This window comes from Oerskovia gallyi (assembly GCF_014836745.1).
Classification (GTDB): Bacteria; Actinomycetota; Actinomycetes; order Actinomycetales; family Cellulomonadaceae; genus Oerskovia; species Oerskovia paurometabola.
This window is the reverse complement of record NZ_JACSQE010000004.1, coordinates 1-57,671: the sequence shown is the minus strand read 5'-3', so window position 1 is coordinate 57,671 and position 57,671 is coordinate 1. Positions and strand designations below refer to the sequence as shown.

At 72.3% G+C, this 57,671-nt stretch carries 50 protein-coding genes, 1 tRNA gene and 1 riboswitch; of the genes, 37 read left to right on the top strand and 14 right to left on the bottom strand.

What is annotated here, in order from left to right; genetic code table 11:
- Window positions 1-276: 276 nt before the first annotated feature.
- Both H9640_RS06010 and H9640_RS06005 read left to right on the top strand, forming a co-directional pair.
- The gene (locus H9640_RS06010; RefSeq protein ID WP_204807195.1) at window positions 277-2,115 is read left to right on the top strand and encodes an ABC transporter ATP-binding protein; all 1,839 of its coding nucleotides are present in this window, start codon (window positions 277-279) and stop codon (window positions 2,113-2,115) included.
- Complete coding sequence (locus H9640_RS06005) at window positions 2,112-3,983, top strand: ABC transporter ATP-binding protein (RefSeq protein ID WP_191789821.1); 1,872 nt, start codon at window positions 2,112-2,114, stop codon at window positions 3,981-3,983. The genes H9640_RS06010 and H9640_RS06005 overlap by 4 nt, the downstream gene beginning before the upstream one ends.
- A 223-nt stretch (window positions 3,984-4,206) precedes the next feature.
- Here H9640_RS06005 and H9640_RS06000 read toward each other — a convergent pair whose 3' ends face one another.
- Window positions 4,207-5,775 (bottom strand): GmrSD restriction endonuclease domain-containing protein, encoded by a 1,569-nt coding sequence (locus H9640_RS06000; protein WP_191789820.1) that lies wholly within the window; start codon window positions 5,773-5,775, stop codon window positions 4,207-4,209.
- Window positions 5,776-6,154: 379 nt separating this feature from the next.
- Here H9640_RS06000 and H9640_RS05995 point away from each other — a divergent pair, with 379 nt between their 5' ends.
- The 5 genes from H9640_RS05995 (at window position 6,155) to H9640_RS05975 (ending at window position 11,934) form a co-directional block, all read left to right on the top strand.
- On the top strand, window positions 6,155-7,165 hold the full coding sequence (locus H9640_RS05995; RefSeq protein ID WP_318243673.1) for a LacI family DNA-binding transcriptional regulator: 1,011 nt from the start codon (window positions 6,155-6,157) through the stop codon (window positions 7,163-7,165).
- A 170-nt stretch (window positions 7,166-7,335) separates the two neighbouring features.
- The gene (locus H9640_RS05990; RefSeq protein ID WP_191789818.1) at window positions 7,336-8,625 is read left to right on the top strand and encodes an ABC transporter substrate-binding protein; all 1,290 of its coding nucleotides are present in this window, start codon (window positions 7,336-7,338) and stop codon (window positions 8,623-8,625) included.
- A gap of 157 nt (window positions 8,626-8,782) precedes the next feature.
- Window positions 8,783-9,688, top strand: coding sequence for a carbohydrate ABC transporter permease (locus H9640_RS05985; protein WP_191789817.1), 906 nt, complete (start codon window positions 8,783-8,785; stop codon window positions 9,686-9,688).
- On the top strand, window positions 9,685-10,599 hold the full coding sequence (locus tag H9640_RS05980) for a carbohydrate ABC transporter permease (RefSeq protein ID WP_191789816.1): 915 nt from the start codon (window positions 9,685-9,687) through the stop codon (window positions 10,597-10,599). The genes H9640_RS05985 and H9640_RS05980 overlap by 4 nt, the downstream gene beginning before the upstream one ends.
- Before the next feature lie 87 nt (window positions 10,600-10,686).
- A complete protein-coding gene (locus tag H9640_RS05975; protein WP_191789815.1) occupies window positions 10,687-11,934 on the top strand; it encodes an AGE family epimerase/isomerase in 1,248 nt (415 codons plus the stop codon).
- Here H9640_RS05975 and H9640_RS19595 read toward each other — a convergent pair.
- From H9640_RS19595 to H9640_RS05960, 3 genes are read right to left on the bottom strand one after another with little or no spacing between them, the layout of a single operon-like run.
- A complete protein-coding gene (locus H9640_RS19595; protein WP_191789814.1) occupies window positions 11,919-14,009 on the bottom strand; it encodes an ABC transporter permease in 2,091 nt (696 codons plus the stop codon). The two genes, H9640_RS05975 and H9640_RS19595, sit on opposite strands and share 16 nt — an antisense overlap.
- A gap of 37 nt (window positions 14,010-14,046) precedes the next feature.
- Window positions 14,047-14,895, bottom strand: a complete 849-nt coding sequence (gene modA / locus H9640_RS05965) for a molybdate ABC transporter substrate-binding protein (protein ID WP_318243672.1) — start codon at window positions 14,893-14,895, stop codon at window positions 14,047-14,049.
- Entirely contained in the window at window positions 14,892-15,296 is a 405-nt protein-coding gene (locus H9640_RS05960) for a TOBE domain-containing protein (protein ID WP_191789813.1), read from the bottom strand. Before H9640_RS05960 ends, modA begins: the two co-directional genes overlap by 4 nt.
- 152 nt (window positions 15,297-15,448) lie before the next feature.
- Here H9640_RS05960 and H9640_RS05955 point away from each other — a divergent pair, with 152 nt between their 5' ends.
- Window positions 15,449-15,643 (top strand): hypothetical protein, encoded by a 195-nt coding sequence (locus H9640_RS05955; RefSeq protein ID WP_191789812.1) that lies wholly within the window; start codon window positions 15,449-15,451, stop codon window positions 15,641-15,643.
- A gap of 84 nt (window positions 15,644-15,727) precedes the next feature.
- On the opposite strand, the gene H9640_RS05950 is transcribed toward H9640_RS05955, so the two are convergent.
- Window positions 15,728-15,801 (bottom strand) — tRNA-Gly (locus H9640_RS05950).
- A gap of 137 nt (window positions 15,802-15,938) precedes the next feature.
- Here H9640_RS05950 and H9640_RS05945 point away from each other — a divergent pair.
- From H9640_RS05945 to H9640_RS05895, 11 genes are all read left to right on the top strand, one after another.
- Window positions 15,939-16,475 (top strand): TM2 domain-containing protein, encoded by a 537-nt coding sequence (locus tag H9640_RS05945; protein ID WP_191789811.1) that lies wholly within the window; start codon window positions 15,939-15,941, stop codon window positions 16,473-16,475.
- A 61-nt stretch (window positions 16,476-16,536) separates the two neighbouring features.
- On the top strand, window positions 16,537-17,112 hold the full coding sequence (dcd, locus tag H9640_RS05940) for a dCTP deaminase (RefSeq protein WP_030151112.1): 576 nt from the start codon (window positions 16,537-16,539) through the stop codon (window positions 17,110-17,112).
- A 65-nt stretch (window positions 17,113-17,177) separates the two neighbouring features.
- Entirely contained in the window at window positions 17,178-18,269 is a 1,092-nt protein-coding gene (locus H9640_RS05935) for a hypothetical protein (protein ID WP_191789810.1), read from the top strand.
- Between the two features lie 78 nt (window positions 18,270-18,347).
- The gene (locus H9640_RS05930) at window positions 18,348-18,986 is read left to right on the top strand and encodes a PadR family transcriptional regulator (RefSeq protein WP_191789809.1); all 639 of its coding nucleotides are present in this window, start codon (window positions 18,348-18,350) and stop codon (window positions 18,984-18,986) included.
- Window positions 18,987-19,245: 259 nt separating this feature from the next.
- Window positions 19,246-22,344, top strand: coding sequence for a Na+/H+ antiporter subunit A (locus H9640_RS05925; protein ID WP_191789808.1), 3,099 nt, complete (start codon window positions 19,246-19,248; stop codon window positions 22,342-22,344).
- 89 nt (window positions 22,345-22,433) lie between these two features.
- Entirely contained in the window at window positions 22,434-22,982 is a 549-nt protein-coding gene (locus tag H9640_RS05920; RefSeq protein ID WP_191790031.1) for a Na(+)/H(+) antiporter subunit C, read from the top strand.
- Window positions 22,979-24,550, top strand: a complete 1,572-nt coding sequence (locus H9640_RS05915) for a Na+/H+ antiporter subunit D (RefSeq protein ID WP_138826491.1) — start codon at window positions 22,979-22,981, stop codon at window positions 24,548-24,550. The genes H9640_RS05920 and H9640_RS05915 overlap by 4 nt, the downstream gene beginning before the upstream one ends.
- On the top strand, window positions 24,547-25,248 hold the full coding sequence (locus H9640_RS05910) for a Na+/H+ antiporter subunit E (protein WP_191789807.1): 702 nt from the start codon (window positions 24,547-24,549) through the stop codon (window positions 25,246-25,248). Before H9640_RS05915 ends, H9640_RS05910 begins: the two co-directional genes overlap by 4 nt.
- Window positions 25,245-25,700 (top strand): monovalent cation/H+ antiporter complex subunit F, encoded by a 456-nt coding sequence (locus H9640_RS05905; RefSeq protein ID WP_191789806.1) that lies wholly within the window; start codon window positions 25,245-25,247, stop codon window positions 25,698-25,700. Before H9640_RS05910 ends, H9640_RS05905 begins: the two co-directional genes overlap by 4 nt.
- Window positions 25,697-26,125 (top strand): monovalent cation/H(+) antiporter subunit G, encoded by a 429-nt coding sequence (gene mnhG / locus H9640_RS05900; RefSeq protein WP_191789805.1) that lies wholly within the window; start codon window positions 25,697-25,699, stop codon window positions 26,123-26,125. Before H9640_RS05905 ends, mnhG begins: the two co-directional genes overlap by 4 nt.
- A 66-nt stretch (window positions 26,126-26,191) precedes the next feature.
- Entirely contained in the window at window positions 26,192-27,217 is a 1,026-nt protein-coding gene (locus H9640_RS05895) for a cation diffusion facilitator family transporter (protein WP_191789804.1), read from the top strand.
- A 33-nt stretch (window positions 27,218-27,250) separates the two neighbouring features.
- Here H9640_RS05895 and H9640_RS05890 read toward each other — a convergent pair whose 3' ends face one another.
- Window positions 27,251-28,207, bottom strand: coding sequence for an alpha/beta hydrolase (locus tag H9640_RS05890; protein ID WP_191789803.1), 957 nt, complete (start codon window positions 28,205-28,207; stop codon window positions 27,251-27,253).
- A 125-nt stretch (window positions 28,208-28,332) separates the two neighbouring features.
- Window positions 28,333-28,884, bottom strand: a complete 552-nt coding sequence (locus H9640_RS05885; RefSeq protein WP_191789802.1) for a hypothetical protein — start codon at window positions 28,882-28,884, stop codon at window positions 28,333-28,335.
- A gap of 250 nt (window positions 28,885-29,134) precedes the next feature.
- On the opposite strand from H9640_RS05885, the gene clpB reads away from it, so the two are divergent.
- From clpB to thiC, 10 genes are all read left to right on the top strand, one after another.
- The gene (gene clpB / locus H9640_RS05880) at window positions 29,135-31,750 is read left to right on the top strand and encodes an ATP-dependent chaperone ClpB (RefSeq protein ID WP_191789801.1); all 2,616 of its coding nucleotides are present in this window, start codon (window positions 29,135-29,137) and stop codon (window positions 31,748-31,750) included.
- 321 nt (window positions 31,751-32,071) lie between these two features.
- Window positions 32,072-33,220 (top strand): CAP domain-containing protein, encoded by a 1,149-nt coding sequence (locus tag H9640_RS19055; protein WP_318243671.1) that lies wholly within the window; start codon window positions 32,072-32,074, stop codon window positions 33,218-33,220.
- Between the two features lie 65 nt (window positions 33,221-33,285).
- Window positions 33,286-34,269: a diacylglycerol/lipid kinase family protein gene (locus tag H9640_RS05870; RefSeq protein WP_318243670.1), complete on the top strand. Its 984-nt coding sequence runs from the start codon at window positions 33,286-33,288 to the stop codon at window positions 34,267-34,269.
- Window positions 34,270-34,681: 412 nt separating this feature from the next.
- Window positions 34,682-34,816 (top strand): hypothetical protein, encoded by a 135-nt coding sequence (locus H9640_RS19410; RefSeq protein WP_263598732.1) that lies wholly within the window; start codon window positions 34,682-34,684, stop codon window positions 34,814-34,816.
- Between the two features lie 237 nt (window positions 34,817-35,053).
- Window positions 35,054-35,482 (top strand): hypothetical protein, encoded by a 429-nt coding sequence (locus H9640_RS05865; protein ID WP_191789799.1) that lies wholly within the window; start codon window positions 35,054-35,056, stop codon window positions 35,480-35,482.
- Window positions 35,483-35,995: 513 nt separating this feature from the next.
- Window positions 35,996-36,583 (top strand): hypothetical protein, encoded by a 588-nt coding sequence (locus H9640_RS05860; RefSeq protein WP_191789798.1) that lies wholly within the window; start codon window positions 35,996-35,998, stop codon window positions 36,581-36,583.
- A 151-nt stretch (window positions 36,584-36,734) separates the two neighbouring features.
- A complete protein-coding gene (locus H9640_RS05855; RefSeq protein ID WP_191789797.1) occupies window positions 36,735-37,757 on the top strand; it encodes a peptidoglycan-binding domain-containing protein in 1,023 nt (340 codons plus the stop codon).
- Window positions 37,748-38,383, top strand: coding sequence for an ABC transporter ATP-binding protein (locus tag H9640_RS05850; protein ID WP_191789796.1), 636 nt, complete (start codon window positions 37,748-37,750; stop codon window positions 38,381-38,383). Before H9640_RS05855 ends, H9640_RS05850 begins: the two co-directional genes overlap by 10 nt.
- A complete protein-coding gene (locus H9640_RS05845) occupies window positions 38,380-39,672 on the top strand; it encodes a hypothetical protein (RefSeq protein WP_191789795.1) in 1,293 nt (430 codons plus the stop codon). The genes H9640_RS05850 and H9640_RS05845 overlap by 4 nt, the downstream gene beginning before the upstream one ends.
- A 122-nt stretch (window positions 39,673-39,794) precedes the next feature.
- Window positions 39,795-39,904, top strand: a riboswitch (TPP riboswitch).
- Window positions 39,895-41,571 carry a phosphomethylpyrimidine synthase ThiC gene (gene thiC / locus H9640_RS05840; RefSeq protein ID WP_191789794.1) on the top strand — a complete coding sequence of 559 codons (1,677 nt, stop codon included), beginning with the start codon at window positions 39,895-39,897 and terminating at the stop codon, window positions 41,569-41,571. It overlaps the preceding riboswitch by 10 nt.
- A gap of 102 nt (window positions 41,572-41,673) precedes the next feature.
- Here thiC and H9640_RS05835 read toward each other — a convergent pair whose 3' ends face one another.
- The 4 genes from H9640_RS05835 to H9640_RS05820 form a co-directional block, all read right to left on the bottom strand.
- Window positions 41,674-42,336, bottom strand: coding sequence for a response regulator (locus tag H9640_RS05835; protein WP_191789793.1), 663 nt, complete (start codon window positions 42,334-42,336; stop codon window positions 41,674-41,676).
- Complete coding sequence (locus H9640_RS19590; protein ID WP_191789792.1) at window positions 42,333-43,760, bottom strand: sensor histidine kinase; 1,428 nt, start codon at window positions 43,758-43,760, stop codon at window positions 42,333-42,335. The genes H9640_RS05835 and H9640_RS19590 overlap by 4 nt, the downstream gene beginning before the upstream one ends.
- A 91-nt stretch (window positions 43,761-43,851) precedes the next feature.
- Complete coding sequence (locus H9640_RS05825) at window positions 43,852-44,745, bottom strand: hypothetical protein (protein ID WP_191789791.1); 894 nt, start codon at window positions 44,743-44,745, stop codon at window positions 43,852-43,854.
- Window positions 44,745-45,458 (bottom strand): ABC transporter ATP-binding protein, encoded by a 714-nt coding sequence (locus H9640_RS05820; protein WP_191789790.1) that lies wholly within the window; start codon window positions 45,456-45,458, stop codon window positions 44,745-44,747. The genes H9640_RS05825 and H9640_RS05820 overlap by 1 nt, the downstream gene beginning before the upstream one ends.
- A gap of 303 nt (window positions 45,459-45,761) precedes the next feature.
- Between H9640_RS05820 and H9640_RS05815 the strand changes: the two genes are divergently transcribed.
- Window positions 45,762-46,487, top strand: a complete 726-nt coding sequence (locus H9640_RS05815; protein ID WP_191789789.1) for a TetR/AcrR family transcriptional regulator — start codon at window positions 45,762-45,764, stop codon at window positions 46,485-46,487.
- Window positions 46,488-46,525: 38 nt separating this feature from the next.
- On the opposite strand, the gene H9640_RS05810 is transcribed toward H9640_RS05815, so the two are convergent.
- On the bottom strand, window positions 46,526-47,185 hold the full coding sequence (locus H9640_RS05810) for a DUF4190 domain-containing protein (RefSeq protein WP_318243669.1): 660 nt from the start codon (window positions 47,183-47,185) through the stop codon (window positions 46,526-46,528).
- Window positions 47,182-47,811 carry a DUF4190 domain-containing protein gene (locus H9640_RS05805; RefSeq protein WP_191789788.1) on the bottom strand — a complete coding sequence of 210 codons (630 nt, stop codon included), beginning with the start codon at window positions 47,809-47,811 and terminating at the stop codon, window positions 47,182-47,184. The genes H9640_RS05810 and H9640_RS05805 overlap by 4 nt, the downstream gene beginning before the upstream one ends.
- Before the next feature lie 293 nt (window positions 47,812-48,104).
- Here H9640_RS05805 and H9640_RS05800 point away from each other — a divergent pair, with 293 nt between their 5' ends.
- Both H9640_RS05800 and H9640_RS05795 read left to right on the top strand, forming a co-directional pair.
- A complete protein-coding gene (locus tag H9640_RS05800) occupies window positions 48,105-50,327 on the top strand; it encodes an NTP transferase domain-containing protein (RefSeq protein ID WP_191789787.1) in 2,223 nt (740 codons plus the stop codon).
- A gap of 81 nt (window positions 50,328-50,408) precedes the next feature.
- Entirely contained in the window at window positions 50,409-52,865 is a 2,457-nt protein-coding gene (locus H9640_RS05795) for a GH36-type glycosyl hydrolase domain-containing protein (RefSeq protein ID WP_191789786.1), read from the top strand.
- An 84-nt stretch (window positions 52,866-52,949) separates the two neighbouring features.
- On the opposite strand, the gene H9640_RS05790 is transcribed toward H9640_RS05795, so the two are convergent.
- Window positions 52,950-53,741 (bottom strand): exodeoxyribonuclease III, encoded by a 792-nt coding sequence (locus tag H9640_RS05790; RefSeq protein ID WP_191789785.1) that lies wholly within the window; start codon window positions 53,739-53,741, stop codon window positions 52,950-52,952.
- Between the two features lie 115 nt (window positions 53,742-53,856).
- Between H9640_RS05790 and H9640_RS05785 the strand changes: the two genes are divergently transcribed.
- The 5 genes from H9640_RS05785 (at window position 53,857) to H9640_RS05765 (ending at window position 57,502) form a co-directional block, all read left to right on the top strand.
- Window positions 53,857-54,624: an SDR family NAD(P)-dependent oxidoreductase gene (locus H9640_RS05785; protein WP_191789784.1), complete on the top strand. Its 768-nt coding sequence runs from the start codon at window positions 53,857-53,859 to the stop codon at window positions 54,622-54,624.
- Between the two features lie 24 nt (window positions 54,625-54,648).
- Window positions 54,649-55,368: a hypothetical protein gene (locus H9640_RS05780; protein ID WP_191789783.1), complete on the top strand. Its 720-nt coding sequence runs from the start codon at window positions 54,649-54,651 to the stop codon at window positions 55,366-55,368.
- Between the two features lie 10 nt (window positions 55,369-55,378).
- Entirely contained in the window at window positions 55,379-55,963 is a 585-nt protein-coding gene (gene pyrE, locus H9640_RS05775) for an orotate phosphoribosyltransferase (RefSeq protein ID WP_191789782.1), read from the top strand.
- A 38-nt stretch (window positions 55,964-56,001) separates the two neighbouring features.
- On the top strand, window positions 56,002-56,763 hold the full coding sequence (locus H9640_RS05770; protein WP_191789781.1) for a hypothetical protein: 762 nt from the start codon (window positions 56,002-56,004) through the stop codon (window positions 56,761-56,763).
- Between the two features lie 142 nt (window positions 56,764-56,905).
- The gene (locus tag H9640_RS05765) at window positions 56,906-57,502 is read left to right on the top strand and encodes a LemA family protein (protein WP_191789780.1); all 597 of its coding nucleotides are present in this window, start codon (window positions 56,906-56,908) and stop codon (window positions 57,500-57,502) included.
- Window positions 57,503-57,671 lie beyond the last annotated feature (169 nt).

Genomic DNA, 57,671 nt, shown 5'->3' with positions numbered 1-57,671 from the left:
GTCCCGATATGTGGAGCGTCGCCACCGTGATACCTGCCTGCCTTACTTTGAAGAAGTCGCGCGGCCCGGTCCTGGGCCCGATTCCCGAGGAGGACCATGCGCATCGCTGAAGATCCCGCGCCCGTGCACCAGCAATCGTTCGTCGAAAGGTTGCGGAAAGACCTCCGGGAGCGCTATGGGCGGTGGGCTCGGATAACCGCGCTGCTGCCGGCGGCAGGCTTTCCGATCCTCGCTGGAGGATTCCTGCTGGCATTCCTGCTGGGTGCGCTCCCACTGTTGTTGATCGTCCTGCTGGGCCGTGTGCTGTACCTACTGCCCGGTCTGACCGGAGGGGGAGAAGCGGGGCCGTTCGTCGAGACGTTCGCGGCCGTGGTGGTCGTGCTCGTCGTGCAGCAGATCCTCGCCCCGTTCCTCACAGGAATCGTCGAGGTCGTCGCCCGGCGCGTCGACGAGCACTGCGTCCGCAGGATGCTCACGGCCGCGTTGCGGGACGCCGACGCCACGACGCTCGACGACCCCGAGGCGCTCGACCTCCTTGCCGACGCGCGCAGTGCCTTCTCGCGGCAGGACCTCAGCCCCGGTGACGCGGCCGCAGCGCTGATCCCGCTCGTCTCCCGCTATGTGCAGCTCGTGGGTGCCGCGATTCTCGTCGGGATCGTCGTGGGGCCCCTCGCCGGGGTCCTGATCCTCACGACGGCCCTCGTCGTGCGATTCGGCAACCGTCGTGGTCTGCGGCAGTTCGCCGGCGTGTGGAACTCGTTCGCCGGCTCGCGCCGACGCACGGGATACCTGCGTGACCTCGGCACGACAGGCACCGTGACGAAGGAGGTCCGTCTGCTAGGGCTGCTCGGCTGGCTGCGGGGGCGTCTGCGGGACGAGACGCTCGAGGGCTTGAGGCCCCTCTGGGCCGAACGCCGACGGGTGCTGTTCTGGCCGTTCGTCGTCTTCGCGGGGGTGGCGCTCGCAGGGGGCACCGCGGTGCTCCTGCTCGTCGCTGCCGACGCCACGTCGGGCGAGCTGGACCTGTTCGCACTGGGCGTCGCACTCCAAGCAGTGCTCATCCCCATGCGCTTCGGCGTGTACTTCCCGGAGGCGGACGTGCAGACGCAGTACGGCATGTTCTCGCACGACGCGCTCGAACGTTTCGAGCGCATGTCCCTCGCCGTGGGCACCCAGGGCGGCGGGGTGGCACCGGTCACCGCGGTTCCCCCGGCGTTCCGTGCGGTCCGCTTCGAAGGCGTGTCGTTCCGCTATTCCGATGACGGGCCATGGGTCCTGCGTGACCTCGACCTCGAGCTGATCGCCGGCCGGTCGACGGCGATCGTCGGGCTCAACGGCGCAGGAAAGACAACCCTCGTCAAGCTCCTCGCGCGCCTCTACGAGCCGAGCGAGGGGCGTATCACCGTCGACGGGGTCGACCTCGCGTCCTTCTCACAGGACACCTGGCACCGGCGCCTGGCCCTCATCTTCCAGGACTATGTGCGGCTCGAGCTCCCGGTCCGCGAGAACGTCGCCTGGGGGGCCCCGCACCTTCACGACGACGAGGTCGCTCTGGCGGCAGCGGTCGACGAAGCCGTGCGTGCGGCCGGAGCGGACATCGTGGTCGATCGGCTCTCGAACGGCCTCGACACCGTCCTCGCATCCGGCTATCCCAGCGGTCAGGACCTGTCCGGCGGTCAGTGGCAGCGCGTCGCTCTTGCCCGCGCTCTGCTCGCGGTGGGGGCAGGGGCACGCGTCCTGGTGCTCGACGAGCCGACGGCGCAGCTCGACGTGCGGGCCGAGGCGGAGTTCTTCGACCGGTTCCTGGCTCCCGGCGCGGTGGGGGCCTCCGAGGACGTGACGAGCGTCGTGATCTCGCACAGGTTCTCGACGGTGCGGCCCGCGGATCGGATCGTCGTGCTGGAGGGCGGCCGGATCGTCGAGCAGGGCGACCACGCCGAGCTGCTCGAGCTCGGTGGACGCTACGCCGAGCTGTTCGAGCTACAGGCTCGCAGGTTCCGCGCAGACCCAGACGCCCGGCAGCCCGCCCCGTACGACCCCGCCGATCCGTCCGATCAGACGTCCCTCGGTGCGGGGGCCGGAGAACCCAACCACACGACCGGAGCTGCCCGATGAGGCTCGTCCTGACTGCTGCCGCCTTCCTGCTTGGGCACGCCTGGCGCATCGACCGGCGGCGCTTGCTCGTCGCGAGCGTCCTGCTGATGATCGGGTATCTCGCGGCGCCGCTCGTCGGGGTCGCGCTCGGCGCTTTCACGGGTGCGGCGCTCGACGCCGACACCTCACGGGCCATGACTCTGGCGGTGATTGTGGTCGTCCTGCTGGTCGCTGAGCTCATGCTCGGGCACTTCGCTCACCTCTCGTACTTCGAGGTCGGGGAGCTCGAGCAGATGGCGTTGACGGACGACATCGTGCGTATCGTTCACGGTGGTGACATCGCTCGCCTCGACGACCCGTCCTTCACGCAGCGCGTCACGACGGTCACGGAAGCGGTGGTGCGGATCCGCGGTGCGCTCGAGTCGACGTTGCAGCTTGCAGGCATGACCCTCCAGGTGGTCGTGACCACCGTGATCCTGGGCGTGGTCGAGCCGTGGCTCCTCCTGCTCCCGCTCGCCGCGGTCCCGCCCGTCCTTCTCGCGAACCGTGCGCAGAAGGTGCTCGACGTGGCTCGCGAGGGGTCGGCACCCGACATCCGGTTGGCGCGCCATCTCGTGACGGTCGGGACCTCCGGCGCGTCCGCCAAGGAGATCCGGCTGTTCGGGGCGCGACACCTGCTCGCCGCGCGCCATCACGACGCGTGGGCACGGACGACGGCGACCTTGTGGACGGCGCACCGCCGTTCGGCCGTGCTGCGTGCGGTCGGGCAGGTGTGGTTCGCACTCGCGTACGCCGCCGCAGTGCTCGTGGTGGTCAGCGGGGCGGCGTCAGGATCGGCTGCGATCGGCCAGGTGGTGCTCGTCGTGACGCTCGCGATCCAGGTGTCCGTCCAGGTGTCGGGAGCGCTCGGCCTCCTGGGAACGCTGCAGGGAGCCGGTGCGGTCGTCGAGCACATCCGTGACCTGCGCGGGGAGCTCCCGGACGTGGGCTTGGGTGCCTCGCGGCAACAGGCCGAGCTCGAAGACACCGTCGTGGAGCGCGGGACGCTCGGTGTACGGACCGGTGAGGCGCTCCGCGGCTCAGACGCCCTCCCGGCGTACGTGCCGGAGAGACTGCACGCGGGAATCCGCCTGGAGAACATCACGTTCACCTACCCCGGCGCCTCCCGACCCGTGCTGGACGGGGTGACTCTCGACCTTCCGGCCGGTGCGACCGTCGCGCTCGTCGGCGACAACGGTGCCGGGAAGTCGACGCTCGTCAAGCTGCTGTGCGGTCTCTACCGGCCGACGGGTGGCCGCATCCTGGTCGACGGGGTCGATCTTGCGGACATCGCCCCTGAGGCGTGGCACGCACGCGTGACCACGCTGTTCCAGGACTTCGCGCGATTGCAGCTCGCGGTCCGGGACAACGTCGGGGTCGGCGATCTCCCGCACCTCGAGGATGATGCCGCGCTGTGGCAGGCGCTGGGGGAGGCGCGGGCGCGAAAGGTCGTCGAGGGCCTGCCTGACGGCCTCGACCAGGTGCTGGGTCACGCCTACCGGGACGGCGTCGACCTTTCCGGTGGGCAGTGGCAGACCCTCGGGCTTGCCCGGACGCTCCTCCGTCCGGACCCTCTGCTCCTGGTGCTCGACGAACCGGCCTCGGCGCTCGACGCGACCGCGGAGCACGCCTTGTTCGAGCGGTTCACGGCGTCGGCCGAGCGCGCAGGTGCGCTCGCTGGAGGGGTCACTCTCTTCGTTTCCCACAGGTTCTCGACCGTGCGGGACGCGGACCGGATCGTCGTCCTCGACGCGGGGCGAGTTCGCGAGGAGGGTACGCACGAGGACCTGGTGGCCGAGCCGGACCTGTACGCCGAGCTGTTCGCGCTGCAGGCGGCCGCCTACCGCTGACGATCGGCGCCGCACGCCGCCTCCCGGGCGCCGTCCGTTCCACGTGTCGGCGCCCGGAGGTACGCACAGCACGAGTGGCCGGGGGCCTCGTCGCGCTCGCCCGGAGTCACGCGTCATCCCCGACCGGGCTCGGGCGGCGGGCGGAAGGGAGTGCCTGCGCCGGGCAGGGGGCGGTGGTCGCCGCGTCGCGGCTGGTCGGCCGGGTTGGTCACGGTCTCCGCGTCTACCACCACGCCCGCTTGAAGCCCGCCGCCTCCGCGTCCTTGCGGCTCTCGAAGCACACGTCGGCCTTGACGTCCCGGAAGTTCCACTCCTCGCCCCGCACGTAGTAGACGTTGGTCGCGCCGTCGATCTGGCGCACGTAGAGGCCCTTGACCTTGCAGTCGTCGGGGATCGGGGCCTGGCTCGGCGTCGCCTCGGGCGTCGGGGGTGCCGGGGCGGGAGGGGGTGGTGCCGCGACGGGAGGTGCCTCGGGCGTGGGGGTCTGCGTGGGGCGCGGCCGGGGCTTCTCGACCGGGGGGACGACGGGGTCGCGGGGCGCAGGGAGCGTGCTGCCGCTCGGCAGCGGCTCGCCCGGGCACGTCGAGAGGACGGCGACGAGGGCCGCCTTCTCGGTGCTGGTCACGCGTAGGCCGTAGGTGTACTTGACGCCCACCTGGCGTGCGACGTACGCGCAGCGGAAGGCCTCGTTCGGAGGGAGCCAGGCCGAGGCGTCCCCGTCGCCCTTCTGCTGGTTGAGGGTGCCGTCGACGACCAGGAGGTTGAGCGGGTCGTTGGCGAAGGCCTCGCGCCGTGCCGCGTCCCACGTCCGTGCGCCCTTGTGCCACGCGTCGGTCAGGGCGACCACGTGGTCCACCTGCACCTTCTCCGAGGACAGCGGGCCGCGCTCGAAGGCGATGTCGGTGCCGCTGTACGGGTCGGCGAGCAGGCCCGTCAGGACGACGCAGTCGTTCGTGCCGGGCCTGAAGGAGACCCCGGACATCGACCGGGTGAGCGCGTCGTTGCGGGTGTCGCACCCGTTGCCGTCCGTGTCGGCGAAACGGGCTCCGAACGCCTCGACCGCGAACGCGGCGGAGACGTCCCGGTCGCCGACCTCGAGCAGCGCGACCGTCGCGAGCGCCGACTGGGAGGGGGCTGCGGCCACGACGGCGTCGACGTCGAGGGTCGGGACCTCGAGGACGGCCGAGTTGGCCACCTCCAGGTAGTCCGGGGTCCGGTCCTCCGCGGGGTCCTCGACGGGTGGCGGAGCGGTGGTCGTCCTGGAGGTCACGGGGGTCGGCGGGGTGTCCGATCCGCCCTTCTGGGTGAGGGCGACCCCGCTCCCGGCGAGGGCCACGACGAGCACCGCGCCGCCGACCCAGAGCGCGGGCCCGGAGAGAAGTCCTTGCCGGGCGGGTCGCCCCGTCGAGGCGTCCCGGCGTGTCGAGGCTTGCTGGCGGGCCGAGGCGCGGGACGCCGTCGGGCCCGTGGGGGACGCGGGCCGAGCAGCCCGTCCCGGCGGGGCAGGGACCGGGGGCAGCGCCCGGACGGTCGACGCGGGCGCGTACGACGCGGGCTGCTCCTCCACGGCCGGGCGGACCTCGGCGAACGGCATGGCGGGGGACTTCTCACCCGACGGGTTCGCCGGGCGTGGGGCGTCGACGCCGAGCGTCCCGACGCCGAGGGGGAGGCGTTGCGTGCTGGTCGGCTGGACGGCGGGGCGCGTGTGCTGGGACCAGCGGTCGCCGTCGAACCACCGTTCCGCACCGGCGGCAGAGGGGTCGGGGTACCACCCCGGAGCGGTGCGACCCATGACGCCTCCTGCTGCTCTGGTCGCCTGCGTGCAACCCGCCGGCGGCGTCCTGGACCGACAGGGCGATCGAAGGCTAGCGGAGAGCGTCGGATGGTCACGAATCGGTCCGGCGTCCACCCGGGGCAGGGTGTGGACGCGGTGTCACGTCGAGGCTACGACGGAGGGTGCGCGTCCTGCTTGACAGCGCTGTCAAGATCGGGTCTACTCGCCCCAGGAGCGCCGGACGGTCCTGGCCGTCCGAACCGCGTCGTCGGCGACACGTCGAGGCGGAGCCAGTCGGGGTGTGGAAGAATCCCCGCCAGTCGAACCGTGCGGGGGTGTGCACATGGCCTCAGGAGGCCGCACTGCACGCGGCGGAGGTCGCCCGACCCTCGCCGCGGTGGCCGAGGCCGCGGGGGTCAGCCTCAAGACGGCCTCCCGCGTGCTCAACAACGAACCCAGCGTCTCCGAGGCGACCCGCCTCAAGGTGCGCACGGCCGCCGACGCGCTCGGCTTCCGGCGCAACGCCGTCGCGGCGGACCTTGCACGCGGCGGCGGCTCCCGCCTCGTCGGGTTCGTGACCGGGGACATCGCCAACCCCTTCTACTCGGACCTCGCGGGAGGGATCGAGCGCGAGCTGCGCAAACACGGGCTCCAGCTCATCACCACGAGCTCCGACGAGGACGCGGACCAGGAGCGCGAGCTCATCGACGCGCTGATCGAACGCCGCGTCGCCGCCCTGTTCATCGCTCCCACCGCGACCGACCACTCCTACCTGCACGCCGAGCTCGCGAGCGGCGTGCCCGTCGTCTTCCTCGACCGCCCGCCGAGCGGGATCGAGGCCGACACCGTCGTGCTCGACAACCGTGCCGGCGCCGCCGCCGCGACCCGGCACCTGCTCGCGCAGGGGCACCGCCGGATCGCGCTCGCCGGAGACCTGTCCCGGCTGTGGACGTTCCGCGAACGGCACGAGGGCTTCGTCGCCGCACTGCGCGACGCCGGGATCGAGGACCCCGAGCGCTACGTGCGCGACGGGCTGCACGACGCCGCGACGGCCCGTGAGGCGGTCCAGGGGCTCCTCGCTCTCGACGAGCCCCCCACCGCGATCCTCACCGCCAACAACAAGATCACCCAGGGGGCGCTCCGAGCGCTGCGCACCGTCCAGGGCGCGCGCCGCGACGTCGCCCTCGTCGGGTTCGACGACTTCGAGCTCGCGGACGTCCTCGACGTGACCGTCGTGGGCTACGAGATCTCCGCGATGGGTCAGGAGGCCGCGCGTCTCGCGGTCGACCGCATCGAGTCGCCCGGGGGCGCTCCACGGCTGCGCGTCGTCCCGACCGTGCTGATCCCCCGGGGTTCCGGGGAGATCGCGCCGCGCCTGGCGGCGGTGGAGGTCCCGGCCCGGCGATGACCCGACCGGGGTGAGCGTCAGGCCGGCCGCTTTGTCGTCGTCGTCCTCTTCGACCCCCGCGGATGTCTCTCGCAGGTAACGATTCGGCGTACCTCTTTGACAGGGGGAGAGGTGCGGTCTTACGTTCGACCTGTTCCTGACAGCGCTGTCAACGACGAAAGTAGGACCCCATGCGTAACGGATTACGCGTCGCCGGGGCACTGGTGGGCACCGCAGCCCTCCTGGCCCTCGCGGCTTGCAGCGGCGACTCTGGTAGCGATTCCACCTCGGGTGGCTCGGGGGATGCCGCAGGCGGTGACGTCGAGGTCTTCACCTGGTGGGCCGCCGGTTCCGAGAAGGCCGGCCTCGACGCCCTCGTCTCGGTCTTCGACGAGCAGCACCCCGACTACACCTTCGTGAACGGCGCGGTCGCCGGCGGCGCCGGATCGGCCGCCAAGGACCTGCTCCAGACCCGGCTCCAGGCCAACGACCCGCCGGACACCTTCCAGGCCCACGCGGGCGCAGAGCTCACGGACTACATCGACGCCGCCCAGATCGAGGACATCTCCGACCTGTACGACGAGTTCGGGGTCACGGACGTCTTCCCGCAGGACCTCATCGACCTCCTCACGGTCGACGGCAAGATCTACTCGATGCCCTCCAACATCCACCGCTCGAACATGGTCTGGGCCAACCCTGCGGTCCTGACCGAGGCGGGCCTCGACCCCGCCGCGACCTACGCGACCCTCGACGACTGGTTCGCCGCCCTCGACGCGGTCCAGGCCACGGGCAAGACCGCCCTCTCGGTCGGCCAGACCTGGACCCAGGTCAACCTGCTCGAGACGGTCCTCATGGCCGACCTCGGTGCCGAGGCCTACAACGGGCTCTGGGACGGCACGACCGACTGGGAGAGCCCCGAGGTCACGGCCGCGCTCGAGGACTTCGAGAAGCTCATGAGCTACACCAACACCGACCGCGACGGCCTGGACTGGCCCGAGGCCACCCAGCTCGTCATGGACGGCGACGCCGCGTTCAACGTCATGGGCGACTGGGCCGTGGCGGCGTTCGAGGAGGCCGGCAAGACGGCCGGCACCGACTTCACCTACTTCCCGGTCCCCGGGACGGACGGCATGTTCGGATTCCTCGCCGACTCGTTCACGCTCCCCGTGGGAGCCAAGAACCCCGACGGTGCCAAGGCCTGGATCGAGACGGTCTCGAGCCTCGAGGGCCAGACGGCGTTCAACAAGGCCAAGGGCTCCATCCCGGCCCGCACCGACGCGAACCCGACGGACTTCTCCGAGTACCAGCAGACCGCCATCACCTCGTTCGCGGACGACACGATCGTGCCGTCGCTCGCGCACGGCGCGGCCGCCTCGGTCGCCGTGCTCAACGCCGTCTCGGACGCGACGAGCAAGTTCACCTCCGGCGCCTCCGACCTGGCGCAGTACCAGGCCGACCTGGCCGCTGCCGCCGCCGAGTAGGGCGCGGGGCGGGCCCGGCGCGGGCACCGCCCGGTCACGTCCCGTACCCGCGGCTTCCCGCCGCACCGCCTCGTTCCCCGCCGCACCGGTCGGCGGGCGCTCCCGCACCCCCGCGGCGAGCGCCCCGGACCGTGCCCGCACCCTTGGAGGATCACCGGTGATCCACTCCGCCCGACGCTGGGGGCCGCCTCTGCTCCTCGTCGCCCCGTCCCTGATCCTGGTGGGGGTGTTCGTCTACGGCCTCATCGCGATCAACTTCTCGACCTCGACCACGGACATGCACAAGGCCGCACAGTCCACGGGTCAGGCGCCCGTGTCCAGGGTCGGCTTCCAGAACTACCTCGACCTCCTCGCGAGCCCGGAGTTCCAGCACTCGCTGCTGAACCTGCTGATCTACACCGTGGTCTTCCTGGTGGGCACCATGGTCATCGGCTTCGTCTGGGCCTGGCTCCTCGACAAGCCCGTCAAGGGTGAGGGCTTCTTCCGCGCCGTCTACCTGTTCCCCATGGCGGTCTCGTTCATCGCCTCGGGCGTCGTGTGGCGCTGGCTCCTCAACTCGAACCAGGACGAGAAGGCCAGCGGCCTCAACCGGCTGTTCCAGATGATCGGGCTCGACGCGCTCCAGAACGACTGGTGGAACAACGTCACGTTCGGCATCGCGGCCATCGCGATCCCCGCGATCTGGCAGCTCTCCGGCTACGTCATGGCGCTCTTCCTCGCAGGGTTCCGCGGCATCCCGGAGGAGCTGCGCGAGGCGGCCCGCATCGACGGCGCGAGCGAGTGGAAGCTCTACCGCTACGTGCTCTTCCCGCAGCTCACCCCGATCGCGCTGTCCGCGCTCATCATCGTGGGCCACATGTCGCTCAAGGCGTTCGACCTCATCATGTCGATCTCCAAGCCCTCGAACTACCAGACCAAGGTCCCCGCGGTCGACATGTACGTCTTCAAGTCGAGCTTCGACTACGCGAACGCGGCCGCGGTGGGCGCGATCCTGCTCATCATCGTGGCGCTCGTGATCGTGCCCTACCTGATCTCCCTGAACCGCAAGGAGAAGATCCGATGACCACGGTCACCACCCCTGTCGAGGCGACGGCACCGGGCTCGGGCTCGGGGTCCGGCGCCGCCGGCTCGCGTCGTCGCAAGAAGCCGGTCGAGCGGTTCTCCGTGGCCCGTACGCTGCGCTACGCGCTCCTGATCCTGTTCGTGCTCGTCGTGCTCGTGCCCGTCTACGTCCTGCTCGTCACGAGCTTCAAGGGACCGGGCGACGCGGCGCCGACCCGCGCGTGGAACCTGCCGCAGGTGTGGACCACGGAGAACTGGCAGGCCGCGTGGACCGCGCTGTCACCCGCGATCCTGCGCACGCTCCAGATGGTGATCCCGGCCGCGCTCATCTCGGCGTTCCTCGGGTCGCTCAACGGGTTCGTGCTCTCACGCTGGCGGTTCCGGGGAGCGAACCTCGTCTTCACGCTCATCCTCTTCGGCATGTTCATCCCGTATCAGGCGGTGATCATCCCGCTCAACCAGCTCGTCCTGAGCCTCGACCTGCCGAGCGGCATCCCGACGCTGATCGTGCTGCACGTGATCTACGGCCTGCCGATCACGACGCTGATCTTCCGCAACTACTACCAGACCGTCCCGAGCGAGCTCATCGAGGCCGCGCGCGTCGACGGGGCGGGCATGCTGCGCACGTACTGGTCGATCGTCCTGCCGCTGTCGATCCCGAGCTTCGTGGTCGTGCTGATCTGGCAGTTCACGTCCGCGTGGAACGACTTCCTCTTCGCGGTGTTCTTCTCCTCGAGCCAGAACGGCCCGGTCACGCTCGCGCTCAACAACCTCGCGAACGGTGCGCTGCTGCAGAACTACGGCGTCTCGATGGCGGGGGCGCTGTTCGCCTCGCTCCCGACCCTCCTGGTCTACATCCTGCTCGGCAAGTACTTCATGGGTGGGCTCATGTCCGGGTCGGTCAAGGGCTGAGGCGGGCATTCGACGGGCATTCGACGAGCAGGGGCCCGTCCGGGGAAGATCTCGGACAAGGACGACGAACGGGGAACGATGACGGTCATGGACGAGCCGGCACGCACGACGGGCGGGGCCGCGTGGCGTCACGACGAGCTGCGCAGGCTGCTCGCCTTCGCGCAGGCGTCGCTCGGGCCCGACGGCGGGGCGCGGTGGCTCGACGCCGACGGCGTCCCCGACGCGCGCGAGCCCGTGCACACGTGGATCACCGCACGCATGGCGCACGTGTACGCGCTCGGGACCCTGCTCGGGGTGCCCGGGGCCGACACGCTCACGGACCGGGCCCTCGACGGGCTGCGCAGCCACCTCGCCGACCCCGTGGACGGCGGCTGGTTCGCCTCGCGCGGGCCGGGCGACGCGGTCGACGACACCAAGAGCGCCTACGCGCACGCGTTCGTGGTCCTGGCCGCGTCGAGCGCCACGATCGCGGGACGGCCCGGGGCGCGCGAGCTGCTCGACGACGCGCTGCGCATCCTCGACCAGGAGTTCTGGGAGGCGGACCAGGGCATGCTGCGGGACGAGTGGGACCGTGCCTGGACCGTGTGCGCGCCCTACCGGGGGGCGAACGCCAACATGCACGGCGTCGAGGCGCTGCTCGCCGCGCACTCGGCGACCGGCGACGCCCTGTGGCTCGAGCGCGCGAGCGCGATCGCGCAGCGGGTCGTCGGCTGGGCCGCCGAGCGCGACTGGCGGGTCGTCGAGCACTTCGACGCGGCGTGGCGGCCGCAGCCAGAGCTCAACGTCGACCACCCCACCGACCAGTTCAAGCCGTACGGGTCGACGCCGGGCCACGGTTTCGAGTGGGCGCGCCTGCTGCTGCAGCTCGACGCGGCGCAGGCGGCGCAGGACTCCGGGGTCGCCGTCGCACCGGGGGCCCGCCTCGACGCCGCCCGCCACCTGTTCGACCGCGCCGCGGCCGACGGCTGGGACCCCGAGGAGGGCGGGTTCGTCTACACCGTGAACTGGTACGGGCGACCTGTCGAGCAGCGCCGCTTCCACTGGGTCGCGGCCGAGGCGATCGCGGCCGCCGAGGTCTTCGCCCGGGTCACGGGCGAGGAGCGGTACGCGCGGCTCGCCGACGACTGGTGGGCGTACGCGCGGTCTCACCTCGTCGACGTCGAGCGGGGCTCGTGGCACCACGAGCTCGACGCCCACAACCGGCCGTCGGCCGAGGTGTGGGGCGGCAAGCCCGACGTCTACCACGCGGGGCAGGCGCTCCTCCTCGCGGACGTGCCGGTCACGGGGAGCCTCGCGGAGTCGGTCCGCGCCTGGCGCGCTCAGCGCGTGGAGTAGACCTGCACCTCGGCCGCCTTGACCACGAACCACACGCGTTCGCCCGGTGCGAGGCGCAGGTCGGCGACGGACGTCGGGGTCAGGTCGGCGGCGCGGTGCCCGACGGCGTCGCGCACCTCGCGCGGTCCCGTCGCCTCTCCCCAGGCCCGGAAGAGCTGCCCGTGCGGCTCGAGCGACGTGATCGTCACCGCGAAGGCGTTGCGCGGGCTGCCCGACGGCGCCTCGCGGTGGATGGCGACCGCCCGGGGCTCGAACATCGCTACCGCGGGGTCCCCCGCGACGAGGCCCTCGTCGTCGGCGACGACCCCGGCCACGACCTGCGTCGTGGTGGGGGCGGGTGGGGTGCCCGCGCTGCTCGTGCCGGTCGCTGCGTCACCTCCCGCGCCGAGCCGCAGCCCGCCGTCGTCGGTCGCGGTGCCCGCGAGCAGGTTGATCCCCGCCAGGCGCGCCGCGAACCGCGACCGCGGGCGGGTCAGGACCTCGCGCGCCGGCCCGTCCTCGACGACCCGGCCGTGCTCCAGGACGACCGCGCGGTCGGCGAGGAGGAGGACGTCGAGCAGGTCGTGCGTCACGAGCAGGGTCGTGCGGGGGTGGGCGCGGTGGGTGTCGTGCAGGGTGCGGCGCACCTGCTGCGCGACCCCGACGTCGAGCGATGCGAGCGGTTCGTCGAGCAGCAGGACGCGGGGGTCGGTCGCGAGTGCTCGCGCGATCGAGACCCGCTGCGCCTGGCCGCCGGAGAGCTCGCGCGGCCGGTGCCCGGCGAGGTGCTCCGCGTCGAGCTCGGCGAGGCGCTCGCGGGCCTGCGCCCGGGCCTCACGCCGGGTCGCACCCCGGGCGCGGAGCCCGAACGCGACGTCGTCGACCGCGTCGAGGTGCGTGAAGAGCAGCGGTCGCTGCGTGAGCCAGCCGACGCCGCGACGCCGAGGCGGGACCGCGGTGCCCCGTGCGGTGTCGGTGAGGACGGCGCCGTCGATCGAGACGCGCAGCTCGTCGGGGCACCCCGACCGGGTGCGGCCGCTGTGGGGGAGGAGGCCGGTGACGGCCTGGAGCAGGGTCGACTTCCCGGCGCCGTTGGGGCCGAGGACCGCGACGACCTGGCCGGGCTCGATCGTGAGGTCGAGGTCGACGCCGCGCTCCGCGAGGCGGACGCGCACGCGCACCGGTGCACCGGGACTGACGGACCCGCCCGCCGAGGGCGACGCGCCGGTCCGTCGAGGGTGACGCGCCCCGTCACCGTCGGCGGAGATCGCGTCACCGTCGGCCGGTTTCCCGTCTCCCTCGGCGGGGGTCGCGCGGCCGAACGGCCCTCCGTGCACGGCCGCCGTGACGACGACGGCCACGACCACGAGCAGGAGCGACAGCGCGACGGCGGCGTCGGGGTCTGCGCTGCGCTGGAGGTAGATCTCGAGCGGCAGGGTCTGCGTGACGCCCTGGAGCGCCCCGGCGAACGTGATGGTCGCGCCGAACTCCCCGAGGGCGCGCGCGAACGCGAGCACCGCCCCGGACACGAGCCCGGGCAGGACGAGCGGCAGGGTCACGCGGCGCAGCACGGTCGTGGGGGAGGCGCCGAGCGTCGCGGCGACCTCCTCGTAGCGCACGTCGTGCGTCCGCAGCGATCCTTCGAGGCTCAGCACGAGGAACGGCAGCGCGACGAACGTCTGCGCCATGACCACCGCGGTGGTCGTGAACGCGACCTCGATCCCCAGGACGGACAGGTGCTGGCCGATCAGCCCGCGCCGCCCGAACGTGTAGAGCAGCGCAATGCCTCCCACGACGGGCGGCAGGACGAGGGGGAGCAGCACGAGCGCACGGGCCACGCGCTGCCCCGGGAACGTGGTCCGCGCGAGGACGAGGGCCATGGGTGCGCCGAGCAGCACGCAGCACACGGTCGCGACGAGCGAGGTCCGCACCGAGAGCCACAGGGCGTCGGTCGCGGTCGGTGAGGTGAGCAGGTCCCAGATCCCCCCGAGGCCCCCGGAGACGTCGAGGCGCGCGACCATGGCGACCACGGGCACGACGACGAACAGGGCCCCGAGGATCGCGGGGGCCAGGACCCAGCGGGGGAGCCCGCGCATCAGGTGGCCTCCCTGGTCCTCGCGGGGTCGTCGGGCCTCACGGCGCCCCGAAGCCCGCCTTCGCGAGCGCGGCCTGGCCGACGGGCCCGGTCACGAGGTCGAGCCACTCCTGTGCCAGTGCGGCGTCCGCGGCGCCGGAGGTCACGGCGATCGGGTAGGTGTTCAGGACGGTCTTCGTCTCGGGGACGTCGACCACCTCGACGTCGTCGCCCGCGAGGGTCGCGTCGGTGACGTAGACGAGCCCGGCGTCGGCCTCCCCGGCCGTGACCTTGGCGAGCACGTCCGTCACGCTCGCCTCCTCGCTCACGCGGTGGACGGTGGTCCCGGCGGCGGCCTCGACCTTGGCGGTCGCGGCCCCGCAGGGCACCTCGGCGGCGCACACGACGACCTTGAGGTCCTCGCGCGCCAGGTCCGCGAACGACGTGATGCCGCCAGGGTTCCCGGCGGGCACGACGACCGTGAGGGTGTTGGTCGCGAAGACCACGGGGTCGGCGGCGTCGCCGCCCTCGACGACGCGCCCCATGTTCGTGGTGTCTGCCGACGCGAACACGTCGCCGGGGCTCCCGGCGAGGAGCTGGTCGGCGAGGTCGGCCGACCCTGCGAACGACAGGGCGACGGTCACGCCGTCGTGGTCGGCCTCGAAGTCCGTGGCGAGGTCCGCGAACACGTCGCGCAGCGAGGCGGCGGCGAGCACGGTGAGCGTCTGCTCGGCGGCGGGCGCGGAGCCGGTGTCTCCGGGGTCCGCAGTGCCCGACGGCGCCGCGCACCCCGCGAGCGCGGCCACCAGCAGGGCGGTGGTCCCCGCGGTGAGCGTGCGCAGGGCGGGGCGTGCGGCGGGATGCGTCGTGGTGCGGGGGGCGGTGCGGAAGGGGAAGGTGCGGGTCACGCGAGGCCTCCTGGCGTCTCGACGATCACGGTGGTGGCCTTGACGACGGCGACGGCGAGACTCCCCGGTTCGAGACCGAGCTCGTGGACGGCCTCGGTGCTCATGAGGGACACGACGCGCTGTCCGCCGCACAGCATCTCGACCTGGGACATCACGGTGTCGCTGACGACGCCGGTGACGATGCCGACGAACCGGTTCCTGGCGGAGCGGGCGACGCCCGAGGGGTCGGGCGCGGACTGCGCGGTGCGGACAGCCCACTCGGCGAGCTGCGCGCCGTCGACGACCTTGCGACCGGAGCCGTCGAGCGTCGCGTCGAGGTCTCCGGCGTCGACCCAGCGCCGCACGGTGTCGTCACTGACGCCGAGCAGGTCGGCTGCTTCCCTGATCCGATAGTGCGGCATGAGGACGACTATAGGCCCGCAGATGCGGATTGCCGGACTGGTCGCGTGACGGTTGAGCACCGGTTCCAGCGCATATGCCCGATTTGGCGGCCCGGGCGTGGCATGCTCGGGCGGTGCGCACGCACCGGTGCGCGGGGAAGATCGGAGGACTCGTGGTTCGTCGGTACTGGAGCTCGCTCGCACTGATCGTGATCGGCGCCGTCTGGGCGCTGGGCGGTGGGATCGCCGCGCTGACCGGCAAGGACGGACCGCAGTCCCCGATCCTGTTCGTGGTGCTGGGCGGCGTGGCCGTGCTGGTCGGCGTCGGGAGCGCCGTCGTCCGGTCCCGCACGCGCGACGAGGTGTGACGGCGGCGCGGGGCGGGAGCGTCGGTCCGTCCGGAGGCGAACGCGAGAGGCCCCGCACCAGCAGGTGCGGGGCCTCTCGACGTGTGGAGCGGATGACGGGAATCGAACCCGCGCTATCAGCTTGGGAAGCTGAAGTTCTACCATTGAACTACATCCGCGTGACGTGGAACCCTGCAGCTCGCGGGCCGTCTCCGGCCGGTGCGAGCCGGTGAGGAACCGGCGTGCGTCCACGATCATACCCACGTCGGGCCAGGATGCCAGCATCTTGTGCCCGAGCACTGCCTGAGGAGGCGTCTTGTCCGAGAACCCGTACCAGCAGCAGCCCACCGATCCTGCGGCTGGAGCGGACCCGTACGGCACGTACGGTGGGGCGCCGCAGCAGCCCGCGTACGGGGCACCGACCGAACCGTACGCCCAGCAGCCGGCGTACGGCGAGCAGCCCGCGTACGGGGAGCACTCGGCCTACGGCACGGACCCTTACGCCCAGCAGCCCGGGTACGGGTACGGAGCCCCCCAGCAGGGTTATCAGCAGGGGTACCAGCAGCCGTACGGCGCGTACGGCGCCCAGCAGCCGGGCTACTACGAGGACCCGAACGCGAAGTCACGGCTCGCGGCCGGTCTGCTCGGCATCTTCCTGGGGTCGCTCGGCATCCACCGCTTCTACCTCGGGTACACCGGGATCGGCGTGGCGATGCTGCTGATCTCGGTCCTGTCGTTCGGCTTCCTGGCGCCGCTCGTCGGGATCTGGGGTCTCGTCGAGGGCATCCTCTACCTGACGGCCAAGAGCGGTCAGTACTCGGTCGACTCCACGGGCCGCCCGCTGCGCAGCTGACGTACCCCCGCGGTCCGATACTCCGCACCGGTGCCCCGCCGGTGCGGAGTACGGTTGCCCCGTGCTCCTCTCCGACCGCGACATCACTGCCGAGATCGACGCCCAGCGGGTCCGCCTGGACCCCTACGACCCTGCGATGCTCCAGCCGTCGAGCATCGACGTGCGGCTCGACAAGTTCTTCCGGTTGTTCGACAACCACAAGTACCCGTTCATCGACCCGTCGACGGACCAGCCGGACCTGACGCGCCTGGTCGAGGTCGAGCCGGGCGAGCCGTTCATCCTGCACCCGGGCGAGTTCGTCCTGGGCGCGACCTTCGAGCAGGTCTCCCTGCCCGACGACGTCGCGGCCCGTCTGGAGGGCAAGTCCAGCCTGGGCCGCCTCGGTCTCCTCACGCACTCGACGGCCGGGTTCATCGACCCGGGTTTCAGCGGTCACGTGACGCTCGAGCTGAGCAACGTCGCGACGCTCCCGATCACGTTGTGGCCGGGCATGAAGATCGGCCAGCTGTGCTTCTTCCGCCTGTCGTCGGCCTCGGAGCACCCGTACGGATCGTCGATCTATGGTTCTCGGTACCAGGGCCAGCGCGGGCCGACGGCCTCGCGTTCCTGGCAGAACTTCCACCGCACCGACGTGTGATCCCCAGCCGGCTCGACCGAGCCCGCCTGATCGGACGTCGTCACCGCAGAGAGGCCGAACCCACCGTGTCGCAACCGACCAGCCCGACCCTCCAGCCGTTCCCCGCGTCGTCGGCGCAGGCCCACCAGGCGCGGCACCTGCTCGCGCTACCGGGGGACGTCGAGGTCGACGAGGTCGAGACCCTTGCCGTGTCCAGGTTCGCGGGCGCGCGGTGGGACGTGGCGCCGTCGGGCACGGACCCCCTGACGCCGGCGCCCCGCACGGCCAGGCCGGGCGAGCCGGGAGTCCTGCGCACCTCGCGGCACACGACGCTGACCGGACCGTACTCGCCGTGGTCGGCAGACGGGGTCAACCCCGGCCTGCCGCCGGGCACGGAGCAGGTGTTTGACGTCGTGTGTCCCCGCGACCGTGGTGACGCCCCGATCCCCGGTGGTGGAGACCGCGACGGTGTCGGGCGGGCCTTCGCGTCCGGGTTGCCGACGCGTGAGGAAGAGCGTGTGATCGCGTGGCTCGTCGAGGTCGCGCGCCGCCTCGGCGGGTCGATCCGGGTCGACGCCGGCAACCCGGTGTCCCCGGCGGTGGTCCTGACCCCGGACCCGGGCGTCGCCGTGAACATGTCGGTGTTCTCGGACGTGTGGCTCGACCCGCAGGCAGCGGTGGCCGTCGTGGGGGCCGTGCACCCCCGCGTGGTGCTCGCGACCGAGGGGAGCCCGTACCAGGGGCCGCCGCAGGGTATCGGGGAGATGCCGCTGTTCCGGGGCGAGAAGTTCGACCCCGAGCTGCGGCGGGCGCTGCACGCGCAGGCGGACGACATCGACATCGCGGCCCTGACGAGCGGCAAGATCCTCGACGGGTACGGGCTCGTGATCGACATGGGCGTCGACGGCCTCGTGGCCGTCGAGGTCGGTGGCGAGGAGCAGCTGCCGCTGCTGCTGCGCAACCTGCCGTGGGCGTCGCAGGGTGCGGTCGCGTACCGGGTGCGCTGGGAGCCGCGGGACCTCGTCGAGGCGCAGATGGAGGTGCCGTCGTTCGAGCTGAAGATCGCGCGCAAGCGTGCTGCCGAGCTTGTCGCGACAGTGACCCGGGCGCTCTACGCGGCCGTGGGCGGGGAGATCGCCGACGAGGCCGACTTCCTGGTGGACCCGCAGGACGTCTGAGGGTTGGTTGCGCTCTCATCCGTGCCCCGCATACCCTCGACCGGCCGGCAGGAATCGGGTGAACAGGGCGAGGTGGGCATGTCGGAGGGTGCAGTGCGCAGCAGCGCGGCCACGGCCCGCCGCCGCGGGAACCCGTTGGCGCTCGCGGTCCTCGCCCAGCTCGGCGACAAGCCCATGCACCCCTACGAGATAGCGCGCGTGCTCAAGGACGGCCGCAAGGACGAGTCCGTCCGGCTGAACTACGGCTCGCTCTACTCGGTCATCACGGCACTGGTGCGCGACGGGTTCATCGAGCCCGCGGGCACGGAGCAGGACGGGAACCGGCCCCAGCGGACCGTCTACCGGCTCACGGAGGCCGGGCGCGAGGAGGTCGACGACTGGATGCGCAGCCTGCTCGAGACCCCGGTCAAGGAGTTCCCGCAGTTCATGGCGGCGCTCAGCTTCATGCAGGTCCTCGCGCCCGACGACGCCGCCACCCTCCTGCGCACCCGTCTCGTGGCGCTGCGGGTCGCCGTCAGCCGGCTCGAGGACGACCTGGAACGCCGCGTCGAGGAGGTCCCGGCCCCCTTCACCGCCGAGACCGAGTACGAGCTCGCGCTGCTCCTCGCCGAGCTGCGGTACACCGAGGTCCTGGTCCGTCGCCTGGGGGACGGCACGCTGCGCGGCCTCGACGCCTGGGGGACGAGCGCGGTCGACGAGGCGGTCCCTGCCCTGTAACCGGCCTCCGGTGACTCGTGCCGGTCGGTGGCCGAACCGTGGCTCGCCGGTGCATTCCCGCTGAACCTGTGACATCTCCCACCGGTGCACGGGGCGTCGCGTGGTCTTGAGGGCCTCGTCGAACGGTAAAATACCTACCGGACCCGGTGTGTCTCCGGGCCGTCCTCCACCTGCGCGCCGTCGAGCAGGAACGGTCGGTCCGCGCGGCGCGGCCGGTCCGTGTTCTCGCCCACCCGCCCCCGACCAGGACGGAGCGGACGTGCTCTATCTGCTCGTTGCGCATCTGGCAATGGCACTCGGCGCGCCCGCACTCGTGTCGGTGCTGGGCCGCAAGGCGTTCTTGGTGATGGCCCTCGCGCCCGCCTCCGCCGCTGTCTACGCCCTCAGCTGGACCACGCGCGTCATGGACGGCGTGCACCCCACCGAGGTCACCCAGTGGGTGCCCGGCCTGGGGCTCGAGCTCGCCTTCCGCATGGACACCCTGTCGTGGCTCATGCTGCTGCTCGTCGGTGGCGTGGGCGCGCTGGTCCTCGTGTACTGCTCGGCCTACTTCTCTCCCACCGCCTCGGGACTCGGCCGCTTCGGGGCCGTGCTCACCGCGTTCGCGGGAGCCATGGTCGGCCTCGTCACGTCCGACGACATGCTGCTCCTGTTCGTCTTCTGGGAGCTCACGACCGTCTTCTCCTACCTGCTGATCGGTCACTACGCGGACCGGAAGGCGAGCCGGCGCGCCGCGATGCAGGCCATCGTCGTGACCACGGCCGGTGGTCTGGCGATGCTCGTGGGCGTCGTGATCCTGGGGGTCCAGGGAGGGACGTTCCGCCTCTCGGAGATCATCGCGGACCCGCCGACGGGGGGCGCCGTGACCGCGGCGATCGTCTGTCTCCTGGCCGGTGCGGCGAGCAAGGCCGCGCTCATCCCGCTGCACTTCTGGCTCCCCGCGGCCATGGCCGCGCCCACCCCGGTCAGCGCCTACCTGCACGCCGCGGCCATGGTCAAGGCCGGTGTCTACCTCGTCGCGCGCTTCGCCCCCGCGTACTCCGACACCACGGTCTGGCGCACGATCGTCATCGTCCTGGGCGTCGGCACGCTGCTCCTGGGTGGCTACCGGGCGCTGCGCCAGCACGACCTCAAGCTCGTCCTGGCGTTCGGCACCGTGAGCCAGCTCGGCCTGATCGTCCTGCTCGTGGGCCTCGGGACGCGGTCCGCCGCGCTCGCGGGCCTCGCGATGATCGGCGCGCACGCCATGTTCAAGGCGTCGCTCTTCCTCGTGGTCGGCGTGGTCGACGCCGCGACGGGTACCCGCGACCTGCGCCGGTTGACGGGCGTCGGGCGCGCGCTGCCCCTGACCGCGCTCGCCGGCGGGCTCGCGACCGCGTCCATGATCGGCCTGCCCCCGCTCGCGGGGTACGTCGCGAAGGAGGCCGCGCTCGAGTCGCTCCTGCACGGCGAGGGGCCGGCCTGGGTGAACACGGTCGTGCTGATCGGCGTGGTCGTGGGCTCGATGTTCACGGTCGCGTACGGGGTGCGGTTCTTCTGGGGAGCGTTCGCGACCAAGCGGCACGTCGCCGCGGCGGTGGCTCGTGCCAACGAGCACGTCCGGGTCGACGCCGTCACCAAGGACGCGGCGGCGCAGGGCTCGCCCACGCCGCCGGCGGCCGCCACGCAGCGCGGCCCGGGACTCGCGCCCGACGACGCCCCGATCGACCCCGCGCGCATCCACCGGCAGCCGGCGCTCCTCGTGTGGCCGGCCCTGGTGCTGGCCCTCCTCGGACTCGCGACGGCCCTGGTGCCGCACTTCGGCGAGGACCTGCTCGCGCCCTACGCCGACACGTACCCGGTCGGCGAGCCGGGCCACCTGGTCCTCTGGGCGGGCTTCACCCCTGCCCTGGGGCTCACGGTCCTGATCCTCGGGGTCGGTGCCGTGCTGTTCTGGCAGCGCAACGCGGTCGAGCGGTTCCAGGCGTCCCTGTGGACGGGCCCCGAGGCCGACCGCACGTACCGGCGGATCATGCGCCGCCTCGACGACTTCGCGGCCGACGTCACCGCGGTCACCCAGCGTGGTTCGCTGCCGTTCTACCTCGGTGCGATCCTCGTCGTCCTGGTCGCCGGGCCCGGTCTGCTGATGTTCATCGGCGGGCAGTGGCCCGAGCAGGTCAAGCCCTGGGACCGCCCGGCGCAGGTCGCCGCGGTGGCCGCCATCTGCGTCGCGTCGATCCTCGCCGCCCGGTCCCGTCGCCGCCTCAAGGCCGTGATCCTCGTCGGGATCGCCGGGTACGGCAACGCGATGCTGTTCCTGCTCCACGGTGCTCCGGACCTCGCGCTGACCCAGGTCCTGGTCGAGACCATCACGCTCGTCGTCATGGTGCTCGTGCTGCGCCGCCTGCCTCCCTACTTCTCCAACCGCCCGCTCGTCGCGTCGCGGTGGGTACGCCTGGGGCTGGGCGTCGCGGTGGGCGTCGTCATGATGGGCTTCGCCCTGACGGTGCCGCTCGCACGCGTCGCGAGCCCCATCTCGCTCGACTTCCCGGCCGAGGCCTTCATCCACGGCTACGGCAAGAACATCGTCAACGTGACGCTCGTGGACATCCGTGCGTGGGACACCATGGGCGAGATCTCGGTGCTGCTGGTCGCGGCGACCGGCGTCGCGTCGCTCGTGTTCCTGCGCACCCGCAGCGGCGAGATCCTGCGCGAGCGCAACGCGACGTCGTCGGGGGGCGCCACCCCTGGCATCTGGGCCAACGAGGAGGACCCAGGGGCCGCGCTGCGCCGTCGCGGGGTCGACCAGGCCACCGAGGCGGGCAAGCAGCCGCGCATGCTCGTGTGGCTCAGCGCCGGGCGGACGCTCGCCCCGCAGCGACGGTCGGTCATCTTCGAGGTCGTCACGCGCGTGCTCTTCCACTCGATGATCGTGTTCGCGATCTTCCTGCTGTTCTCGGGGCACAACGCACCCGGTGGCGGGTTCGCGGCCGGGCTCGTCGTCGGGATCGCGCTCATCGTGCGATACCTCGCCGGCGGGCGGTACGAGCTCGGCGAGGCCGCGCCGGTCCACCCGGGCCTGCTGCTCGGCACCGGGCTGTTCCTGTCCGTCGGGGTCGGGCTGATCGGCCTGTTCATGGGCAAGAGCGTCCTGCTGAGCACCGCGATCGACATCAGCCTGCCGCTCATCGGGACCGTCCACCTGGTCACGTCCCTGTTCTTCGACGTCGGGGTGTTCCTCGTCGTCGTGGGCCTGGTGCTCGACATCCTGCGCACCCTCGGCGCAGAGATCGACCGGCAGGCCGAAGCCTCCGCCCGGGAGGACGCAGGACCCATGGAAGCGATGGAACCGGACCAGATCGGAGGGGGGCGACGATGAGCCTGACGAACCACCTGCTCGCGCCGCTCCTGCTGCCCGCCGCGGACGTCGACCCCGCCGACGTGGCGCGGACCACCGACAGCATCGACATGACCCCGAGCCTGATCCTCGTGCTCGCGATCGGCGTGCTGTTCGCGACCGGTGTCTACCTGCTCCTCGAGCGCAGCCTGACCCGCGTGCTGATCGGGTTCATCCTCATCGGCAACGGCGCGAACCTCATGTTCCTCGTCGCCGGTGGGCGTGCCGGGGGCGCACCCCTCATCGGGACGACGCCCCCTGACCAGATGAGCGACCCGCTCGTCCAGGCGATGGTGCTGACGGCCATCGTCATCACCCTGGGCCTCACGGCCTTCGTGCTCGCCATGGCCTACCGGTCGTGGCAGCTGCACGGTCACGACGAGGTGCAGGACGACCTCGAGGACCGCCGGGTCGCGCGCCACGCTGCGCGCAACGCCCCGGCCTTCGAGGACTCCGACACCGAGGAGAGCGGAGAGACCCTGGACGACGAGGCCTCGCAGGTGTTCGACGAGACCGACGGCGACGGGGACGGGGAGACCGACTCCCGCGGCGAGCGTCCGAGCGAGAAGGACGCCCCGGCGTCGGGCAGGCCCGGCACCGGAGGAGGTGAGGGCCGATGAACCTCACCTACGGCTTCGCGACCCTCGTCCCGCTGCCCGTGGTCCTGCCGCTGTTCGCGGCGGGCCTCGCGCTCGCGCTCTGGCGCCACCCGCGCGCCCAGCACATCATCTCCGTCGCCGCGCTGTCCCTGGTGCTGGCGGCCTCCATCGGTCTGCTCGTCGGGGCGGACAACGGCCCCATCGTGGTCGACGTCGGGGAGTGGGCCGCCCCTGTCGGCATCGACCTGGTCGCCGACCGGCTCTCGGCGCTCATGCTCACGGTGTCGAGCTTCGTGCTGCTGTGCGTCCTGCTCTACTCGCTGGGGCAGGGCGTCGCGGACGGGCACGACAAAGCACCCGTCTCGATCTACCACCCGACCTACCTGGTCCTTGCCGCGGGGGTCGCGAACGCGTTCCTCTCGGGCGACCTGTTCAACCTCTACGTGGGCTTCGAGATCCTGCTCGCGGCGTCGTACGTCCTGCTGACCCTGGGCGGGACGGGCGAACGCATCCGCGCAGGGTCGATCTACGTGGTCGTCGCACTCCTGTCGTCCGTGATCTTCCTCGTCGCGATCGCGCTCACCTACGCCGCGACGGGCACGGTCAACCTGGCCCAGCTCGCCGAGCGCCTGCCCGACGTGGACCCCGGGGTCCGCATGACGCTCCAGCTCCTGCTGCTGCTCGCGTTCGGGATCAAGGCGGCGATCTTCCCGCTCTCGGCCTGGCTCCCGGACTCGTACCCGACGGCGCCCGCGCCCGTCACGGCCGTGTTCGCGGGGTTGCTGACCAAGGTCGGCGTCTACGCGATCATCCGCACCCAGACGCTGCTGTTCCCGGACAACCGGCTCGACACGGTCCTCATGTGGCTCGCGCTGCTGACCATGGTCATCGGCATCCTGGGTGCCGTGGCGCAGAACGACATCAAACGTCTGCTGTCGTTCACGCTCGTCAGCCACATCGGGTACATGATCTTCGGCATCTCGATGGCGTCGGAGGCCGGGATGGCGGCGTCGATCTTCTACGTCGTGCACCACATCACCGTCCAGACCACGCTGTTCCTCGTGGTCGGGCTCATCGAGCGGCGAGGCGGCTCCACGTCCCTGGACAAGCTGGGCGGTCTCGCGAAGATCGCCCCGGGGCTCGCGATCCTGTTCTTCATCCCCGCGATGAACCTCGCGGGCATCCCGCCGCTGTCGGGCTTCCTCGGCAAGGTCGGGCTGCTCCAGGAGGGCGTCGCCCAGGGCACGCCGCTCACGTGGGCGCTCGTCGTGGGCAGCGTCGTGACGTCGCTGCTGACGCTCTACGCGATCGTGAAGGCGTGGAACAAGGCGTTCTGGCAGACGGCCCCGGTCGAGCTGCCGTCGACCGGCACGCCGCGCGGCATGGTCGGGCCGACGACGGCGCTCGTCGCCTTCGGCCTGGCCCTCACGTTCGCCGCCGGGCCGCTGTACTCGTACGCCGAGAGGGCCGCCGGGAACCTCATGCAGCCCTCGACCTACGTCGACGCGGTCTTCCCCGACGACTCCGGTCGCGGGCAAGGGGTCTCGAGCGACCTCGTCGAGGAGGAGCAGGGAGGTGAGGGGTCATGAGCCTGCACCGTCGTAGAGGCCCGCTCGCGGGCGGCTGGTTCGGGCGCCTCACCGCGCAGTGGCGCACCGTCGTCTGGCTGACCGTCGTGTGGGTCATGCTGTGGGGCGAGCTGTCGTGGGGCAACGTCCTCGCGGGGATCCTCCTCGCGAGCCTGCTCATCACGTTCATGCCGCTGCCGTCCATCGCGACGAGCGGCACCGTGCGCCCCTGGCCCCTGCTCGTGCTCGTCGCCCGGTTCGTCGCCGACCTCGTGGTCGCGTCCTTCCAGGTGAGCATGCAGGCGTTCAAGCTGCGCCACACCCCGCACGGGGCCGTGGTCGGCGTGCGCCTGCGCAACCCCTCGGACATCTACATGACCATCACGTCCGAGCTCAGCTCGCTCGTGCCCGGCTCGCTCGTCATCGAGGCGCACCGCCTCACGGGGATGCTGTACCTGCACGTGCTCGACCTCGACGCCGCAGGCGGCGCGGACAAGGTCCGTCAGGACACGCTCGACCTCGAGGCCCGCGTGCTGCGCGCGTTCGCGTCCAACGACGAGCTCAAGGCCGCTGGGCTGTACCACCACCCGGGCGAGACTCCCGAGCCCGCGGGCGCGACGGCGTCGGGCGGGACCACCGGGGCACCCGGGGCACCCGGGGCCGACGGCGCCGCTCGCCGGACCGAACGTCGTACCGACCGAGGGGAGGGGCAGCGATGATCGTCGTCGTCCTCGTCTGCGCCGTGCTCCTCGCCTCGGCTGCGACGCTCGCCGTCGTCCGGGCCGAGAAGGGCCCGTCGATGCTCGACCGCACCATCGCGCTCGACGTCTTCACGACGACGCTCGTCGGCACCATCGCGCTCGAGGCCGCCTGGTCCCGGCGCACCGAGACCATCCCGATCCTCGTCGTCCTCTCGCTCGTGGGCTTCGTCGGGTCCGTGACCATCGCGCGGTTCGCGTCCGTCGAGCCCGAGGGCGAAGGGCGCATCAAGACCCGCGAGGAGATCGCCGCCGAGGAGGCCGAACGCCTCGCGGCCGAAGAGGGCGAGCAGGACAAGGCCGCCGACCCCGAGCACGGCGCGGAGCACGAGCCCGACGCGCTGCACGAGGTCGAGGAGGCCGCGGCCCCCGAGGTCGGCGGCTCGACCGGACCCGAGGAGGCACGCTCATGAGCTGGACCCTGGTGGCCGACGTCGTCGCCGCGATCTTCCTGCTGTGCGGGGCGTTCCTCGCGTTCGCCGCCGGTGTGGGCGTCGTGCGGTTCCCGGACCTGCTCGCGCGCATGCACGCCGCGACCAAGCCGCAGGTGCTGGGACTGATCCTCGTGCTGATCGCGCTCGGGCTGCGGCTGCGGAGCTGGTCGGCCGTGGGCATGCTCGTGCTCGTCGTGATCTTCCAGCTCATGACGTCGCCCGTCGCCGCGCACATGGTGGGCCGTGCGGGCTACCGGACCGGGAAGGTCCGCCCCGACCTGCTCGTGCTCGACGACCTCACGGCGGACCAGGAGGCGGCGGACCGCGAGAAGGACGTCGCGGACCGCGAGAAGGCGGACGGCAAGGGGCCCGCCGAGGGTGACGCCGGAACCCGCCGAGGGTGACGGCCGCGCCCGCCGAGGGCGATGCGTCCCCGCGCGTGGCGACGGGTCCGGTGATAGACCCGCTACATGACCTCGTCGCCCCGTGCGCAGCCCCCCACGCGGCCTGTGGCCGACAGCCCGCGCGTCGTGAAGACCGAGGAGCACGCCGAGAGCGCGCTCACGGTGATCGTCGCGTTCGGCGCGAACCTCCTCATCGCGGTCGCGAAGTCGGCCGCCGCGGTGCTCACCGGCTCGGCCTCCATGGTCGCCGAGGCCGTGCACTCGTGGGCCGACACGGGCAACGAGGTGTTCCTGCTGCTCGCGAACAAGCGGTCGCGCAAGCCCGCTGACCACGACCACCCGCTAGGGTTCGGGCGCGAGGCGTACGTGTGGTCGATGTTCGCGGCGCTCGGGCTGTTCGCGGTGGGTGCGGGTGTCTCGATCACGCACGGCATCCAGGAGCTCGTCCACCCCGAGCCCGCGGACGACTTCGGGATCGCGTACGCGGTGCTCGGCGTCGCGTTCGTCCTCGAGGGGGTCTCGTTCCTCCAGGCGAACCGGCAGGCCCGCAAGGAGGCGAAGAAGGCCGAGCGCGACCTGCTCCAGCACGTCCTTGTCACGTCCGACCCGACGTTGCGGGCCGTGTTCGCCGAGGACGCCGCAGCGCTCATGGGCCTCGTGGTGGCCTTCGTCGGCATCTTCCTGCACCAGGTCACGGGGTCGCCCGTGCCCGACGCGATCGGCTCGATCGTCGTCGGCCTGATCCTCGGTGTCATCTCGTGGATCCTCATCGATCGCAACCGGCGCTTCCTCGTGGGCGAGCCCGCGGGGGTCGGGACACGTGACGCGGTGCTCCGCGAGCTGCTCGCCGACCCCGAGGTCGACCGGGTCACGTACCTGCGCCTCGAGTTCGTCGGGCCGCGGTCGCTGTACCTGGTCGCGAGCGTCGACCTCGTGGGGGACGACGACGAGCACGTGGTCGCCGAGCGCATCGACGCGCTCGAGCGCCGGGCGACCGCGGCGCCCGTGATCGCGGGGGCCGTGATCTCGGTGTCCCCGGCGAGCGAGCCGTCCCTGGTGCCGTCGGTGTCGTCGGCCCCAGCGGTCCCGTAGGGCGATGCGCGTCGCTCTACGGCGCCGGGCCGGTCAGCCCGGCAGCCGCTCGTCGAGCCACGCGAAGACCTCGTCGAGGAACGCCGTCCGGGCCGGCTCGGGGGACAGCACGAGGTCGTGCGCGCCGCCCTCGATCTCGACGAGCGTCACGTCGTCGCCCAGCCCGGGCGCTCGGTCCTTGATGTGCTGGACGTCGAGCACGCTGTCGGTCGTGACGACCTCGGGATGCCAGCCCTTGTTCGGCCCGGACCGTGTCGAGGTCAGGACGAGCACGGGGCACTGGACGTGCAGACCGCGAGCGATCTGCGCGTGCCCGCGCCGGATCGCGCGCGCCCAGCCTGCCCGCGCGGGGAAGCCCTCGTGCGGCTTCCAGCCGAGCTCGTAGGTCCACTCGCCGCCGGTCCCGGTGTGCAGGGCCTGCCCGTAGGCGTCGTCGAGCGAGCCCACCACGAGCCGCGGGGCGAAGCGCCCGACGACGTCGATCACCCGGGTGGAGATCACACGGTCGAACCAGGACGAGTTGAGGTCGAACCACGGGCTGTTGAGGACGAGCGCAGCCACCTTGCCGGGGCGGGCGTTGGCCCACAGGCTCGTGACGAGGCCGCCCGTCGAGTGTCCGACGACCACGAGCTCGTCGTGCCCCTCGGCCCGGATCACGGCGGCTGCCGCGTCGAGGTCCTGGGCGTAGAGGCTCAGGTCGTCGACCATGTTGGGGTCCTTGCCGGCCTCGGTCCAGTGCGCGAGCGACCGGCCGTACCCGCGCAGGTCGACCGCGTAGAACGCGTAGCCGTGCTCCTCGAAGGCGTCGCCCAGGTGGGTCTGGAAGAAGTAGTCGACGAACCCGTGGACGTACAGCACGGCCCGGCGGCGTCGCGCGCCCTCCGGGCTCGTCGCCTTGCGGACGAGCGTGGCCGTGTCGCCACCGGGGAGGTCGAGCGTGCGGGCGACCCAGTCGGGTCCGAGGACGTCCTGCTGCCAACCGTGCGTCATGGTGCTGCCCTTCGCGCGCGGACTCGGGCGGTGCCGCGGTGCCGCCATTGTCCACTGCGGGGGAGGGCCTGTCAGAGCGAGCGTGATCCCTGGGTGTCGCTCGCCCTGACCGGACGTGCCGTGGCTCAGGCGGGCGGGGCGAGGCCTGTCGGGGGCGACGGCGGGACCGGGGGAGCCGGGGGTGCTGCGGGCGGGGCGGGGCGCACGTCCTCCCGAAGGCGGGTCGACTCGTCCATCTCCGAGTCGTCCACCTGCTCGGTCCCGGGGTCGGTGACCTGCGCGGTCCACGTCTGGGCGGGCGCGACGGGGGCGCCGGACGAGGCGGCCGGAGCGGGCGGGGCGGGCGGGGCGCTCGGCGGGCCGTACGGGTGCCCGGCGCCCTGGGGCGGTGCCGGTGGCTGCGCGGGGTACGCCTGGTACGCCTGGTACGGCGGCTGCCCGCTCGGGACCACGTGGGGCTGGGCGGGCGGGACGGCGTGGCCCGGGTACCCGTTCGGCGCGGGCTGGCCGGGGTACCCGGCCGGCGCCTGCCCCGGGTAGCCGTCGACCGGTGCGCCGTACCCGTAGGGCTGCGGCGCGGGCACCTTCTTGGGGCGCAGCAGGAGCCACGCGACGACGCCGATCACGACGAGACCGACCAGGACGACGGCGAGGACGAGGAGGAGCAGGATGCTCATCGCGGGCCACCGTCCGGCGCCGTGGTGCGGTCGGTGTGGTCCGGTGCGATGGTGGCAGGAGGTTCGAGCCGTCGTGTCTTCACGCCCCACAGCATCCCGTGGATCGACGTCGGTGAGAAGGGGGTGCCACCCGTTGGTACCCGGACCTGACGCCGCATGGCTGACATGACGGACAGAGTTGAGTGGAATAGGCTCAAGTCAGGCCCTGTTGTTCCAGGTAGACCCAGACCCTGAAGTATCCGGAGACCCCATGGACACCAAGTTCACCACCATGTCCCAGCAGGCCATCGGCGAGGCCATCCAGACCGCCTCGGCCGCCGGCAACCCCCAGCTCGAACCCGTCCACCTCCTCGCCGCGCTCCTCACGCAGGAGGGGGGAGTCGCCGTCGGGCTGCTCGACGCCGTGGGCGCGAACGCCCAGGCGATCGGCCAGAAGGTGCGCGCGGCCCTCGTCGCGCTGCCCACCGCGAGCGGCTCGGCCGTCGCCCAGCCCACCGCGTCGCGCAGCACGTCCGCCGCGCTCGACCTGGCCTCGAAGGAGGCCCAGGGCATGGGGGACGAGTACGTCTCGACCGAGCACCTGCTCATCGGGATCGCCGCGGGCTCCTCGCCCGCCGCGCAGATCCTCGGCGACGCCGGGGCGAGCGCCGACGCGCTGCGCTCCGCGCTGCCCGCGGTCCGTGGCTCGGGCCGCGTGACGAGCCCCAACCCCGAGGGGACCTACAAGGCGCTCGAGCAGTACGGCCAGGACCTCACCGCGGCCGCGGCCGAGGGCAAGCTCGACCCCGTGATCGGGCGCGACTCGGAGATCCGCCGCGTCGTGCAGGTCCTCTCGCGCCGCACCAAGAACAACCCCGTCCTGATCGGTGAGCCCGGCGTCGGCAAGACGGCCGTCGTCGAGGGGTTGGCCCAGCGCATCGTCGCGGGCGACGTCCCCGACTCGCTCAAGGGCAAGAAGCTCATCTCGCTCGACCTCGCGGCCATGGTCGCGGGCGCCAAGTACCGCGGCGAGTTCGAGGAGCGCCTCAAGGCCGTCCTGGAGGAGATCAAGTCCTCCGACGGCGAGGTCGTGACGTTCATCGACGAGCTCCACACGGTCGTCGGTGCGGGTGCGGGCGGCGAGGGCGCCATGGACGCGGGCAACATGCTCAAGCCCATGCTCGCCCGCGGCGAGCTGCGCCTGGTCGGAGCGACGACCCTCGACGAGTACCGCGAGCACATCGAGAAGGACCCCGCCCTCGAGCGCCGTTTCCAGCAGGTCTTCGTGGGCGAGCCCTCGGTCGAGGACACGGTCGCGATCCTGCGCGGACTCAAGGAGCGCTACGAGGCGCACCACAAGGTGACGATCGCCGACTCGGCGCTCGTGGCCGCCGCCGCGCTGTCCGACCGCTACATCACGGGCCGCCAGCTCCCCGACAAGGCGATCGACCTGGTCGACGAGGCCGCGTCGCGCCTGCGCATGGAGCTCGACTCCTCGCCCATCGAGATCGACGAGCTCCAGCGCGCCGTCACGCGCCTGGAGATGGAGGAGGTCGTGCTCTCGGAGTCCGACGACCCCGCCTCGCGCGAGCGCCTCGAGAAGCTGCGCGCCGACCTCGCGGACCGTCGCGAGGAGCTGTCCGCGCTGACCGCGCGCTGGGACGCCGAGAAGGCGGGCCACAACCGCGTCGGCGACCTGCGCGCCAAGCTCGACGAGCTGCGCGTCCAGGTCGAGCGGGCCATCCGTGAGGGTGACCTCGAGACCGCGGGCCGCATCCAGTACGGCGAGATCCCGCAGCTCCAGGAGCAGCTCCAGGCCGCCGAGCAGGAGGAGGCGTCGATCGACAGCGACGAGTCCGCCACCGCGCCGCAGGCGCCCATGATCGCCGACAAGGTCGGCGCGGACGAGATCGCCGAGGTCGTCTCCGCGTGGACCGGCATCCCCGCGGGCCGCATGCTCCAGGGCGAGTCCGAGAAGCTCCTCCACATGGAGGACGTGATCGGCAAGCGACTGATCGGCCAGAAGGCAGCGGTCGCGGCGGTCTCGGACGCCGTACGGCGTTCTCGTGCGGGCGTCGCCGACCCCGACCGCCCCACGGGCTCGTTCCTGTTCCTCGGCCCCACGGGCGTCGGCAAGACCGAGCTCGCGAAGGCGCTCGCGGACTTCTTGTTCGACGACGAGCGCGCCATGGTGCGCATCGACATGTCGGAGTACAGCGAGAAGCACAGCGTCGCACGCCTGGTCGGTGCCCCTCCGGGGTACGTCGGCTACGAGGAGGGCGGCCAGCTCACCGAGGCCGTGCGGCGCAGGCCGTACTCGGTCGTGCTGCTCGACGAGGTCGAGAAGGCGCACCCCGAGGTGTTCGACATCCTGCTGCAGGTGCTCGACGACGGCCGGTTGACCGACGGCCAGGGCCGCACGGTCGACTTCCGCAACGTCATCCTGGTGCTGACGTCGAACCTGGGTTCGCAGTTCCTCGTGGACCCCATGCTCGACGACGCGGCCAAGCGCGAGGCCGTCATGTCGGCGGTCCGGTCGAACTTCAAGCCGGAGTTCATCAACCGGCTCGACGACGTCGTGATCTTCGACCCGCTGAACCTCGACGAGCTGGGGCGGATCGTGGACATCGCGGTCGACCGGCTCGGCGAGCGCCTCGCGGACCGTCGCCTCACGCTCGAGGTCACGCCCGCCGCGCGCGAGTGGCTCGCGCTCGAGGGCTTCGACCCGGCGTACGGGGCGCGCCCGCTGCGCCGCCTGGTGCAGCGCGAGATCGGCGACCGCCTGGCGCGCAAGCTCCTGGCGGGCGAGGTCGCGGACGGCGACACGATCGTCGTCGACCGGTCGGTCGCCGAGGGCGAGGGGCTGGAGCTGACCGTCCAGCGCTGACGCCGTCCGCGGGGTGGCGCGCCGTCGGCTGGAGCTCCTCCTGCCCGACGGCGCCGCTCACCTCGCGGTGGAGGGCCCGGTCCCGGAAGGGGCCGGGCCTTCGTGCGTCCCGGCGACGGGTGAGGTGTTCGTGCCATCGGCTCCGGGGCAGCGCGCCCCGCGAGATCGGGCCGGTTGTCGCTTCGCTCGACATAAGGCGACAACGGGCCCGATCTCGGGCGGGGCGCACAGACGCCCGGTCCTACCGGGCGCCTGGTTTTCACCCGCGGTGTCGGGGCATACTGGGCAATCAGCCCACATTCCACCGACGGAAGGTCGCTCGTGCCGCCGGAGTCCCCGTTGCCCGACCGCCTTCCTCAGACCCGCGCCGCGCGCCGCCTCGCCGAGCAGGCCGCCGCCTCGCCGTCGCGGGCGCAGCGTCGCCGGCGGCGCGCCGAGGCCGTCCGGCACGCCCGCTCGACCGGTACCACCGGCTCCACCGGCAGGGCGCGCGGACCTCGTGGTCTGCCGCAGGTAGCGGTCGTGACCCTCGGCCTCGTGGGCGGGCTGCTCGTGGTCCCGGCGACGCAGGAGCTCGGCGGCGAGGGACCTGGCCTCGAACCGATCGGTGCCCGCTGGGACGCCGCGCTCGGCCGGGGGGACGACCGCGCCAGCCGCAGCGCGGACGGGCGCGAGCCGCTGCTCGCCGAGGCGGGCAGCGGCGGAACCGCCGGGACCGCCGGGAAGGCCGCGCAGCAGCCCGGCGCCGCCGCCGAGCAGCCCACCGCCGCGGCCCCGGCGCCGGAGCCTTCCGCCGACGAGGCCCCGGTCCCGGTACCCGCACCCGCCCCGGAGGCCCCCGCGGCACCGCCCCAGCAGGGCGCGACCGGGCCCGAGGTCCAGCAGGTCCAGGAGCGCCTCCAGGCGCACGGGGCCACGGTGCCGGCCGACGGCGTGTTCGGGCCCGGGACCGACCGCGCGCTGCGCACGTTCCAGGACGCGAACGGCCTCGAGCCCGACGGGGTCGCCGGCACCGCGACCCGGGCCGCGCTGCTCGCCGACCCGACCACGACGCCAGGTGCCACCGGGAGCGCGGGGGGAGCGACGTCGTCGGGCGGGGGAGACACCGCGGGCGACACGGCCGCCGCCCTCGCGCTCGTCAACACGCACCGCGCCGCCGCGGGCTGCCCCGCGCTGCGCGCCGACGACCGGCTCGGGCGCGCCGCGACCCTGCACGCGCAGGACATGGTCGCGCAGGGGTACTTCAGCCACACGAGCCTCGACGGTCGGACGTTCGGCGACCGCGTCACGGCCCAGGGCTACGCACGACCGGGCGGCGAGAACATCGCCGCCGGGCAGAAGACCGCCCAGGCCGTGGTCGACGCATGGATGGCGTCCGAGGGGCACCGTGCGAACATCCTCAACTGCGACTTCACGACCATGGGGCTGGGGCGCGCGGGCAACACCTGGGTGCAGGTCTTCGGGTACTGAGCGCCCGGAGTGCCCGAGTCGTCCCCTTGTCGGGCGAGCGGGCGCGGCGCACGACATACTCAGGTGTGAACCCGTCCCAGGAACAAGCGCCCGAGACCGCCGCCCAGCAACGCCTCGACCACGCGCCGCTCCGCTCGGCCGTGATCGTCAACCCGAATCGCGTCGAAGGCCTCGACGAGCTCCGCAGCACCATCGAGACCCAGCTCGCCGACGCCGGCTGGCCCACCCCCGCCTGGCTCGAGACGACCGCGGAGGACCCCGGCACGGGCCAGGCCCGCCAGGCCGTGGAGGACGGTGCCGAGGTCGTGTTCGTGAGCGGCGGCGACGGTACCGTGCGTGCCTGCATCGAAGGGCTCGTCGGGACCGACGCCGCCCTCGCGGTCCTCCCCGGAGGCACCGGGAACCTCCTCGCAGGCAACCTCGGCATCCCGCCCCGTCCCGAGGACGGCATCCGCCTCGCGCTCGACCGCGGCCGTCGGGCCGTGGACATCGGCGAGGTCGACGGGCAGGCCTTCGCCGTCATGGCCGGCATGGGCCTCGACGCCGCGATGATGGAGGACGCCCCGACCGCGCTCAAGGCCAAGGCCGGGGTGCTCGCGTACGTCGTCTCCGCGTTCAAGCACCTCGCCGACGACGAGATGAAGGTCGAGGTGCGCGTCGACGACAGGCCGGTGCTGCGCCGTCGGGCGCGGACCGTGGTCGTCGGGAACGTCGGCAAGCTCCAGGCGGGCGTCAACCTGCTGCCCGACGCCGAGCCCGACAACGGCCAGATGGACGTCGCGATCATCGCGCCCCGCAACCTCGGCCACTGGGTACAGCTCCTCGTCGGCGTGCTGCGCGGCAAGGGGCGCGTCCCCAACATGGAGGTGCTGCGCGGGTCGCGGATCTCCGTGATCTCCGACCGGCCCCAGCCGCGCCAGCTCGACGGCGACGTGATCGAGCCCGCGAAGAAGCTCGAGGTCAGCGTCCGCGCCGGGGCGCTGTGGGTGTGCGTGTACCAGCCCGACACGTCGGACGACATCGCGGAGGGGGCGCCGGCCGAGGGCTGATCCCCTCCCCGAGCGGTAGGGCGCGTCAGGGCGCGACGACGGCAGGACAGGTGTGGGCTGAGTGGAGGCCGGACGGCACGGCGGGCACGGGGAGACGCGCTCCCCGGGACGTGCTGAGGCGGGTGGAACGACGGTGTACGACGAGTCATGGGCGTTCACCCCGCCGAGCCCGGCATGGTGTGGTGCCGAGCCCGACGACCTGGGCGCGTCTACGTGGTTACCAGGTCGTACGTCCAGTTCAGATAGTGAGAAGTCCTGACGAATCCCTTGTGGGATGGTGCCGGGTCCTGCCAGCCTGGCTCCGCAGGGGCTTCTCAAAGCGGCGTCGTGCTCCGCGTACCTTCACCCGGGTGAGAACACGCCCGGGTACGCGCTGGTGACGAACTACACCTGCGGGGGTGCGAAGGCTGGAATGACCTACCAGAACCCCGCCACCGGCACCAAGGTCACGACGTGGCCGGCACTGTGGGCGGGTCCGGGCCAGAACTCCAAGACCGGCACTGTGAACTCGTCCTGGGTGACCAACCGGCTCGTTGCATTTGCCTGATTCACCAGTAGTAGCTGAGTTGGCGTAGAGGCGGCCGACGCGCCCAGGGGTGCGTCGGTCGCTCCAGGTGTGGATGGAGTGGTGATCTGAGTGCAGCGAATGTGTTGGACAGGGGCAGCGATAGCGACGGTCCTGATGCTGGGGGCGTGCTCTACTGACGGCACGTCCGAGGGCCCTGAGGCTTCTCCGTGGGAGCCTGATGTTCGTGCGCTCGCGGAATCCACGTCTATCGATCTGGTGCGCCACATCGCCCAGGACGGAACGCTCGAGGAGCACGAGTACCGGGAGGTCCAGGACGCGTTCATCGCCTGCATGGGTGACCGTGGGCTTGCGGTCGAGACCTGGGTTGACGAGTTCGGTGTGGAGTCATATCAGACCGAAGGGGAATACACCGAGGAGCTCAAGTCCGTCCAGGACGAATGTGAGATCAGTGTGGGTCTCCGGGAGGTCGTGCCGCTCTACACGGTGATCACGACAAACCCGAACAGGGTGGACTTCAACGAGCTCATCGCGCAGTGTCTCCGCGAGTTCAAAGTCGTTGACGAGACGTACACCGGTGAACAGTACGCACAAGACCTCAAGGACCAGAACCTGCCGGGCACGGGTTCGCCAGAGTCGTCGCTATGCCTCACCGATCCCCTGCAGGCGATGGAAAACCGAGAGTGATCCGTGGGCGGCGACGCCCACGGGGCAGCGGGCCGGAGGCGCAGGCGGGCGTGAACCTGCAGCGGGCGCCTTGGAGAGCTTCAGAAACCAGACGGTCAGAGACTCAACGCAGATGAGGGTGTTGGGCTGGTTGGCTGAGTCGGGTCGGGGAGGGGACGAGGTCCCCCAGGATGCGGGTTCTCACACTGCCCGTCCGGAAGACCTCGACGTACCTGACGCGAATACTGGCAGGCTCGCGGGAGCCCGCAGAACGAGGACGTGCCGCAGGTAATCGCGGACTGCCTGGTCTGCGGTGGGCAAAGGGACACAACAATGAGGAGGCGAGTCCAGAGCAGTGAGGCCTCCGGCGGCGCCTCGAGGGGCGGAGCGCGATGGAACCGTCGGCCGCTATCGTGCGTGCTCAAAGCAGCGGGCAGCTTCCGCGTCGCAGGGGTCGCACACCTGGGGGGAGAGCACATGCTGAGGACTGTTCGACGACGGGGGGCGGGGGCGTCGCTGGGGACCGCTCTGGCGGTGGCCTTGGTGACCGGGTGCTCGGGTGAGTCCGAGGTGCGCAATCCTTACGCGGCCGAGTTCGCCAAGGCCCGCGATGAAGTCACCGCAGAGGTTTCCCGAGCGATTCTCGAGGACGACGTCATCACCGCCGCCGAGTACGACCAGGTCAAGGACGAGTCGGTCCAGTGCATGCGGGACCAGGGGCTCGCGGCCAGTCGCACCCAGGAAGGCGGGGTCAAGGTCGAGGGCGTCGGCTCGACCTGGGACACCCCGCAGGACCAGCTCGACGCGGATCGCGCGCGCAGGGAAGCGATCATGGCCGAGTGCGAGGAGAAGGTCGATCTCGCCGTGCTTGAGGCCCTCTACTGGGCGGTGGCCGACAACCCGGAGAACACGGATCTGATGCAGGCCGTCGCCGACTGCCTGGTCCGCGGCGGTCATCGCGACGAGGGCTATGACAAGGCGGACTACATCGAGGAGATGTCGAGCTACGGGACCGGCATGAACGTCGCCGACGACGGTTCGACGACAGAGACTCCGGGAGCGCTGGCCGGGCAAGCGCCACCTCTTGAGATGACGGCCTGCGAGCGGGACCCGGAGCAGTAGTCCCCGACATCACGACGTCGACATCACGACGTCGACATCACGACATCGCACACCCCGGCAGCAACCACGCATGCGCACCACCCGAGGAGCAGCAGTGACCAGAGATCGACGCCCCGCCCGGCCCAGGGCCGCAAGCTCAGGAGCGGCCCGCGTGGGCGCGCTCGCGCTCGCGGCGGTGGTGCTGCTCGCGGGGGGTGTCACGGCGGGCATGGCGTTGGCGCCGCAGGCGGAACCGCAGAGCGTGCGGAGTGCGACGCCACCCGCAACCGTTCCGGTCTCGCGTCAGGTGTTCGACGACGCCCGCAAGGTCAAGGTCACCCCGGTCGTCGCGGAGGAGGGCACGCTGTCCGTCGCGGACCAGGGCAAGGTCACGCGCTCGGTGTGCGCCCCGGGGGCCGTGATCGAGTCGGGATCGAGCCCGGCCACGGTCGACGACCGTCCGGTCGTGGCGCTCGCGACGTCGATCCCGTTGTGGCGGGACCTGGCTCCCACGGCCAAGGGCGACGACGTGAAGGCCCTGCAGGTCGAGCTCACTCGCCTCGGGCACAAGGTGAGCGCGGACGGCACCTACGGCGACACGACCAAGGCCGCCGTGACCAAGCTGTTCAAGGCTGCGGGCGTGGCCAAGCCGACCGGGGACCTGCCGGTGGCGTCAGTGCTGTGGCTGCCTGCGTCGTCGGTCACGGTCAAGGCGTGCGAGGTGCCCGTGGGAGCCGCGACGTCCGAGGAGGCGTTCGCGACGACCGCCGGGACGCTGGTCTCGCTCGGCCTGTCGGACACTCTCTCCAACGTCACGCCCGGGGACCGCGTGCTGCGCCTGGGCGAGCTGAGCGCACCGGTCGGGGAGGGCGGTGTGGTCACGGACCCGACGTTCCTCGAGGCCGTGCGCGGCAGCATGGAGTTCGCCGGGTGGCAGCGCACCGAGGGGTCCGAGCCGTTGACGCTCGAGTACGTGCTGGCCGCGCCTCTCGACGTGTCGGTCGTGCCACCGGGGTCGCTGTTCGCGCTGAGCGGTGCGACCGGTTGCGTGAGCGCGGACGGCACGGCGTACCCCGTGACGGTCGTCGCGTCGAGCCTGGGGCAGACCCTCGTGACGTTCGACGGCCTCGACGCGGCGGCCGCTCCCACCGAGGTCAAGCTCACCTCGCAGGAGGAGGGCCAGACGTGCCGGTAGGGGGCAAGCGGCTGGTCGGGGCGGGGTTGGGGCACGCGTTCCCCGGCACCGGGCTGCTCTTCGCCGGACTGGACCTGGAGATCGTGGCGGGCGAGGTGGTCGCGCTCGTCGGGCCCTCGGGCAGCGGCAAGTCGACGCTCCTGAGCATCGTCGCGGGCTGGGAGCGCCCCACGCAGGGGCAGGTCGAGCGCGTCGGGGTCGCCACGACGGGGTGGGTCTTCCAGAACCCGCACGGTGTCGCGCGTCGCGCCGCCCTCGACCACGTGGTGCTGCCGCTGCTGGCGCGCGGACTGCGCCGCCCCGACGCCGAGGACCGGGCTGCCGAGATCCTGGCGCGCTTCAACCTGACGTCGGTCGCCGACCGACCCTTCCGGGCGCTGTCGGGCGGAGAGGCCCAGCGGCTCATGCTCTCGCGTGCCGTGGCCCTGGCCCCGGATCTGCTCCTGGTCGACGAGCCCACCGCGCAGCTCGACCTGCGCACGGCCGCGACAGTCAACGAGGTCCTGGCCGGCATCGCCCAGGACGACTCGATCGTCGTGGTCGCCACGCACGACCCGCACACGCGCGACGCCTGCACGCGCGTGATCGACCTCGCCGACTTCCAGTCCGCGGAGGTCGCGGCGTGACCGCCACCGAGCAGGGCCCCGTGCCCGACGGCGCGGCGGGACCCGGCCTGGCCACGTCCCCGGGCGCCTCGCACCGTCCCGGTGGCGCACAGCCCCTCGGTCAGGTCACGGGTTCAGCAACCCCCACCGTGCCCGACGGCGGAGCGCACCTCCGCGCGGAGGCGAGTGGCGGCGTCGGGCCGGGGGAGAAGCCCGCGCGACCAGTGCGGGCGCGTGCCATGCGGGCCGCGTCCGTGGTGTCCGAGGCGTGGCGGAACGTCGGGTCCGGCACGACGCGCGCGACCTTGTTCGCGGCGGTGCTCGTCGTGGTCGTGGGGGCGCTCGCCGCGGTCGACGTGCGTGCGGTCGCGGGCGTGATCGAGGGCGCCCGTGAGTACCGGGACGCGGGCGCGAGCGTGCAGATCCTCGAGGCCACCGGGCAGGTCGACGGGGCACGCTGCGAGGCCCTCGCAGGGGTCGACGGCGTGAACGCCGCCGGAGCCCTGCGGACGGGGGATCCCGTGCGGGCGCTCAACCTGCCGTCGAGCGAGCTGACCGGCTTCGAGGCGACCCCCGGGCTGCTCGGCGCGCTCGACCGCGGCCGGGTCGCCGGGGCGGGACTGTGGCTGTCCGCGGACCTGGCCGAGGCGCTCGGCGCGTCCGCCGGTGACTCGATCGCGACGAGCACCGGTCCCGCGCGGGTCGGCGCCGTCTACCCGTACCCCGACGACGGGCGCGACCGCGCGCTCGGTTACGCAGCAGTCGCGCCGGTGCCTGCGGCGGGACTGTTCGACTCGTGCTGGGTCGAGATCTGGCCCGTGGAGCCCGAGACGGCGACGCTCCTGCGCACGACCATCGTCGCCGACTCAGCCTCCGAGGTTCAGCCCACCCAGAAGCAGCTCAACGGCCGGCTCGGCGCGACGTACGACGCGAGCGCCGAGTTCAGGGATCGTCTGACGAAGCCCGCGCCGATCGCCGCCGCCTTCCTGGGGTTGGCCCTGGGCTTCGCCGCGATTCGTCTGCGCCGCCTCGAGCTCGCCGCAGCCCTGCACGCCCGGGTCCCGCGCTCGGCGCTGACCTGGCAGGTGCTCCTGGAGACCGCGGCGTGGACCGGTGCCGCCGTGATCGTGACCGTTCCGGTGCTGTGGTGGCTCGCCGCCGATGCCGGCCTTCCCGCCGACCACCTCAGCACCTGGGTCATCGGCATGCGGACCGTCCTCGCGGGAGCGGGCGCGGTGCTCGTCGGAGCGGTCGTCGGGGCGCTCGCGACCCGGGAGAAGCACCTGTTCAAGTACTTCAAGGAGAGGTGACGGACCTCGACGCTGGGTGAGCCGGGCTGATCGCGGGACGCCCGCGCCGCCGTCGTGCAACCTGCGCTACGGTGACGACCGCACCACCCAGCACCACCGCACCACCAGCACGACCCACAACTCCACACACCCACGGGAGCTCGCAGCAGCGAGCTGAGAGGGCGGCTCAGCGCCGCCGACCGTTCGAACCTGTTCGGATCATGCCGACGTAGGGAGAGAGCAATGAGCTCTGAGACCGCTGTGCCCGCGCACACCATCACGACCGGACCCATCGCCGGGTCTGCCAAGGTGCACCACCCGGTCCCGGGCGCGGAGCACCTGCGCGTCCCCGAGCGCCGCGTGCTCCTGAGCAACGGCGAGCACCTGGACCTGTACGACACCTCGGGCCCGTACACCGAGGTCGACGACCCGGCGGCGTTCGACCTCGCGGGCGGGCTGCCCGCGCTGCGGGCGTCGTGGCTGCGGCCCGACGCCGTCGCCACCGAGCACGGCACGGGCGGCGCCCGCACGCAGCTCGCTTGGGCGCGGGCCGGGGTCATCACCGACGAGATGCGCTTCGTCGCGGCGCGCGAGGGCGTCGACGTCGAGCTCGTGCGGGACGAGGTGGCCCGCGGCCGGGCCGTGATCCCGGCCAACCGCCGGCACCCCGAGATCGAGCCCATGATCATCGGCAAGGCGTTCGGCGTGAAGATCAACGCGAACATCGGCAACTCGGCCGTGACGTCCTCGATCGAGGAGGAGGTCGAGAAGATGGTGTGGGCCGCGCGCTGGGGCGCCGACACCCTCATGGACCTCTCGACGGGCAAGGACATCCACGAGACCCGCGAGTGGGTGCTGCGCAACTCCCCGATCCCCGTGGGGACCGTGCCGCTCTACCAGGCGCTCGAGAAGGTCAAGGGCGACCCCGCGAGGCTCACGTGGGAGATCTACCGCGACACCGTGATCGAGCAGGCCGAGCAGGGCGTCGACTACATGACCGTGCACGCGGGCGTCCTGCTGCGCTACGTCCCGCTGACCGCGCGCCGCGTCACGGGCATCGTGTCCCGGGGCGGCTCGATCATGGCCGCCTGGTGCCTCGCGCACCACCAGGAGTCGTTCCTGTACACGCACTTCGCAGAGCTGTGCGAGATCCTGCGCGACTACGACGTGACGTTCTCGCTCGGCGACGGCCTGCGACCGGGGTCGATCGCGGACGCCAACGACGCGGCCCAGTTCGCCGAGCTGCGCACGCTGGGCGAGCTGACCAAGGTCGCGAAGTCCTACGGCGTGCAGGTCATGATCGAGGGTCCGGGGCACGTCCCGATGCACAAGATCGTCGAGAACGTGCGCCTCGAGGAGGAGCTGTGCGAGGAGGCGCCGTTCTACACGCTCGGCCCCCTCGCGACCGACATCGCGCCCGCCTACGACCACATCACGTCCGCGATCGGGGCCGCGATCATCGCCCAGGCCGGGACCGCGATGCTCTGCTACGTCACGCCCAAGGAGCATCTGGGGCTGCCCGACCGCGACGACGTCAAGACGGGCGTCATCACGTACCGGATCGCGGCGCACTCGGCCGACCTCGCCAAGGGGCACCCGCGCGCGCAGCTGCGGGACGACGCGCTGTCCCGTGCCCGGTTCGAGTTCCGCTGGCACGACCAGTTCGCGCTCTCCCTCGACCCCGACACCGCGCGCGCCTTCCACGACGAGACCCTGCCGGCCGAGCCCGCCAAGACCGCGCACTTCTGCTCGATGTGCGGGCCCAAGTTCTGCTCGATGCGGATCTCCGCGGACGTGCGCGAGTACGCCGAGAAGAACGGCCTGACCTCGGTCGAGGCGATCGAGGCGGGCATGGCGGAGAAGTCGAGCGAGTTCACGGACGCGGGCGGCCGGGTCTACCTGCCGGTCGCGGGCGGCTGAGCCGCCGCCCGGCCACCTGCCCGACCGCTGAGTGCGGAGTACTTGTCGTCGAACGAGCCGATCGACGACAAGTACTCCGCACTCAGCGGGGGCCCGGCGTGTTCAGGGGGTGCCGGGCGCCGCGATCCCGTGCTCGTACGCCCACACCACGAGCTGGACGCGATCGCGCAGGCCCGTCTTGGTCATGATCCGGCTCAGGTGCGACTTCACGGTGCTCGCCTCGAGGAACAGTGTCGAGGCGATCTCGGCGTTCGACTGCCCCCGGCACAGCAGCGCCAGGATGTCGTGCTCGCGCGAGGTGAGCAGACCTGAGGCGACGTCGTCCGGGGACGCGGGGGACCGCCGTCGGGCGAACTCGTCGATCACGCGCCGCGTGAGCGTGTGGTCGACGAGCCCCTCGCCCGACGCCACGCGCCGCACCGCGTCGACCAGGACGTCGGGCTCGGCGTCCTTGAGCAGGAACCCGCTCGCCCCGGCCTCCAGGGCGCCGAACACGTAGTCGTCGAGGTCGAACGTGCTCACCACGAGCACCGGGACCGGGTCGACGACGCCGGGACCCGCGAGCGCGCGCGTCGCCGTGATGCCGTCCCCGCCGGGCATGCGGACGTCCATGCACACGACGTCGGGGCGCTCGCGGCGTGCGACGCGCACGGCGTCGGCCCCGTTCGACGCTTCGCCGACGACCTCGAAGCCCTCGCTCTCGAGGATCACGGTGAAGCCTGCGCGGACGACGGCCTGGTCGTCGACCAGCACCACTCGGGTCATGGGGCCTCCTGCCCGACGGCGGAGCCCGGCTCGTCCGCGGACGTCGCCGAGCGCTGGGGGATGGTGGGGGACACGGGGTCGACCGGCCGGGGGACCGTGAGCCGGACCCGCCAGCCGTCGCCGGGCACGGGGCCGGCGTCGAGCGTCCCGCCGACGAGGTGCGCGCGCTCGGTCATGCCGATGAGGCCGTGGCCGGGCGGGGCCGGGGCGGCAGGGGCGCCGGGCGCTGGGCTGCCCGGCCCAGGCGGCCCGGCCCGGCCACCCGAGCCGATCGCCGCGACGGGCAACCGGTTGGTCACCGTGACGACGAGCGCGGCCTGCTGGTGGTCGGTGACGACCTCGATCGCGCGCCCGGGCGCGTGCCGGCGCGCGTTGGTCAGCGCCTCCTGGAGCACGCGGTAGACCGTGAGCTGGACGGCGGGGGACAGGCCGAACGGCTCGCCGAGCCGCACGTCGCGCACCTCGGCGCCGGCGCTGCGCGCGAGGTCGAGCAGCTCGTCCGCGTCGTCGAGCGTGGGCTGCGGTGCGGCCGGTGCCTCCTCGCCCGGCTCGCCGGGGCCGGTCTGCGACGAGCTGCGCAGGATGCCGACGACCAGGCGCAGGTTGTCGAGCGTCTCGCGTCCCTGGGTGCGGATCCAGCGCATCGACTCCTTGGCGCGCTCGGGGTCGCGGTCGACCAGGCGCTCGGCCGCGGCCGCCTGCACGACGATCCCCGACAGGTGGTGCGCGGCGACGTCGTGCAGCTCGCGGGCCATGCGGCCGCGCTCCTCCAGGACGGCCTGGGCCGCGAGCATGTCGCGCTCGCGCTCGGCCTGGGCGACCCGCCCCCGGAGCTGGGCGAACAGCTCGCGGCGCGTGCCGACGTACGCGCCGACGAGCGCCGAGGCCACGTACGTCAGGAGGGCCGAGGCGAGACCTCCCCAGACCTGGACCGCGACCGGCGTGGGGCCCGCCGAGGTGATCGGCACGGGGCCGCCGAGCACGAAGCCCAGGAGGACCTGCACGCCCGCGGCCGTCCCGGCCGCCCACAGGGCCGTGCGGCGCGGCGCGTACGCCCCGACCGAGTAGGCCGCGACGAGTGTCGCCGGGGCCTGGAACGAGACGAGGGCGGGAAGGACGGGCACGAGCGCGACCTGGCCCACGACGACCAGCGCGAGCGCGAGCAGCGGTGCACGACGGCGCAGCGTGAGCGCCATGGCCTGCGCGACGACGATCACGATCGCCGCGACGCGGCCACCCGTGGAGAACCGCAGGGAGTCGGGCGCCCCTTCGACCAGGATGCCGAGGTCCGTCAGCGCGACGCGCTCGATCACCAGCAGGAAGCCGACCGTGAGGACCGCGACGACCGCGCCCAGCAGGGCGTCGCGGCCCGTCTCGGTACGGATGCCCAGGGCGGCGAGCCGGCGGTGCAGGGCGTCGAGCACGAAGGTTCCTCTCGGGTCCGGGCGGGCGGGCGGTGTCGGCGGCGCCGTCGGGCACCACGGTACGTGGCCGGGGCGCCCGACGGACGACGCGTCAGACGAGGTCGCGGCGGCGGAACGTCACCGCGCCCGACCCGAGCGCGACCGCGACCCAGGCGACCAGTCCCAGCACCGCGACCCCGACGCCCATCGGGGCGAGGCCGCCCAGGACCGACGTCGCGCTCTGGCCGGTCGACGCGAGCGACCCCAGGCCCAGCGGCAGCCACGCCGCGGCGCTCGACGTGCCACCCGAGAGCAGCACGACCGCGGCCTGGACCAACGGCTCGACCACCACGAGCCCGACGACGACCAGGATCGCCGCGACCTGCCCGCGGATCAGCGTCCCGATGCCCAGCCCGAGCCACGCGAACAGCACGAGGACCAGCAGTCCGCGCCCCCACACCCCCAGGACGTCGCCCGCGTCGACCATGAGCTGCGCGCCGGGCGTCGACGCGACGGCCGCGAGAAGGCCCAGGGCCGTGAGCACCGCGAGCGCGGCGCCGATCACGAGCGCGACGACCGCGGTCGCCCCCGCCTTGCCCGCGAGGACGCGCAGGCGGGACGGGACGACGAGGGCCGTGGGGACGATGCCGCCCGTGCGGAAGTCGGTCGTGACCGCGAGGACGCCCAGCAGCAGCATGCAGATGACCGAGACCCCTGCGGAGCCCGAGCCCGCGGGGCCGTTGCCCAGCAGGTCCAGCATCGCGCGCTGCACGGGCGCGGCGCCCAGGTCGGTCAGCCCGGTGAGGTCCGGGGCGAGGTCGGCCGTCATCTCGGGCGAGGCCTGGAGGCCCACGGTGGCGCCTCCACCCAGCCCTTCGAGGCTCGACAGGACGCGCGGCAAGGCGATCGTCAGGGCCTGGACGAGGATCATTCCCGCGAGGGCGACGATCCCCAGGACCCAGGGCGTGCGGGTCGTGCGTAGCTTGAGCAGCTCGGCGCGGAACATCAGCGCACTCCTTCGGTCTCGGCGGTCAGGTTCAGGTAGAAGTCCTCCAGGGACTCGCCCCGGACGAGGTCCGTGAGCGGGCCGTCGGCGATGACCTGGCCCTGGCCGATCACGACCAGGTCGTCGGCCACCTGCGTGACCTCGGCCAGGACGTGGCTCGCGAGCAGCACCGCCCCGCCGCCGTCGGCGAACGAGCGCAGGACCTCGCGCATCCACCGCATGCCCGCGGGGTCCAGGCCGTTCGCGGGCTCGTCGAGCACCAGGACCTGCGGGTCGCCCAGGAGCGCCGCGGCCAGCCCGATGCGCTGACGCATCCCGAGCGAGTACGTCCGGACCCGCCGGTCGGCCGCACGGTCCATCCCGACGAGCGCGAGCACCTCGTCGACCCGCCGGCCCCCGGTCCCGCCCGCGGTCGCGAGGACCCGCAGGTGGTCGCGGCCGCTGCGGCCCGGGTGCAGGCCGCCCGCGTCGAGCAGCGCGCCCACGGTCGAGGCCGGCTTCTCCAGGGCCGCGAACGGGCTGCCCTGGATCGTCGCGGTGCCGGCGCTCGCGGACGCGAGCCCCAGCAGGACGTTCAGCGTCGTCGTCTTGCCCGCGCCGTTGGGGCCGAGCAGCCCCACGACCCTCCCGGGCTCGACGGCGAAGCTCACGTCGCGGACGGCGTCGAACGTCCCGTAGGACTTGCGCAGGCCCACGATCTCGATGGCTGGCATCGGGGGATCCCCTCTCCTCCGGTCGTGCGGCAGGGTGCCGCGCGCCGTGCCTCCAGCCTGTCTTCCGGGTGGTCGTGGGCGCTTCTGGCGGAAGGGGGAAGGTGGGTTGCGACTTGCGGTGGAACGGCGGTGGCGGCGGCGGGCGCCACGGGTCCCGGCAGCGGTTCCCCTGAGAGCGCTCACACCGACACGGCCTCGGGGCGGTGGTCCCTGAGTCACCCGGCGTCGAGAGTGGAACGCGACGGGTCGCCGCCGTCGGCGGCGCTACGCTCGCGGGGAATCACACTTCATGGGGGAGGGCACATGCCCAGCACGACGTCAGACCTGCACGCCAGCGGCCCGGCCCGCCCGACGGCGGAGCCAGCCTCCCGGGGGGACGCCCGCCGCGACGGCCCCGGCCCGGGAACCGGCGCAGCGCCTCGCGGCTATGCGAAGGGGCGCGCCAAGCGCGACGAGATCATCGAGGCCGCGACGGGGCTCTTCGGCGAGGTCGGCTACCACTCGGCCTCGCTGCGCGAGATCTCCTCGCGCGTGGGGATCTCGCACCCGGGTCTGCTCCACCACTTCCCCACCAAGGAGATGCTGCTCCAGGCGGTGCTCGAACGTCGTGACGAGGCGGACTTCGCCCTGTTCGCCCAGGACCGCGAGGAAGGGCTCGACTACTTCGAGTCGCTCGTGCGGGTCGTCGAGCGCAACGCGGCCCGGCCGGGCATCGTCGAGCTCTTCTGCATCCTCTCGGCCGAGGCGACGTCGCCCGACCACCCGGCCCACGCGTACTTCCAGCGACGCTACGACGGTGTCCTGGCGCGCATCCGGGACGAGGTCTCCCGTCGCGCCGCGGAGGGACGACTGCGGCCCGGGATCGACGTCACCGCAGTGTCCAGGGCCCTCGTCGCCGTCATGGACGGGCTGCAGGTGCAGTTCCTGATCGAGCGCGGGACGCCGCGTCCGCCCGTCGACATGGTGGCCGGCCTGCGCTCCTACCTCGCGCTGATCCACGTGGACGAGGACCCGGTGCCCGAGGACTGACCTCGCCGGGCACACGGGTGGGTCTCCTCCCCGGGGCGTCAGCCGATCAGGGAGCCCTCGGTGAGTGCCGCGGTGCTCGCCACGCACAGCCCGGTCCGGTCGCCCCGCGCCCAGGACGCCTCGGACGGCGACCACACGACCAGCTCGACGCCGTCCGTGGGCGCGTCCGCCGACAGCACCGCGGGCGAGCACACCCGGGACACCCGGGCGTCAGCCACGTCCTGCCCCGGCCACCCCGCGTCCGCGGCGAAGTCGGTCCGCGCGACGACCTGTGCCTCGTGCGGGTCCGCGCAGGGTACGACCCGCACCGTGGCGACCTCGCCGTCGTCGGGCAGCTCGGCCAGGCAGTTCCCCAGGACGAGCTGGCGCGCGTGCGCGGACCGGGGCTCGCTCACGTCGGTGGGCAGCGGTGCCGTCGCGGCCTTGCCGACGAACAGCGCGACGAGCACCGCGACCGCCGTCAGCGTCACCGCGACCCCCAGGGCGATGCCCGCCCAGGCGAGGCCCACGCCACGGGTCCCGTCCCGCCGGATGCGCGCGAGCGCGGCCGCCCCGACCCCGACACCGACCGGGCCGAGCAGCAGCCCCGTCGCCACGGCGGCGACGGCCAGCGGTTCGGTCCGCGGGGCAGGGGGCTGCCAGCCGGGTGCGTAGTAGACGTCCGGGTCGTACTCGTGCGGGGAGGGCGGGCTGCTCACCAGGACCCCATCATCGCGAAGAGCCACAGCACCACGAGGGCGGTCGCGACGGCGCCCACCGCGATGCCCGTGATCGCGAACCCGCGGCCGGTCGTCCCGTCGCGCGAGATCTGCTGCAGCGCCACGATGCCCAGGATCAGCCCGACGACCCCGGGCACCATGCAGAAGGCCAGGCCCACGAGCGACGTGATCATCGACGCGAGCGCCAGGCCGTTCTGCCGTGGCGGGGGAGCGAACGAGGCGTCCCACGACGGGGTCGGCCAGCCCGGCTGCGGGCCGTAGCCGGTCGGGTGGCCGGGGCCGTACGCGCCGGGGTAGCCCGGCGGGTACGAGAGGGCGGACGGATCGGTCCCGTACGCCCCCGGCGGGCTCCCGTAGACAGGGGTCCCGGGGGCCCCGTACGGACCGTAGGCCGGGTTGCCCGCGGGCGGAGGCGTCGTCGGGAACCCCGGGGCCGGGGGCGCGTACGGGTCCGCCGGGGCGGGGGCGTCGTCCGACCCGGTCGGGAGGCGGTACGGCACGAGCGGGGGTTGGCGTGACGCTCCGCCGGGCGAGTACGGGGGGACCGGTGGCGCGAACGGATCCTGGTCCGGGGTGTCCGAGCCCTGCGGTGGAGGTGACGTCATGGGAGAACCGTAGCCATGACCCGCGACCGCTGCCGAGACCCCCCACTGGGCACGGCCTCGTCGGTGCGCGCGGGTTCCGGACGAATATTTTGTGAGGATTCCACCCCAAAGCCCCCGGAGGCCTTCGGGAGGGCCGTTGGCGCGTCTATGATCGGTGGTGGTACCGGGCTTCCGCGGACCCTCGCACGAGGGATTTGGAAGGAGTCGTGCTTTTTTCGCTCGCCTCTCTGGTGCCCTACCGAGCGTGGTCTGCACGGGCCGCGCACGACGCATCACCGAGCAGTGAGGACGTCATGACCCTGCCACAGGCCGCACAGGCTCCCGCCACCACGAACGATCGAGCGGCGGTGGTCCTCGCCGCAGGCCACGACGACGCCTCGCGCGAGCTCATCACGCGCCCGCTCGGAGACGCGACGGTGGTCGAGCTCGCCGTCGCGAACGTCCGCAAGGTCGTCGCCGACGACCGCATCGTGGTCGTCGTGGCCCCCGGCGACACGACGGTGCGGGGACTGCTCGGCGAGGGGCTGCGGTACGTCGAGCAGCAAGACCTGCCCGGGACGGGCGGTGCCGTGCTCGCGGCCCGTGCCGCGGTCGAGGCGCTCGGGCGTCCCGCGAGCGAGGTCCTCGTGGCTTACGCCGACACCCCGCTCCTGCGGTCCGAGTCCCTCCTCGGGCTCCTGACGCGCCACACGCTCAAGGCCGCCGACCTGTCGCTGCTCGCGGCCGTCGTGACCGAGGACCTCCCGACCTACGGGCGCATCGTCCGCCACGACGGCGAGATCACGGCCATCCTCGAGGAGGAGGACCGGCCCGCCGACGCGCACCCCGACGGGGAGCCCATCGAGGTCAACGTGGGCGCCTACGTCGCAGCCCCCGACCTGCTGTTCTCCGAGCTCGAGGCCATGGTCGCCGGAGGCGAGCACCGGCTCACCGAGCTCGCCCGCCGCGTCATCGCCAAGCACAAGAGCATCTCGTCGTACCGGATCTACGACACCGACGAGGTCCGGGGCATCAACACCCCCGAGGAGCTCCAGGAGGCCGCGGACATCCTCCTCAAGCGCCTGTTCATGCCCAAGAAGAACACCGACACCAAGATCGTGTTCGGCACCGGCGGGTGGCGCGCCATCATCGGCGAGGGCTACACGCTCGCCAACGTGCGTCGCCTGTGCCAGGCGATCGCGAACGAGACGGTCCGCAAGGGGATCGACGGCCTGGGCGTCGTCATCGGCGGCGACCGCCGCTTCCTCTCGCGCGAGTCGGCCATCGCGGCGGCCGAGGTCTTCGCGGGCAACAACATCCCGGTCACGCTCCTGCCCGACGACGTCCCCACGCCCCTCGTGACGTTCGCCGCCCCGTACCTCGGCGCGGCCTACGGCATCATCGTCACCTCGAGCCACAACCCGCCCGAGTGGAACGGCATGAAGGTGTTCCGCCAGGACGGCTCGCTCCCCCTCGACGACGAGACGGACCGCTACCAGGACGAGGCCAACGCGCTCAGCGTCGACGACGTCATCACGCTCGACCTCGCGGTCGCCCGCAAGGCCGGGCTCGTCGTGGACAAGGTCCTCACCGAGCCCTACGTCGACGCGATCGAGAAGATCGTCGACGTCGACGCGGTGCGCGGCTCGGACCTGCGCGTGATCGTGGACCCCATGTACGGCACGAGCCAGCTCACGCTCGGCACGATCCTCAACGACATGCGCGTGCGCTCGGAGTTCATCCACGCGTCGCACAACCCGCTGTTCGGTGGCATCGCCCCCGCACCGGACCTGCAGCGTCTGTCGACCCTGATCTCGATGATCCAGCAGGGTGGCGGCCGCTACGACCTCGGCATGGCGACCGACGGTGACTCGGACCGCATCGGGATCGTCGACGAGACGGGCGAGTACATCTCGACCAACGACCTCCTGCTCCTCCTGTACTGGTACCTGCACGAGTTCCGCGGCGAGAAGGGCGGCGTCGTGCGCAACCTCGCCACGACCCACCTGCTCGACCGGCTCGCCGCGCACTTCGGTGAGGAGTCCCGCGAGGTCAAGGTGGGCTTCAAGCACGTCACGGCCGGCATGGAGGAGATCGGCGCCGTGCTCGGCGGCGAGTCCTCGGGCGGCCTCACGGTCCGTGGCTGGATCCTCGGCAAGGACGGCATCTTCGCGTGCGCCCTGGTCGTCGAGATGCTGGCCCGCACGGGCAAGAAGATCTCGGAGCTGCGCGAGATGATCTACGAGATCACGGGGCGCCTCTACACGCTCGAGGCAGGCGTGGACTCCACGCCGGAGATGCGGGTGGCCGTGCCGCGCCGCCTCGAGGCGGACCCGCTCACGCGCATCGGCCCCTACCCGGTCGTGAGCATCTCGCACCTCGACGGCACCAAGATCGTCCTCGAGAACGACAACTGGGCGCTCCTGCGGTTCTCCGGGACCGAGCCCGTGCTGCGCATGTTCGTCGAGGCGGACTCGCCTGAGAAGGCCGCCGAGCTGCTCGACTGGCTCAAGGGCTTCGTCACCGCAGGCGTCTGAGTCTCCGGGGTCCTCGGACCCCGGAGGGTCGGCCCACCCCCACCCCACCCGCACCTCTCACCGACAGGAACCGACCCGACGATGCGCTACGGCCACTTCGACACCGCTCGTGACGAGTACGTCATCGAGCGCCCAGACGTCCCCGTCTCGTGGACGAACTACCTGGGCACCAAGGACTTCTGCACCGTGCTCTCGCACAACGGCGGCGGCTACTCGTACTACAAGTCGGCGCAGACGGGCCGCATCTCGCGGTTCCGCCAGAACGGCGTCCCCCTCGACCGTCCGGGGCACTACGTGTACCTGCGCGACGAGGCCGACGGCGACTTCTGGTCGGTGTCGTGGCAGCCGGTGGGCAAGCCGCTCGCGGCCGACGGCGACCCGATCGACCCCGCGGGCGGTGCCGGTCGCTGGACGACGCGCCACGGCCTGAGCTACTCGACGTTCGAGGCCCAGTACAAGGGCATCGACGCCCAGCAGACGATCTTCATCCCCCTGGACGACGACGTCGAGATCTGGGACGTGCGCCTGACGAACACGACCGACGAGGTCCGTGAGCTGACGGTCGGGTCGTACGTGGAGTTCTCTTTCCACACGATCACGATCGACAACCAGAACCTGCAGATGTCGCTCTACTCGACGGGGTCGTCGTACGAGGACGGCATCATCGAGTACGACGCCTACTACGAGCCGTGGACGTTCCACTACTTCGCGTCGAGCGAGGCGCCGTCGTCGTACGACTCGCTGCGCGACAACTTCATCGGCCCCTACCGCTCCGAGGCCAACCCGATCGCGATCGAGCGCGGGCACGGCTCGAACGAGAGCGCGACGACGCAGAACCACTGCGGCTCGCTCCAGCACAAGATCACGCTGCAGCCGGGTGAGACCAAGCGCCTCGTCTACATGCTCGGCTACGGCTCGCGCGCCGAGGCCGGCCGCGCGATGCAGGCCAAGTACGCGGACGTCGCGACCGTCGACGCCGAGCGTGCGCGCCTGGCCGCGTACTGGAAGGCCAAGCAGGACAAGCTGCGCATCCGCACGCCCCACGAGGGCATGAACACCATGATCAACTCGTGGACGCTGCTCCAGGCGGAGACCTGCGTCGTGTGGTCGCGCTTCGCGTCGTTCGTCGAGGTCGGCGGCCGCAGCGGCCTGGGCTTCCGCGACACGGCACAGGACGTCATGAGCGTCATCCACACCAACCCGACCAAGACGCACCAGCGCATCGTCGAGCTCCTGCGTGCCCAGACGGAGGCGGGCTACGGCCTGCACCTGTTCGAGCCCAAGGCGTTCGACCCGGACGCGCCCAAGCTCCCCGACGTCCCGTCGCCCACGATCGTCCCGACGCCCGACCCCAAGGACCTCATCCACGGGCTCGAGGACACGTGCTCGGACGATCACCTGTGGCTCGTGCCGTCGGTCGTCGAGTACGTCAAGGAGACCGGTCGCCTGGAATTCCTCGACGAGGAGATCCCGTTCGCCGAGGGCACGCCCGCCACGGTGTACGAGCACCTGACGCGCGCGCTCGACTTCTCGAGCGAGCAGATCGGCCAGAACGGCGTGGCCCTGGGGCTGCGTGCGGACTGGAACGACTGCCTCAACCTGGGCGGCGGCGAGACCTCGCTGGTCACGTTCCTGCACGCGTGGGCCATCCAGGCGTTCCTCGAGGTCGCACGGCACCGTGCGGTCGCCGGGGACGAGAGCGCGGCCGCCGACGTCGCCAAGTACGAGGCCGAGCTCGAGCGCATCGCGAAGGTCGCCGACACCCAGCTCTGGGACGGCGCCTGGTGGATCCGTGGGTACACGCGTGACGGCGTGAAGATCGGCTCGAACGACAACGACGAGGGCAAGATCTTCCTCGAGCACCAGGCGTGGCCCGTCATCGCGGGCATCACGACGCAGGAGCGCGGCGAGGCGTCGATGGACTCGGTGCGCGAGCTCCTGGGCTCGGAGTACGGCAACCACCTGAACTGGCCGGCGTTCACCAAGGTCGACGACACGGTCGGGTTCGTGACGCGCGTGTACCCGGGCATCAAGGAGAACGCGGCGATCTTCTCGCACCCGAACGCGTGGCCGATCATCGCCGAGGCCATGCTGGGCCGCGGCGACGAGGCGGTGCAGTTCTACGACGCGATCCTGCCGTACAACCAGAACGACAACATCGAGGTCCGCGGGGCCGAGCCGTACGCGTACGTGCAGTTCCTGTACGGCCGCGACCACGAGTGGTTCGGCAAGGCGCAGAACCCGTGGCTCACGGGTACGGCGGGCTGGATGTACACGGCCGCGACGAAGTACATCCTCGGTGTGCGCCTGGCCCTCGACGGCCTGGTCGTCGACCCGTCGATCCCCAAGGACTGGGACGGCTTCGAGGTGCGCCGTGAGTGGCGTGGCGCGGTCTACGAGATCGAGGTCCGCAACCCGGACCACGTCTCGAAGGGTGTGCGGTCGGTGACGCTCGACGGCGAGGACCTCGACCCGACCAAGCCGGTCCCGGTCCAGCCCGCGGGCTCCGAGGTCAAGGTCGTCGTGACGCTGGGCTGAGTAAGCCTCCGTTGCCGAACACGGGGTTGGGGTCGTTCTGGGTCTCAGAACGACCCCAACCCCGTTCTCGGCACCCGTGGGGAGTCAGTCCGAGAAGTCCACGATCACCGGGACGTGGTCCGAGGCGCCCTTGCCCTTGCGCTCGTCGCGGTCGATCTCGACGCCCGTCGCGCGGGCCCGCAGCGCGGGGGACAGGTAGGCGTAGTCGATCCGCATGCCCTGGTTCTTGGGGAAGCGCAGCTGCTGGTAGTCCCAGTACGTGTACTTGTGCTCCTCGGGGAAGAAGTCGCGCGTGACCTCGGTGTACCCGGCCGCCGTGAACGCCGCGAAGGCCTCGCGCTCGGCCGGGGAGGTGTGCGTGTGCCCCGCGAACACGGCCGGGTCCCACACGTCGGTGTCGAGCGGCGCGACGTTCCAGTCCCCGACGAGCGCGACCTGCGCGCCGGGGTCCGCCTCGAGCCAGCCTGCGGCCTGGGTGCGCAGGTTGTGCAGCCACTCGAGCTTGTACGGGTAGTGGGGGTCGTCGAGCGCGCGCCCGTGCGGCACGTACAGGCTCCACACGCGTACGCCCCCGCACGTCGCCCCGATGGCGCGGGCCTCCAGGTGCGGCTCGGCCCCGAAGTGGGGCTGGGTCGCGAACCCGGTCTCGACGTCCTCGATCCCCACGCGCGAGGCGATCGCGACGCCGTTCCACTGGCTCAGCCCGAAGTGCGCGACCTCGTACCCCGCGGCCTCGAAGACCGCGTGCGGGAACTGGGCGTCCTTGCACTTGGTCTCCTGCAGCGCGAGCACGTCGGTGCCCGAGCGTTCGAGGAAGGCGACGGCGCGCTCGGCGCGGGCTCGGATCGAGTTGATGTTCCAGGTGGCGAGACGCATGGCGACAGGCTATCCGGGGTGACCCACGCGTCCCGCGCCCCGGGTGCGGGACGGTGCGCGACGTCGTCGGGCGTGCGGGTCTCGCGACCGCCCCGCGCCCCCTAGGCTGGGGCCCATGGCGACTGCACTGATCACCGGCGCCAGCGCCGGCCTGGGGCTCGAGTTCGCGTGGCAGCTGGCCACGGCCCGTCACGACCTGGTCCTCGTCGCGCGCGACGAGGAACGCCTCGAGCGTGTCGCGCAGCAGATCCGTGCTGCGGCCGGCGTGCGGGTCCAGGTGCTCCCGGCGGACCTCTCGGTGCCCGACGACGTCGCGCGCGTCGCAGCGCGCCTCGCCGTGGCGCAGGAGGACGAGGCAGGGCAGCGCCCCGTGGGCCTGCTCGTCAACAACGCGGGCTACGCGGTGCACCAGCGGTTCGTGGGCGGCGACGTCGACGCCGAGGTCAAGGCGCTCGACGTCATGGTGCGCGCGGTCCTCGTGCTCTCGCACGCCGCCGCCGGCCAGATGACCGAGCGTGGGCGCGGCGCGATCCTCAACGTCGCGTCGGTCGCGGCGCTCACCGCGAGCGGGACCTACTCGGCGGCCAAGGCGTGGGTGCGGACCTTCACCGAGGGGCTCGCGGTCGAGCTGCGCGGGACGGGCGTCACGGCCACCGCGCTGTGCCCCGGGCTCACGCACACCGAGTTCCACGAGCGCGCCGGGATCGACTACACACAGCTCCCCGAGGTTGCGTGGTTGAACGCCGACCGCGTCGTGGCCGCGGCTCTCGCGGACGTGCGCCGCGGCGTCGTGATCTCGACGCCGTCGCTGCGGTACCGGCTCGCGTCGGGGCTGCTGAAGGTCGCGCCGCGCGCGGCCGTGCGGGCGTTCGAGGGGCGCTAGGGGAGTGCGACGCAGGAGGCGCGCATGAGCCGCGAGTCCGTCGTCGGGCTGGTCGTGCTGAGCGTCCTGCTGGTGCTCGTGGTCGCGGTGGCCGTGCTGGCCGTGGTCGCCCGGCGTGCGCGCCGGGACGCGCAGGACGCGCTCGTGCGGGAGCTGGGCTGGGAGCCTGCGCCGCCCGACGAGTCCCTGCTCGACCGCTGGAAGGGGGCCCCGTTCGACGTCCAGGACCGCGGCAGGGTCGAGGACCTTCGCCGCGGGGCCGTGGACGGCCGGCCGCTCGTCACGTTCCGGTACGCGTGGCGCTCCGCCGCGACCATGGCAGGACGCGGGCGCCCCACGATGGTCGAGTGCCAGGTCGTGGCCCTCGACGTCCCGTGGGACGTCCCGACGGTCGAGGTCGTGCCCGTGGGGTACCGGCAGCCGTCGGTCCAGCGCGTGGTGGGCCGTGAGGTCGTGTTCGACGACCCGGCGTTCGCCTCGACCTGGACGGTGCGCGCCCCCGACGAGCTCGCTGCGCACGACCTCCTGACGGAGGCCGTGCGCCAACGGCTCCTGGACCCCGCGTACGTGGGGTCCCGTCTGCGCTTCGAGGGCCGCGCGATCCTGTCCTGGACGGACGGTACGGCGCCCGTCGAGGACGTGCGTGACCTCGCTCTCCTGCTCGCCGGTGTCCTCGCTCACGTTCGGGCCCCGGAGCACCCGGAGGGCGAGAGCCCGCGGCCCGCGGACGCGTCGGACCGCTAGCCTTGACCTCATGACCGAGACCTCCACGCACCTGTCCCCGACGCCTCGCGAGCAGCTTCGCGACCTGATCGCCGAGCTCGCGATCGTGCACGGGAAGGTGACGTTGTCCTCCGGCAAGGAGGCCGACTACTACGTGGACCTGCGCCGCGTCACGCTGCACCACCGTGCGGCCCCGCTCGTCGGGCACGTCCTGCTGGACCAGCTCGAGGAGGTCGGGCTGGGCACGGCCGAGGTCGACGCCGTGGGTGGCCTGACGCTGGGGGCGGACCCGATCGCGACCGCCCTCCTGCACGCCGCGGCCTCGCGCGGACAGGACCTCGACGCGTTCGTGGTGCGCAAGGCGGCCAAGGCGCACGGCATGCAGCGCCAGATCGAGGGCCCGGAGATCGCAGGGCGCCGCGTCGTCGTCGTCGAGGACACGACCACGACGGGCGGCTCGCCCATCACGGCGATCGAGGCCGCGCGGGCCGCGGGCGCCGAGGTCGTGGGCGTCGCGACGATCATGGACCGCGACACGGGCGCGCGCGAGAAGATCGAGGCGCTGGGCGTGCCCTACCACTCGATCTTCGGCCTGACCGACTTCGACTTGGCCTGACCGGTCCGTCTGACGGCGGACGCGGCCCGGGGGGAACGATGGACGGCTCGTGGTTCGTGGTCGGGATGGCGCTGCTCGCGGTCGCGGGGGTGCTCGTCGGCTGGTGGGGGCACCGGGCGCGCGTCGCGCTGCTCGAACGGTGGGCTGCGGAGAACGGTTGGGAGCACCATGGTGCCGACCCTGCGCTGGCTCGCCGGTGGCGGGGCACCCCGTTCGACGAGGGGCGGTCGCGACGGGCGACCGAGGTCCTGACGGGCCCGTACGAGGGACGCTCGGCGCTGTCGTTCACGTTCAGCTGGACCACGGGTTCGGGCAAGGAGTCGACGACGCACTCGGCGCACGTGGTCGCGCTGCTGCTGCATGCCTCGTTCCCCACGCTCCAGCTCACCCCGGAGGGGCTCGGCGCGAGGCTGGCCAAGGTGTTCGGCGGGCAGGACGTCCAGCTCGAGTCGGACGCCTTCAACCGTGCGTGGCGGGTCCAGGCGAGCGACCTGCGGTTCGCGCACGACGTGCTGCACCCGCGCACCATGCACCGGTTGCTGGAGGCGGACTTCGAGCGGCGGTTCCTGCGGATCGAGGGGGACGCGATCCTCGCGTGGACGGGCGGGCGGACGGTCCCCGACAACGTCCTCCCGACGCTCTCGCGTCTGGCCGTGGTGGTCGACGCCGTCCCGGACTTCGTGTGGCTGGACCGGGGCGCGGTCCCGCCGTGCCGGGGACAGCAGGCGTCGCGCGGCCCGCGCGAGGTGCGTCCCGAGCCGGAGGCCGGGGCGCCGCCGTGGGGCACGCCGTCGCCGTGAGCCGTGCGGTCCGGCGAGCGGCTGCGCCGCTACGATGCACCTACCTTCCGCGCCGCCCGACGGCGTCTCGCGCCCGGTCCGTCAGGTCCGGTCGTGCGGTGCTCGGGCGAGCGGTCCGACCAGCTCAGCCCAAGGGGGCAGCATGACAGGCGGCACCATCGCCTTGATCGTCATCGGCATCGTCGTCCTGATCGTCCTGTTCTGGGCGGTCGCGCAGTACAACGGCTTCGTCCGGCTGCGGAACCTGGTGCAGGAGTCCTGGCGCCAGATCGACGTCGAGCTGCACCGACGCCACGACCTCATCCCGAACCTCATGGAGACCGTGAAGGGCTATGCCGCGCACGAGCGTGGCGTGTTCGAGGAGGTGGCTGCCGCTCGATCGGCCGCGGCGGGCACCGCGACGGGTCCGGCGGACCAGGCGGCCAAGGAGAACCAGCTCACCCAGGCCCTGGGGCGGCTCTTCGCGGTGGCCGAGGCCTACCCGCAGCTGCGCGCGAGCGAGAACTTCGGTCGGCTCCAGGACGAGCTGACGAACACCGAGGACCGCATCGCGGCCGGCCGCCGGTTCTACAACGCCAACGTGCGCACGCTGAACACCAAGGTCGAGACGTTCCCGGCGAACGTCGTCGCGAAGATGTTCGGCTTCCAGCGCGCCGAGTACTTCGAGGTCGAGAACCCGGCGGTGCGGAACGCGCCCCGGGTCGACTTCCACGGGAACGGGCCGATCGTCGACCGTTGAGCAGCGAGCCCTCGGGCCCCGGAACGACGCCAGGGACCGAGGGCGGAACGCGGGGGGGGGGGGGGGGGGGGGGGGGGCCCCCCCCCCCGGGGGGGGCCCACCACCATCGAGGCTAGGGTGCGCGGACCCCTCGGCGACATGGGGTGTTCCCCCCATCTCGCCCTCGGGG

Bases quoted from the DNA above. Each gene is read 5' to 3' on its own strand.
- H9640_RS06005 (WP_191789821.1), top strand. From the start codon at position 2,112: ATGAGGCTCGTCCTGACTGCTGCCGCCTTCCTGCTTGGGCACGCCTGG.
- H9640_RS06000 (WP_191789820.1), bottom strand. From the start codon at position 5,775: ATGGGTCGCACCGCTCCGGGGTGGTACCCCGACCCCTCTGCCGCCGGT.
- H9640_RS05990 (WP_191789818.1), top strand. From the start codon at position 7,336: ATGCGTAACGGATTACGCGTCGCCGGGGCACTGGTGGGCACCGCAGCC.
- H9640_RS05980 (WP_191789816.1), top strand. From the start codon at position 9,685: ATGACCACGGTCACCACCCCTGTCGAGGCGACGGCACCGGGCTCGGGC.
- H9640_RS05975 (WP_191789815.1), top strand. From the start codon at position 10,687: ATGGACGAGCCGGCACGCACGACGGGCGGGGCCGCGTGGCGTCACGAC.
- H9640_RS19595 (WP_191789814.1), bottom strand. From the start codon at position 14,009: ATGCGCGGGCTCCCCCGCTGGGTCCTGGCCCCCGCGATCCTCGGGGCC.
- H9640_RS05960 (WP_191789813.1), bottom strand. From the start codon at position 15,296: ATGCCGCACTATCGGATCAGGGAAGCAGCCGACCTGCTCGGCGTCAGT.
- H9640_RS05930 (WP_191789809.1), top strand. From the start codon at position 18,348: ATGTCGGAGGGTGCAGTGCGCAGCAGCGCGGCCACGGCCCGCCGCCGC.
- H9640_RS05920 (WP_191790031.1), top strand. From the start codon at position 22,434: ATGACCCCGAGCCTGATCCTCGTGCTCGCGATCGGCGTGCTGTTCGCG.
- H9640_RS05915 (WP_138826491.1), top strand. From the start codon at position 22,979: ATGAACCTCACCTACGGCTTCGCGACCCTCGTCCCGCTGCCCGTGGTC.
- H9640_RS05910 (WP_191789807.1), top strand. From the start codon at position 24,547: ATGAGCCTGCACCGTCGTAGAGGCCCGCTCGCGGGCGGCTGGTTCGGG.
- H9640_RS05905 (WP_191789806.1), top strand. From the start codon at position 25,245: ATGATCGTCGTCGTCCTCGTCTGCGCCGTGCTCCTCGCCTCGGCTGCG.
- mnhG (WP_191789805.1), top strand. From the start codon at position 25,697: ATGAGCTGGACCCTGGTGGCCGACGTCGTCGCCGCGATCTTCCTGCTG.
- H9640_RS05895 (WP_191789804.1), top strand. From the start codon at position 26,192: ATGACCTCGTCGCCCCGTGCGCAGCCCCCCACGCGGCCTGTGGCCGAC.
- H9640_RS05890 (WP_191789803.1), bottom strand. From the start codon at position 28,207: ATGACGCACGGTTGGCAGCAGGACGTCCTCGGACCCGACTGGGTCGCC.
- H9640_RS05885 (WP_191789802.1), bottom strand. From the start codon at position 28,884: ATGAGCATCCTGCTCCTCCTCGTCCTCGCCGTCGTCCTGGTCGGTCTC.
- clpB (WP_191789801.1), top strand. From the start codon at position 29,135: ATGGACACCAAGTTCACCACCATGTCCCAGCAGGCCATCGGCGAGGCC.
- H9640_RS19410 (WP_263598732.1), top strand. From the start codon at position 34,682: ATGACCTACCAGAACCCCGCCACCGGCACCAAGGTCACGACGTGGCCG.
- thiC (WP_191789794.1), top strand. From the start codon at position 39,895: ATGAGCTCTGAGACCGCTGTGCCCGCGCACACCATCACGACCGGACCC.
- H9640_RS05835 (WP_191789793.1), bottom strand. From the start codon at position 42,336: ATGACCCGAGTGGTGCTGGTCGACGACCAGGCCGTCGTCCGCGCAGGC.
- H9640_RS05825 (WP_191789791.1), bottom strand. From the start codon at position 44,745: ATGTTCCGCGCCGAGCTGCTCAAGCTACGCACGACCCGCACGCCCTGG.
- H9640_RS05820 (WP_191789790.1), bottom strand. From the start codon at position 45,458: ATGCCAGCCATCGAGATCGTGGGCCTGCGCAAGTCCTACGGGACGTTC.
- H9640_RS05815 (WP_191789789.1), top strand. From the start codon at position 45,762: ATGCCCAGCACGACGTCAGACCTGCACGCCAGCGGCCCGGCCCGCCCG.
- H9640_RS05805 (WP_191789788.1), bottom strand. From the start codon at position 47,811: ATGACGTCACCTCCACCGCAGGGCTCGGACACCCCGGACCAGGATCCG.
- H9640_RS05800 (WP_191789787.1), top strand. From the start codon at position 48,105: ATGACCCTGCCACAGGCCGCACAGGCTCCCGCCACCACGAACGATCGA.
- H9640_RS05795 (WP_191789786.1), top strand. From the start codon at position 50,409: ATGCGCTACGGCCACTTCGACACCGCTCGTGACGAGTACGTCATCGAG.
- H9640_RS05790 (WP_191789785.1), bottom strand. From the start codon at position 53,741: ATGCGTCTCGCCACCTGGAACATCAACTCGATCCGAGCCCGCGCCGAG.
- H9640_RS05785 (WP_191789784.1), top strand. From the start codon at position 53,857: ATGGCGACTGCACTGATCACCGGCGCCAGCGCCGGCCTGGGGCTCGAG.
- H9640_RS05780 (WP_191789783.1), top strand. From the start codon at position 54,649: ATGAGCCGCGAGTCCGTCGTCGGGCTGGTCGTGCTGAGCGTCCTGCTG.
- pyrE (WP_191789782.1), top strand. From the start codon at position 55,379: ATGACCGAGACCTCCACGCACCTGTCCCCGACGCCTCGCGAGCAGCTT.
- H9640_RS05770 (WP_191789781.1), top strand. From the start codon at position 56,002: ATGGACGGCTCGTGGTTCGTGGTCGGGATGGCGCTGCTCGCGGTCGCG.
- H9640_RS05765 (WP_191789780.1), top strand. From the start codon at position 56,906: ATGACAGGCGGCACCATCGCCTTGATCGTCATCGGCATCGTCGTCCTG.